The sequence below is a fragment of the Paenibacillus sp. NPDC101420 genome (genome assembly GCF_050277435.1).
Classification (GTDB): domain Bacteria; phylum Bacillota; class Bacilli; order Paenibacillales; family Paenibacillaceae; genus Paenibacillus_AQ.
Map to the genome: position 1 here is coordinate 346,029 of NZ_JBNNSE010000001.1, position 57,671 is coordinate 403,699.

The window sequence follows — 57,671 nt, forward strand, 5'->3', positions numbered from 1 at the left end:
AGTAAGCGCCGTTATAACGATCCACATGGATCCAGTGCTTTTTCACTCGATAATCATTCGTGAGCTGAATGACAAAGTGAGCATCGGGTGTACGTTGTAAGTCATCAAAATGGCTGAAATCGATAATACGCTCTGCTGCACGAATCTGCGATATCAACGCCTTCCTCTCAACCTGAGTGAGAGCTGTAAGTACTCCCTGCTGTAGTGTGAACACATCATTAATCTTGTTTTCCACAGCAGATCCAATACTCGACGTTGTTAACATCTTATCGATGAGTGTACTTTGCAGCTTGCGGATAGTTGCACTTACATTAAGCGAATTAACTGACTCTGCACCGAAGTGAAACGCATTCGTTTCCACTTGAAAAGGAATATCTTCTTGATCCAGATAGGCCATCGTTCCCGTCAACAGAAGTCTCGGAACTAACTGTTGTGGACGCTGCATTCCTGATGATAACAACCCGGAAAAAGTAGATCTCAATTTCAGCAATTCCTTCGGATCCTCAATGGATATCGTCCCTAGGCCTGGATACGTAATATCCACGCGCATCGGAACGCCAGCAATCCGGTCAAGTTGATCCTCCTGTCGAGGTACAACATGTACTTCATCAAGAGGTATTCGAAAAGTGTAAGCGCACATGCCGATTAGCAGACTGCCTATGATGACTTGTAACAAGATGAGGCGAAACCATGAAAGCCCTTTCTTATCCTCTGGCACTTACTTTAACCTCCTCATATATCAGAAGAATTTTAAATTTGTATCAGTTTTGTAACAGCGCTTACATTTGTTATGTTAAGAGGAATCTCAGCTGAATCTCTGTCCCCTTCTTCTCCGAGCTAGTAATGACGATACTCCCTCCTTGAAGTTCCATAAACTGTTTACATAGAGGTAATCCTAACCCATGTGATTCGTTTGAAATAATACGATCCTGTTTCTCTGCCGAGGGTAGAAATAATATACTTTGCAATTGTTGTGATATCCCTCTCCCGTTATCTATGATACGAACCAGCCCACAGTCCCCATGCTCCGTTAACTCGATATAGAGATTTGTACATTCACTATGCTTAATAGCGTTATCAATCACGTTAAATAGAACTTGCTGAGTTCTCTTGGGATCTAAATTCACTTCACAAGATGAGATCTTTAGCGTGGTAACAATCGCGGATTTTTGAAGGGTCGGCTCTAAGATACGTAGACTATCCATAATGACAGCCCCTAAATCAGTACACTCCAGCTTGATACGCCAAGCCTCATCACCAATCAGTGAGGTCTGTAACAAATCCTCAACCATATTTAACAACCGAGTACTCTCTTTACGGATATAGGTATTACATTCCTGTATATCATCCTTCTTATTCATTCTTTCAATTAAATCCGAAAACCCGATAATCGAAGTTAATGGTGTTTTTAATTCATGAGTTATGTTGTCGTAGAAAGCTTTCTGCTTTCCCTGTTCATACTTTAACATTTTGATATGATGTTGCAGCGCATCCGACATATGATTGAAATCCTTGGCTAATTCTCCTACCTCATCCTGACTACTCGCCTGTATCTTTCTGCTAAAATCGCCAATGGATACAAGCTTAAGCGCCTGCTGCAAGGCATGTAGAGGCCTCACCAACAAAGATGAGAATGAATAGCTGACCATAAGCGAAAAAATTAAACATCCTACAGCTGCAGCGATGAACCATGTGCGCATCTGGTTTAATGTCTGCAAATTCTCATGGAGGTCCAATAAATATCGAAATCCACCCACAATTTCTCCTTCATACCAGAAGGGAACTGAGTAAATTAGATATTGTGTACCTTCACCTGCAGTTATGACTGTGGCAGCATTACCAGTAAGCGCTTTCTGAATATCGTTACGTTTAAGTAAGTTTTCTTTATCGCTGCTGCTCCCAACAATCGTCTCATCTAGTGCGAATAGTTGTACTTGAAAATTGCTGTTTGACGCCAAATGCGACGCAATAAAGGGGGCGTACTTACCTGAAAATAATTGTTCTATATTAATTTTCTGATCACTGACAATCTTCAATGCCTCAATACGATGCAAGCCAAAATACTGACTTAACGTCTGAGTATCCCTTTTAATCATACTTTGGTTAAGCGTATAATTAACGATAAAAAACATCGCTGTGAGCAGCATAACAATCGTAACGGCATGCTGAATAAACATTTTATTTCGCAGCCCCATCTTCTATACCTCCAGCTTATAGCCTGTCCCATGTATAGTGGCGATCAGATGCTCGTTGGGTTTCATTTTCTCCCGAAGACGGTTTACCACCATGTCCACGGATCTTGTATGCCCATAATAATCATAACCCCAGACCTGATCAAGCAAGTCTTCGCGAGTGAAAACTTTCTTAGGATGAGCACATAAGAGCCACATGAAGTCAAACTCTTTACTAGTTGTCTTAAGCCATTGTTCCCCTATCTTACAAGTACGTCCATTCTTATCAATTTCAATAGGTCCAATCTTGATCACTTCAGGAGGCGCTACCATCTTCATTCGTCTCATAACTGCCTTAATGCGCTCGATAAGTTCCCTTGTCTCAAAAGGTTTCGTTAGATAATCGTCTGCTCCCAACTGAAAGCCAAGGATTTTATCATTCATTTCATTCTTAGCGGTGAGCACGATTACCGGGACTGACTTATACTGTTGTTGAAGCATTTGAAGAAGCTCGAACCCGGAACGGTCAGGTAACATAAGATCTAACAGTATTAAATCGGTAGACCATGTTGCAAGTTCATCCCATGCCTTAGTCACCGTTCCTACAGCTTTCGTCTGATACCCTTCCACCTCTAAGCTCAATTTTAGCAGCATTTGAATGCTGGGATCGTCTTCAATAATTAAAATATTCATATGTAGCCCTCTTTTCCTTAGATGCTATATTACACTGAACGTTCATATTTTTAGTTACCCTCTTATAATAGCGGATAACATTCAATACGAAAACGCTTTCCAAATATCTACAATTAAAAATACAAATCAAATAATTGACTATAAACTTACATTTTATGTCTCTAGTATAGTAAGTAAAATCCACAAAAAAACTCCCACATAATGGGAGCTTTACGGATTCAGGATTTTGTAGAACGGACTATACCACTCGAAAATCCCTTAATCCAGCGATTGTGTTCATGATTGCTCATCTCCGTTTTGTTCCATAAATTCTTCCTTCGTCAATCCAAACAATATCAAATCATAATATCGCCCATTCGTGTAAATGACTTTCCGCCGCACGCCCTCTTGCACGCAGCCGACTTTCTTTAACATCCCTATAGAACCTTCATTACCTTCAAGCGCACATTCATTGAATTTATTTAGCCGTCGCTCGAAAAAAGCATATTTTAAGAGGATGGTTATAGCTCTCGTTCCATACCCTTTACCTCGATGATCTTTATCCACCTGCACACCTATGCTGAACGTACCATTTTTCTCGTCAATGCTATTGAGATTTACGCCGCCAACATTTTCACCATGCAAATCTTCGATCGTAAACATTAGTCTATTCGATGAGAATTCAGCGTAAGTCTCCGCAAAATTTTTGGCTTCGGCAATGGTAGGTGGTAGTTCAACTGCACATTGTAAGAGTCGCCGCGCTGGAGTATCGAATCGGTTCGTATAATAACCTTCCCAATCCCCTTCTTGTATTGAACGCAATCTAATTTGGTCATCTTTCCAGTAATAATTGCTATAATCTATCTCTCTCATTTTCTAGCCTCCAAATAATATTGGGATTGTTTTTTTATAATAAACATTACTTTATAACCATGTAGTAAGATATAACCATTAAACGTGACTATGAAAAACACTTTGGAAAAGAGGCATACTTATGAGTGATTACCAATTGGTCAGTGATTATAAGCATATCGAAAAATATAAAGAAAGCTTTAATTCCTTAGCTAAATCAATCTTCGGGATTGATTTTTCCCCATGGTATGAACAAGGAGGCTGGAGTGACAAGTATATTTGTTATTCCTACATCGATAGGGACCATGTGATCGCTAATGCGTCCATAAACAAAATGACGATTCTCATAAATCAAAAAGAGTATAACGCCATTCAAATTGGCACTGTAATGACACATCCTGATTATCGCATGCAAGGATTATCCAGGAAATTAATAGATCATATTATCGCGAAATACGAACATGAATTTGACTTCATTTACTTATTTGCAAACGACAGTGCTTTGGACTTTTATCCTAAATTCGGATTTGAACGTATGCAAGAAAGCAGCTTTTCGATTAACGCTTCTAATCTTAGAAATCAAACGTCTAAAATCTTCTCTGTGCGTCCCTTATCTATGAATAACTCCGTTGATTTCACCATGATAAAAAAATTCGCTGAAGAAAAAGTTCCGGTGTCCTCTATACTCAGCGTTGTAAACAATGAACATCAGCTGCTGTTTTATTTTATCCTTCCTTTCCATGATTCTTTTTACTATATTGAAGAAGCTGACGTCGTAGTGATCTTTAGACATGAGGAGCATCAGCTTCATATTTTTGATATTATCAGTACTTCACACATAGATATCAACGTGATATTGAATAGCATTATTTCACCTGAAACGGAGGTTATTCATTTTCATTTCACACCAGATTTCAATATAGATCACATGGAGACCGAATTTATTCCCGAGAGTGAGGATGTGTTATTTGTACGTCCACTTTTAAAAGAACTACCTAAACATTTCATTTTTCCCATAACCTCACATGCCTAGATAGGATGAAGAAGGCTGCCCTCCGGCAGCCCTTTTATTAATTTTAGAAATTATAAATTCCCCGCCTATACTCACTTAAACGCTTACCGCCCATAGAAGAACGCAGAAACGTTTATGCTTGATCGTTCACTGGAATATACATGCTCTGTATCTCTTGTACTCCTGGAACAAATCCTAGATTCGTATAAACAGACTCCGCATCATTACCTTCCATGACATATAATCTAAGGAAAGGATACTTATCTTTAAGGAGACTTAGTCCTCTTTTCAACATCAGTGTCGCTATCCCTTTGCCTCTATAACCGGGCATTACACCAATACTATAAACTGCTGCGTAATCTCCTTGTAAGCCCAAGAGACAATTCGCAATTAACTGTCCCGATTTCCTATCATACACAAGCGTTGACGCGGTAAGTAATCCTTCATTCGTATAATTCGGTTCTTCACTTGGAATAAAATCTTCATAGGAAAATTGCTTTCTTCTGGTCGCTTCGAGACTTCCGGCAAAGCTAGCGTAGCTACATTCGGCGATCTGATCTTCAAGAATAAAGCGTTTAGCTCCTTTTCCATCCTCTTCGATCTGTGGACTTTCAATTCTAAATTCTTCGTTCCATTCCACCTCAAAATGATCTGTAGGACGCTGCATCCAGCGACATCTGAATTCATCAGGCCAAAATCCTGCCCGCGCAAATAAATGAACTTGATCCGGTAGAACCTCAAATGTTTTTATAGGCTCCGTTCGGTCAGACCAATATATCAAAAGCTTTTTTAGAAGTTTAAGCACCACAAATGTATCGTTAAAGGGTGGAATAACAAATAAATGATAGATCCGATTAGGTGACATCCTTACTCCACCTATTTTCGCCTCCCCTTTATAGATCCAAAAAGCATTCTTTTGGGTAGAATTGAACCCATCTTCTCTAAAAAAGCCAATATATTGAATATTATAATAAATGGAGCAATACACTCCCCACTCTTCCGATTCAGCCTTACGAATTGAATAATTATTACTTAGCTCATACGATATTTCATCCTCGGACCATCCCATTAATTGCATGTACAATTCCTCCTCGCTGATACTTCACCTTCTATTTTCTATAGTATCACTTCTTAAAGTAAATGATTGGTAATAAACACTTATAATGATTATTTACTAAACTACAGCAAGTGTAATTGCATCTGGAAGTCCAATATATAAGAAGAAACCTTATAATAAAAAAAACTGCCTATTGGCAGTCTTATCCTCAATAAATTCTAGAGCATAGCCAAATGGCGGTTCCCACAGCGATAATACCTGCTAACGTTACAAATAGGACGTACCCTCTCTTTGTTCTAGTAACCGTGTGATTATCATAAAATTCAGGTTTTCGTACGATTCCAAACCATAGATCCGCGATTAAATTCACGACCACTAGAGAGAAATTTTTTATTACCCCCACGTCATCACTCCTTTTCAACTTTAGCTAGCCAAGTTTATTATTAATTTCACTTAGTGACTCATTCATTTCGTCCATTTTCTTGATCATCGCATATTGATTGCTAATCATCATGATTAAACCAATAAAGAACAAAATCACAAGAAGTAAACTCATACTGCACTTCCTTTCAGTAGCTGAATTCATTCACTCTGGACATTCAAGCTCCGAGCAAATCCTGACCTCCATGACGGGTAAAGTGGACTCCATTCGTAATCCATTCGAGCTTTCGTATTAGAGGCTCCCCGTTCCCATCCTGCTCTGCCTTCTTGAACATTAGGAGCAGGAGCACCTATGGTATCTGAATAAGCTGATAACCAATCCAATCCTTTAGCAGGCTCGTCGTCTACGATGTTCACAGGGCCTGAAGGCCAGTTCAGAGCAAGCACCGCTGCGTTAGCTGCGTCCTCCACATGTAGGAATGATACAACGGCATCTGTCGCTGTCATTCGTTCTTGACGAATTTCCTCTGCCATATAGCCATTAGTGTCATACCATGTTCCTTGGCCGTACAACATTCCATACCGCAAGATCACATAATTGGGGATCTCGGCAACTGCTTTCTCTAGTGAGTATATACCTTCAATCGTTCTTCTCCGAGGCTCTAAAGCCTTAAGATCTAAAGGAGTTTCCTCCGTAGCTGGCACATCTCCAGCTTCATAAGCCCATGAAATACTTTGTGCAATGATTTGTTCCACGCCAGCTGCAAGAGATGCATCCACAATATTTCGTGTTCCTTCTATTCTTATCCTGGAATTATCTGAGAAATTCCGCTGACTTAGTGAAGTTAGCTGATGGATAACCACTTCTGGCTGTGCTTTGTTAATGGACGCAAATATGGCCTCTCGATCGAAGACATCCGCGATTACCACCTGTGCTCCACACTTCTCAATAAATGCTCTATTTTCTTCTTTATGGGTCATTCCGACAACCTCATGCCCCGCTTCTAATAACTTAGGTAGCAATAGCCGTCCAATCACGCCCGCCGCACCGGCTACAAATATCTTCATCTACGCCCTCCTTAAGATCAGCCTCTAAGTATAAGATTGCTAGTTACTTCTCAAATTCTCAATTAGAATTTGGATTATTATCCATATCATACCACATGTATATTAAAGACTGCACCTCACAGCTTATCGCTAGGAGGTGCAGTCTTTAATGGATTGTTTATAGTAAAAGTAGGTCGATTAACATTTTAGATTTTATCGCGGTTGTAAACTTCAGCCGTTCGGTCTGCTCTGTTAGCCATCGAATTACCTAGTCGAGTGTCTTCGTTATAGACGCCTTCGTAACGCTGAGCATTTAGTGAGCGATTGTCTCGGAACACATCATGCGCTTGATACCCTCGTCCATTATCCTCAACAAGCACAAGGATCTTGCCACTATCAACGTATCCTTCGTACTCTTTTGCCTCATCCTCAGGAATGCCAAGACCGATCAAGCCACCAACTAAGCCACCTGCACCTGCACCCACGGCTACACCTGTTAACGTTGCCACAATAGGTCCCGCTGCCAGAATAGGACCAATCCCCGGAATTGCGAGCGCTCCGATACCTGCTAGCAGTCCGGTAACACCACCCAATACGCCGCCTGTAGCTGCACCTGTTGCAACACCCTCGGGAGCTTTTGTGCCTGTATCATCCGAAATATGTCTTAGCTCATCACGATCACGTGTGATTACTGATATTTCATCATTACTGAACCCTTGATTGTGAAGTCCTTCAATTGCTCTGGTTGCTTCTTGTTCTGTATCAAAGATACCTACGATTTTTTTAGTCACTTGAAGCCCTCCTTAGTAATTGTCTTCGCTAGTTAATTACCCTGTAAGCTGAAGACAAAACATCTAATTAAAATTTCAAGTGCACGAAGGACCTTATTATTTATTGGGACGTGTTCGATTGGTCGGAATTGCTTGCAAGGGATCGTCTGGCCAATAGTGCTTAGGATAACGTCCTTTTAGATCCTTTTTAACCTCAAAATAAGTACCACGCCAAAAGCTTGCAAGGTCAGAAGTCACCTGCATCGGTCTTCTTGCCGGTGACAAAAGATGAAGTAAAACAGGTACCTTCCCCCCTCCAATTCTAGGGGTGTCTAACTGTCCAAACATCTCTTGCAAACGCACAGCCAGTACGGGAGCAGCTGGATTAGCATAGTCCACGGGCACACGCGAACCACTAGGAACTGTTATATGTGTCGGCGCTTCCTGTTCAAGAAGCTGTCGCTGATTCCAGTCCAGCAACCCCTCAAGCGCCCGGGATAACGGGATTCGCTGAAGGTCACGCAAATTACGCATACCGTGAATGTAAGGTAATAGCCATTCATCAAGCATCTCAATTAATGCTTCATCAGAGACATCCGGCCAATCTGAACGTAAGGCGTGCATAAACATTAGCCGCTCACGAAGCTGCAGAGGTCCCTTTTCCCACGGTAAGATATCAATCCCATCCTCTGCGATTACACTTAGCAGTACTTTCGCTGTTTCTTCTGAGGAGGGTCTTTCATGTGACGTTTCTTTTAAGACAAGAGCGCCAAGCATCGTTCGACGGCGTTTCTTCACACTTCCACTTTCTTTATCCCAATGCACGTCAGAATCCTCTGTAATGTGATCTATATGATATTTAAGCAGTTGTCCTTCTTCTAGCTCAGCTGCCAGCAAGATTGCACCTTGTGTGGCTCGATCGTCAACAGACGCGGCCACAATATAAGCGGATCGTGCCAGCGGTTGCCCTTCCCGCATGGCCACGCCACGACCGGCGGAGAGCAGAAACGCGCCATCACCGCGTTTCTGCCCGATCCGGTCGGGATAGGCGAACGACAGAAGCAGCCCGCAGAGGCTGATTTCGTTCACGGTCCCGCCCGGCGCTGCTTGCAGCTGCGCCAGGAAATTGCGGCTCTCGCGCACCACCGCGCGCAGAGCCGCAGAGTCCGCTCCGCCCGTGTCGGCGGAGCGTTCGAACCGGAGCAGCGCCTCTACGCGCAGCGTGAGGTCGCAATCTAGTGCCGCGGGACCCTTGAACAGGTCCCGCTCTTGCAGCAGCGCCGCCAGCCGGCAGGCGAGCGGTGCTGCGCCAAGCTCTGCCGCGCGCAGCAGCATATGCGCGGCTCGCGGGTGCGCGCCAAGCGCGGCCATACTGCGGCCGTGCGGCGTGATGGCGCCGCCGGTATCCAGCGCGCCGAGCTGGCGCAGCAGCGCGGTGCCCTGCGCATAAGGCGCAGCGGGCGGCGCGTCAAGCCAAGCTAGCGCGGCAGGATCGCGCACGCCCCACAGCGCCAGCTCCAAAGCGAGCTGCGCAAGATCCGTCTCCATAATCTCCGGCACATTGTCATCCGGAAGGCGATTATGCTCCTCCTGACTCCACAGCCTGTAGCATACGCCCGGAGCTGTCCGCCCGGCCCGTCCTCGCCGCTGATCGGCAGAGGCTTTCGATACCGGAACCGTCGTAAGACTTGGCATTCCCGTACGCGGAGAGAAAATCTGCGTGCGACGCAGCCCTGTATCAATTACCGTTCGCACACCTTCGATTGTCAAGCTTGTCTCCGCAATGGAGGTCGCTAGTACGACTTTACGTTCGCCGTTTATGGATGGAGCCACTGCAGCATCCTGCATAGCCTGTGGTAATTGTCCGTATAAAGGACGAAGCACTACCCCGACAGGCAGTTTTCCATGTTCCAACTCATTTTGGGTTCTGCGAATCTCCCGTTCACCCGGCAAGAATACAAGTACATCTCCCGGCTGTTCAGCAAGCGCACGTCTCACTGCGGCTGTGGCCGATTTTTCAATCGGAAGATTTCCTGTAGTTGGGGTATAGATAGTTTCCACCGGATAGGTTCGTCCCGGACAATCAATCACTGGCGCATCACCCAGCATAACCGAGACCCGTTCACTATCTAGTGTTGCTGACATAATCAGAATCCGAAGATCATCACGCAGCACAGCCTGTGCTTCCAGCGCCAGAGCAAGTCCCAGATCCGCATGTAGACTACGCTCATGGAACTCATCAAAAATAATCAGCCCCACATCCCCTAGCGATGGATCACTCTGAAGCATCCTCGTTAAGACACCTTCAGTCACTACAACAATTCGTGTATTCTTGCCTACCTTAGTGTCGTTCCGCATCCGATAACCTACCGTCTGTCCAACACTTTCTCCAAGATTGGAAGCCATGTAAGTTGCAGCTGATCTAGCGGCAAGTCTTCTAGGCTCAAGCATAAGAATGCTTTTACCAGCCATCCATGGCTCGTCCAGAAATGCCGGAGGCGTTCCAGTTGTTTTGCCCGCACCGGGTTCTGCGATCAGAACAGCCGCCCTTGTTGAGCGAAGTATGTGTTTCAGGTCTGGAAGCACCTGTATTATTGGAAGCTGTTTCATTATATCTCTCCATCGTTTGTAATAATATGTTATGATTTCCTTTGATGTGGTCTAAACCCTATTCATCATGTGCGAAAAAACTCCAAAGATCAAGACAATCTGTACTTACCATTTCAAGTATAACTTTCTTATATTATAAAAAAGGAGACTTTCTAAAATGCTCGTAACTAAAGCCACTATTTCAGATTTATCTATGCTCAGCAAGATCGATAGCATGGTCATTGGCAGCGAAATTCGCAAACCTAAAATCGAACAATATATTCTAAATGAGCAATGTGTTGTAGCATCGATTAACAGTGAGCCTGTCGGTTTTGCTTGTTACGATACCACTTTTTTCGAATGCTGTTTTATTCAGCTCGTAATTGTGAATCCCAATTTCAGACGTCTTGGCATTGCCGGTGCACTTATTCGTTACACTGAAGAATACTCTCCAACCCCCAAGCTGTTTACTTCCACCAATGAATCCAATACGATCATGCAGCAAGTGTGTCTTTCTCTAGGATTTGTAAGAAGCGGAATCATTGAGAATTTAGACGATGGTGATCCAGAATGGGTATATTTCAAGCAAGTAAAATGACACTTGTGAAACGAAGCACGCAAAAAGGCAGCGCTTTCGTCTCTTTATGGACTAAGAGCTGCTTTTATTTCACACTATTTATCATCATGTCCATACAACAGGACCCTAATAAGCGTTATTCTTCTTCCCTAATTATCTGTTCGTGTATTTGAACACTGTATTGCATAAAAGCAGGATTATTATCTAAGCCTCGTTCACGCAGAAGCTCTTGCAGACGCAGCCTTTTCAAAGACAATTTTGTCCGAATTGCCTTGCCTTCACTAGTTTCAGGGCCTCCGCTATTGTGGCAGGCAGCAAGCAGCCCTTCGAGGGTAACGCATTCTGCACGCAAAGATACTTCCTCGGGCACCAGCCCGGAATTCTTCATAATTTTGAAAGACATGCGCAATTCTTCTGGCACGCCCGATAAATCCTCAAGCTCCAGTGGCTTGCCATGCCCAGGTAAATCTCCAAATTCCCCATTACGCATAGATTCCTGAATCCGCTGCTCAACCAGCCAGGACATCATCCCCATATACGCAGCCTCCTTCACCAATACCACTACTATGATCTATCCCGCCTAAGCAAAAGTATGGTAAGCAGAATTGCGTCTATTTTAGCATAAAAAACTGTAGATTTACATCAAACTGCCGCAATGCATTCTTATAAAAGGCGATCCTTCTCCGTTCTATGAATCTTCCTCGTCATCGCAGATCGTTCGGACTAAGGAGCACTTATTTCGCAATTTCAGGCTATTTTGCTATACTATCGGACTCAGTTGCACCTATTCACGCAAATACACCCTATTTTAATAGAAATTGTGGAAATAAGAGCTATGCAGTCCGAAAAGTCTGCGCATCCTCATATTCGCCTCCGCAGATCGCTCAGGATTCAAGAGTCCCCATTCCGCAAATTCAATTCATTCTGCTACACCATCATTCTCTGCTCCCTGTCCGCAACATATTACAGACGCCTAACCAAACCGTACAATAGTTTTTTTTCATGCGAACAATTGTTATACTCGTTCTAATAAGCCTCAACTCAACAAGAAAAACGCCTGACGTCGTCCTTGGAGGTAGAGTTACAAGCTGAGTACATCCGTAATTCCATACTCGTATCCATATACACCTTCGTAGTGAGGTTCCGCTTACGGACCGAATGGCTTTATTTTGATGAAATGAGCACATATATTAGGGACGGACCGTATTGCACTTATTCCCTAATAACAAGCCCCTTCCCGGGTGATCTGGGGCGAATAACAGCGCTTGCTCATTTACGTTACCGGCGGCACATTGTATTCAGTTTTTCGCATACATTTGGCTCGTTTACGTTACCGGCGGCACATTGTATTCGATTTTTCGCATACATTTGGCTCGTTTATGTTACCGTCGGCACATTGTATTCGATTTTCCGCATACATTTGGCTCATTTACGTTACTGGCGGCACATTTGTATTCGGTTTTTCGCTTACATTTGTCCGTAGGCTCGACTAAAACATGCATTTCGGAGGATATAAGGTCCGCTCGGTTTTTAGAATCTGACGGATGACTCCTCGTTTATTTCATGTCTCCTGCTTCTTCACGTTCACCCCTCCTTCCTCTTTCTTCGGAGTTATCCACATTTTTTTTGTATTGTATAATTTCCTAAACAATAAAAAAAGGACTACAGCAGTAGTCCAAAGGAGAAATATAACATGATAGCTAACCTCAAAAAAGCAGATGATCATTATGTCGCTCGTTTCGAACGTCAACTAAAACATCCCGCATCAGAAATATGGTCCTTTCTGACAGAGAATGAGAAGCTTGCTTTATGGTTCACTGAATTACGTGTTGAAGACCTGCGTGAAGGGGGATTAATCAAGTTTGATATGCAAGACGGCACCTTTGAGGAAATGACGATTACCGCCCTGCAACATGAATCTGTTCTTGAATTTACGTGGGCTGAAGATTCCGTTCGCTTTGAGCTATATCCAAATTCAGAAGGATGTTTACTCGTCTTGAATGAAACGATCCGAACGCTCACGCCACACACACCCCGAGATTTAGCTGGCTGGCATGTATGTCTGGACGTGATCCAGCATCTTCTGGATGGTACGACGCTGGAGTCACGAAAAGCTGAATGGAACGTTTGGTATGAACGATACCGGGAAGCGATCTCTAAATTAGGACAATAAGGACTCTGCTCCATCAATCACAATTTGCGCACCTGTAATATGAATAGATTCATCGGAAGCCAAAAAAGAAACTAGATCGGCAACATTATCCGGTTTACCCGGCCCATCCGCCAGCGGCTGCGCACCATCGGGAAATTCAATCGGAATGACGATCGCTTCTACTTCTTCGTTCATTTCAGTGGTTTCATCTATATTGGTAGCAATCGCCCCGGGGCAGATCACATTCACTCGAATTTTAAACTTAGCTAGCTCAAGTGCAGCCATTTTGGCAAAAGCTACCTGTCCAGCTTTGGTAGTACTATACGTAGACCACCCAAAGCTGGCAAATCTAGTATTCCCATTGATGGAGCTAGTGATGATAATGCTACCTTTCCCTTTATCCTTCAGATGAGGGATCGTATATTTCAAGGTCAAAAAGGTCCCCGTCAAGTTCACCGACATCGTGCGCTCCCAATCACTCAGGCTCAGTTCCTCTATTGGTCCCACCGCACCATTGATTCCCGCGTTAGCGAATACTACATCTAAGCCGCCGAATTGTTCGACAGTCCTGCGAACGGCTTCCTCCATCCCTTTTTCATCTGAAGTATCTACCTCTATGGCCAATGCGCAATCTTTCCGAAACTTGTTCAGCTTATCCGCCAAAGATGAGGTACGTTCAAGATTCAAATCAAAAAGCGCTACATTAGCACCTTCCCTCGCCAGCTTAATAGCGGTAGCCCGACCAATTCCTGAGCCCGCTCCTGTTATAATTGCTGTTTTTCCAATGAATCTTTGTTTCTTAGCTATGTTTGGACTCATATGTAATCTCTCCCTTAAGATCTCTTAGTGATGTACTATGGATCAAGATTACCCAAATACATGCACACTGGAATCATCTTCACAAAAAAACTCCCCGTTCAAAAACTTGAACTGAGAGTTTCATCTAGATCTATACATCTAATTGTCCAACTTCCGCACATCCACTTTCACGGTCAGAGTGCCCGCTCCACCACGATATACACCTTTTACAGGTACAATATCTTTGTAGTCCCGTCCGTGACCTAACTTAATGTAGCGCCAATTGACCTCAACATTATTTGTCGGATCGAAACCAAGCCAACCTGTACCCGGAATGTGAGTCTCCACCCAAGCATGAGAAGCTTGCTCAAAATTAGCATTACTCCCTTGCAGATCACCAACAAAATGATATCCACTTACATATCTGGAAGGCAGACCGACACTACGGCAGACAGCAATCATTAGATGAGCATAATCCTGACATACACCGCGTTTAAGCTTCAGTGCTTTTTTTACCGTAGTATTTACACTTGTAGCCTCAGGGTCATAGGTGAACTGTTCATAAATCGTCGCAGATAATTTAAGAATCCATTCATACATATCCTCTGCTTCATTAAAAGGGTACTGTGAGGCAAACTCCACTAATTCAGGCGTCACCTCGGTATAACGAGTCGGCAATATAAACTCAATATAACGGTTCTGAAATCCCTCGTCATTTAACAATCTAATTTGTTCTTCAAGAGATGTTCTCGGGAGATCTGTCCCCTGAGCTTTATCCAGTGTAACTACAGTAGCTTTAGTGTGGATTACCATCTCCGTATGCGGCTTATTAACCGAATAGGCATGGACCCGATTCCCGAAGAAATCCTCATAGGTTAATAGATTGGCTGGCGGGTAAATATCCACTTCATGGTGATAACAGGATTGGCGATAATTCGTACGTGGCGTGAGTCTGATCTCATTGACACTGTCCGTAACCGGCTCTGGATAGCTGTATGTGGTGGTATGATTGATTTGAATCTTCATACAGACACTCCTTCTCGCCGAAAAAAGGCGCCCTCCATTGTTTTACCAAGTTTCTGACAGGATATCACCAGCGATTTAAGCACATCTTCCACTAGCTCGCCGGACATTTCTTCCTTTTCCATATAATCCAGCTCTGCTTTTAGCTTACCCGCTTGCCGGATAACCTTCTCATGACCTGAACCTTTCTCTGAGGGATCTAGTTCAAGCTTTGCTAAATGCTCTTCCAGCTGATGAAAAGAAAAACGAATGGAACGCGGAAATTTGGGATTCGCAATCAAGAAATCTAAAATGCTCTCCGGGGACATAGCATCTGCATAATAACGGCGAAACGCCTGGTACCCACTAACGGATTTAAGCACCGCCTGCAACTGAGTATAAACCGCGTCAAGCTCCTTAAATCGGCATGAGGCAATGACCGCCTGCAAGATACGAGTTGTATTCTCTGCCCGCTCTAGAAACCGTCCACTTTCAATGAAATGCCACTCATTCCCTCTAAGCATTACCGACTGCTCTGCTCCGAGAAACATGGCTGTACGCTCCTTAACCTGCTGATAGAACTGATGTGGGCCGCTCATAATATCTGCAACAGACCGCTCACCAAGCCATAGGTTGAAGCTGTTGACAACATCCCATAATTCACTTGGAAGCTGCTGACGGAGTGTTCGCAGATTATTTCTGGCATGATGTACGCAAGAGAATAATGAATTAGAATTGCCTAAATCAAGTGTGATGAAAGATAGGACATCCTGCTCAGAAAAGGTTTCGAACTGCTGCATATATTCACCTCGAACGCCTAGCGCATCGATTAACCTTGACCATTTATGTCCTTCTTCATGAAAATCCTCTTCCTGCTGGATATGATAATGAACATTGATTAGCCGCGCATGATTCTCTGCCCTTTCAATATATCTGCCGATCCAGAACAAAGCTTCAGCATTTCGATTCAGCATCTCCAGCCACTCCCTTATTTAACAAATTGATGCTGCATTTTGTTAATCATCAACAAGCCTCACTAGGTTGTATCAAGCCATGACCCAAGTATCTTTTACGCCACCACCTTGCGAGGAGTTTACGACCAAAGACCCTTCTTTCATAGCCACCCGTGTCAATCCCCCAGGGATAACATGTGGCTTACGGTCAGCACCCATTAATACAAAAGCTCGAAGGTCGATATGTCTCGGTGCCATAGTCCCACCAGACAATACAGGTGCTCTGGACAGAGACATAATAGGCTGTGCTATATAACGTTCCGGATCTGCGATAATCTTCATTCGAAATTCAGCGAGTTCTTCTTTCGTAGCTTCGCTTCCGATCAACATTCCGTATCCCCCGGATAAAGAGGTTTCCTTAACAACCATTTCAGATAGGTTCTCAAGGACATATAAACGTTCATCAGGCCTGCCTAGCAAATAGGTCGGGACATTCCCAAGAATCGGTTCTTCATTCAGATAATAACGAATCATATCCGGTACATAGACATACATCGCTTTATCATCAGCAACACCAGTCCCCGGGGCATTAGCAATCGCTACATTCCCTGCCCGATACGCATTCATCAGACCCGCCACCCCTAGAAGTGAATCCGGCTGAAAAGCTAACGGATCGATGAAATCATCATCCAAACGGCGATATAGTACATCTACGCGGCGAAGTCCGTTCATTTCTTTCAAATATATTTTGTGATCCTTTGCAACCAAATCTCGTCCTTCAACCAAATATATACCCATCTGTTGTGCTAGAAAAGCATGCTCATAATAAGCAGAATTGTATTCCCCAGGTGTAAGGAGTGCTATAACCGGATCTGACTTTCGTGAGGGTGATAAACTACGTAGAACGGATAAGAAGCGATTCAAGCTATGATCAACATCTCGGATGGAGCTGGCAAAGGACAATTCAGGAAACAACTGATTCATAAGGGTTCTGCCTTTAAAAAGATATGAAAAACCTGAAGGCGTTCGTAGATTATCTTCAAGCACATAATATTGCCCATCATGATGGCGGATCAGATCGATTCCCGAGGTAGTGATGTAGGCTCCACCAGGCACCCTTAGACCAGCCATTTCTGGCCGGAAATAACAGTTGGAGATGATCATACGCCTTGGGACTATTCCATCCTTTACGATGTACTGCTCATGGTAGATATCATGAATGAACAGATTCAAAGCCGTGATACGCTGAATAATTCCAGCCTCTAGCCTCTCCCATTCATTCTTAGGAATAATGCGTGGAATCATATCGAAGGGAATCGTACGCTCCATGGGATGATCCTGAGCCGGATTGTATAGCGTAAAAGTAATTCCTTCCTCCATCATCCTGCGCTGCATCAAATTCTGCTTACCCTGCAGCTCTTCGGAGCTCATTCCGGAAAACATGCGATTCACATGTCTGTAATGCGGCCGGACATTTCTCTTATCTGCATACATTTCATCGAAAAAATGTTGCAGCGGATACGGAGACAGACCTGGCAGAGGATCTAATTTGGACATGAGCCCGACTCCTTTCGATAAATGTTATCTTTACTAACAAGTCATACTTTAATTTCTGAAAATATCCAAGAAAATATTGTTTTGTATTCCCATAATACGTAAATCCTATCACCGATGTCAATATATATAACAGAGAAATGCGATCTCTGAATATTTCCGTGTTTTGGAATCGCTTCCTTTCTCTCTTATATAGGTTGCCGGAGCTGAAATGTAGTTTCTTCATTGAATTGTATGCAGGAGTAGTGACAAGCATTACTATTATGAATTTTTCATATGTTGTATTTTTTATATAGTTGTCTGGGAAGGTGATTTCAGTTATATGGTATAATTTGGAGCGTTAGGAGAGTGAACAAATGGATCACAAATATACTATGACCATGGAGCAGGAAGAGGCTAGGCGGGATCATATTTTTCTTTTATTTGGCTTGTCAGAAGCTGGTTCGATGAAGGTAGCACTTAGTCGTGTAGGCAGTCGTCATTTAATAAGAGTACTTTCATTTAATGAGACGTTCTCTGCTGGACCGCTGTGCAAATTACCTAATGATGAAGGGTGTCAAGCCCGTGAGTTATGGTTTCAGGAACGATTTCCGGATCAGGGTTATCATCTCAATCCCCAGCATACACTGGGAGCCATGATTCAGACCTTAAAAGAAATTCCCGAGGACAAAAAAATCACTATTTGGTGCGGAAACAACTCCCATGATCAGACAGGTTTACGATTTGCACTTTCTGTTCTTAGTGAGAGGAAGCAACCTATTTATGTTATAAATCCAATCGAAGCTTATGAGGAGCTTCCCGGGATTACTGAACAATATAGCATGGACTTATCTCCCCAGTCCCTGGGTCAGCTCCCAAACGAAGCTGTGCAAACTATTATCAAAAACACCGAAAATACGCAACCCCTTACCTCCGCGCAGAGAAAACAGTATGAGCTGGAGTGGCAAGAAATCAGCAACACTGAGGATATGCTTCGAGTCTGGTCCAAAGGTCAGCTAACGAATGTACCCGAAACATACTATGACGAAGACATTCTATCCTTAATTCTGCAACTGCAAAAGAATGAACAGGGAGATCATTTCGTAAATGCAGGACTTATTGTAGGTGCAATTATAGGGCAGTGGAATTTATTTATCAGTACCTCATTTATAGAATATCGCTTCTGGAGGCTTATTAGTGAGGGAAAGCTGTTATTTAAAGGGATACCCTACGCGATGCATTTGTACTTTTTAAGAATTCCTTAGAGGTCACTACATTAACAACTAACAAATATTTTATAAAAAAGGAATGCCCTCATAAACTAAATATAGCTTCGAGGACATTCCTTGTAAATATGACTTCTTTATGATCATGTGTAGGGATGGATTACACTTACTCTTCCGATTCTTCTGACTCTTCCTCAGCAATTAATCCGGCAAAAAGAGCATGCACGAACTGCTGAGAATCAAATGGCTGCAAGTCTTCCATCTTTTCTCCGAGCCCTACGAGCTTCACTGGTAAGTTCATTTCCTGACGAATGGCTACTACAATTCCGCCTTTAGCTGTACCATCCAGCTTCGTCAAGACGAGCCCTGTCACCCCACTCTTTTCACCAAATAGCTTGGCCTGAGTAAGCGCATTTTGACCTGTGGTCGCATCTAGCACCATCAGTACTTCATGCGGAGCACTAGGAATTTCTCTTTGAATAACGCGGAAAATCTTGTTGAGCTCTTCCATCAGATTGCTCTTATTCTGAAGTCTGCCTGCCGTATCGCAAATCAAGATATCTACATTCCGCTGCTTAGCCGCTTGAACAGCATCGAACATAACAGCGGCTGGGTCAGAGCCAGCTTGTTGCTTAATTACGTCTACGCCAGCACGTTGACCCCAAACTTCGAGTTGTTCAATCGCTCCGGCACGGAACGTATCCCCTGCGGCCAAAAGAACTTTTTTACCCTCTTGTTTGTAACGATGTGCTAGTTTACCGATCGTAGTCGTCTTGCCTACTCCATTTACCCCAACGAACAAGATAACTGTAATGCCATCCGGATTTTCCTTCAGGCTGTTATCGTCATCGCCGCGCAGCAATTCCATGAGCTTACGGGACAAAATGGGTTGCAGCTCAGCTGCATCTTCAATTCGTTTTTGCTTCACTTCGGCGCGCAGATCCTCGACAAGTGTCATTACTGTATTAACACCTACGTCCGCACCAATCAAGATTTCTTCCAGTTCTTCGTAGAACTCTTCATCTATTTTTTTACGGCGGATAATCAGGTCTGCTACCTTCTCGACAAAGCCTTTACGGGTTTTCTCTAATCCGTCGCGGAATTGTTTGGTTACACTTTCCGTTTTGCCGGAAATGCTTTCTTTTAACTTCCTGAAAAAGCTCATTTGTTTCCTCCTAAAAGTTTTGTGAGCGACACTTCATTGATTTAACTTCGTACAAAACTCGCTTCGAAAGCAGATACTTAAAAAAATCACCATTTTGGCAAGCCGTTAAGCGATCTCTGCTTCCTCATCCTCTAAACGTACAGAGACAAGCTTAGATACTCCGCCTTCTTCCATCGTCACTCCGTAGAGCACATCCGCCTCTTCCATCGTTCCTTTGCGGTGTGTAACGACGATAAATTGCGTTTGTTCCGAGAACTCACGCAAATACTGTGCAAAACGTACGACATTCGCTTCATCTAGCGCAGCCTCTACCTCATCCAGTACGCAGAACGGAACCGGCTTCACTTGCAGGATGGCGAACAAGAGGGCCATCGCAGTTAAGGCGCGTTCCCCACCAGATAAGAGCTGCAGGTTTTGAAGCTTTTTACCCGGTGGTTGGGCTACGATATCTATACCTGTTTCAAGCATATGTTCTGGATCCAGAAGCATGAGATCGGCTCGACCGCCTCCGAACAGCTTCGAGAATACCGTACCGAATTGTTTACGGATCGCATCAAAGGTCTGTTTGAAGCGTTTGGACATTTCATCTTCCATCTCACGGATAACTTGATACAGGGTAGTCTTGGCTTCGACCAGGTCATCTTTTTGTCCACTGAGGAAGGTGTAACGCTCATGAACACGCTGATATTCTTCAATCGCACCTAAGTTCACTTCGCCCAATGCAGAAATACTGCGTTTCAGACGCTGTACATCCGCTTGTGCGGCAGGCACATCTTCGGGCACAGGATAACGTTGCTTCGCTAGTTCATAGCTTAGCTCGTAATCATCACTCAGCTTACGAAGAATATTATCAAGTTCAACATCGAGACGACCCACAGAAACTTCAGTAGAACGCAGCTTGTCCTCCACGACTCTAAGTGCCTGACGCTGATCCTTGGTCTTGCCCTCCTCTAGCTCAAGCTTACGGGTTAACACTGAACGTTCCGCCCGAGCTAGATCCAAAGTACCGGCTGTCTCTTCCTTCTTCAGACGATAACTATTCAAATCTTCTTTCTGTTTCACGGTTTCCAAAGCATTACTAGCCAAATCCTGTTCGATCGTATGTAACAGATTTCGATTCTGGCGCAGCTCTTTATCCTGTGAACCCGCATCTTGTCTTAGACGACGTAATTGCTCCTCCAAGGAGAAGATCTCCTGATCGAGCTTGCCTTCCGAAACCTTCATACTGGTCAGCTTACCTTGCAACTCTTCCTTAGCGGATTCATTCGCTTTACGCGCCGATTCGGCATTACGGATACCCTCATGAGCTTCCTTCTCTTCCTTCTCGAGACGTTCAAGCTCAGCAGAGGCTTGTTTCCGAGTCTCCTCAAGCGTACGGACCTCACTTTCAAAGCCACTACGTTCCGCGCCTGTGCTCTCCACTTGTTCCTGCACATGCCGCAGCTCCTGTTCAAGCTGCTTCAAATCGCCAGAAACACGTTGCTCTTCCAGTCTCTTCTCATCACCATCACGGCGCAGGTCCTCTAGCTTCACGCTAGCGTTTTCCTGCTCTTCACGAAGTCTGGCTATGCCTTGTTTCAGCTTAACAATTTGACGCTCGCTCTCTTCGATCTCACTGCTCAGCTGATCCAGCTGGCGTTTACGACTAAGTAAGCTATTGTTCTTCTTATGCTGGCTACCACCAGTCATGGAGCCCCCGGCATTGACTACATCACCCTCTAGCGTAACCACACGATAACGATACTGGCATCTAGCGGCGATGCGATTAGCCTGCTCCAGGCTCTCAGCAATAACTACATTGCCAAGCAAACTGCCAACAATACTTGCATACTTATCATCGTATCCAACGAGTTCGGAACCAATTCCAACAAAACCTTCAGCATCTTCCACCATTCCTCGGTCGCTACCGGAAATTTGGCGTGGCCGGATAACATCGAGTGGTAGAAAAGTAGCTCGTCCCAATTGACGTTGCTTCAGGAAAGATATCGCTTGACGAGACACGCTCTCATTATCCATAACCACGTGTTGCAGCGATGCACCCAGCGCAGTCTCAACAGCCATTTCCAGCTTCTCAGGAACGGAGATGAGTTCAGCAACCGCACCATGCACACCGTTAAGCTGTCCTTTACGAGCTCCTTTGAGAACTTCTTTAACCCCAAGCATAAAGCCATCGAAATCATCCTGCATTTCTTTCATGGTCTCGTGACGGGAGACTTGTGCTTCCCGCTTCTGTTCCCATTTTCTCAGACCTGATTGCGTCTCTTCAATCAGCTTCTGACGTTTACTAAGTTGTTCACTTTCAGTAATATAAGCACCACGAAGATTGCTTAGTTCTTTTCCAAGCTGGGCAATCTTGTCTTTTAGCCCTTTCTGGTTAGCAGACAGCTCTTCATGCCGTGCAGTCCATTTGCCGCTTTCTTCTTCACTGCGGCTCATACGACGCTCCAGGTTCTCCTTCTGTTGATCCGCGTAACGAATTTCGTTACGTGCATTCGCCATAAGGTTCATTAACTCCAGGAGAGCACTTTTCAGCTTCTCCTCCTGGCTCTGACTAATACCGTCAGCGACACCTTCGAGTCTTGCCTCTTCCGCTTCGATCTGTTTCCGAAGCTCAACAAGCTTAAGCCGGGACGCTTCGAGCTTAGCTTCTAAATCCCCAAGCTCACGCTGTCGGTCCGCAGAACGCTCACCTACAGAACCTAATGTGAGCATTAACTGTTCACGGTTGCTCTCAAGATTACGCTTGCGTTCCTTCAACACTTCCCCGTAACCTTCGCTCTTCTCATAAGCTTCACTATAACGGAGCAATTGCTCTTGCTGCTTCTCGATCTGTTCTTCTAACGCGCGCAGTTCAGCACGTCCGCTTTCCAGCTTGGCATCATGGGCTGAGACAACTGTAGATAATTCCAGTTGCTCATCCTTTAAAGTTTCGAGCTTAGCGTTACCTTCCTGCCAAGCTGTATGAATGCCTTCAATCTGATGCACATAGACTGAAATTTCCTGATGCTTCAGTTGTTCCCGAAGCTCTTTAAAGCGAATGGCCTTCTCCGATTGATCCTTAAGGGGACCAATCTGATCCTCAAGCTCACTAATCAAATCGTGAATACGAAGCAAGTTTTGCTCCGTGTCGTCAAGCTTTCGACTTGCATCTTTTTTGCGCGATTTATATTTTACAATACCCGATGCCTCTTCAAAGATGCCTCGCCGATCCTCGGAACGAGTACTCAGAATCTCTTCAATCCGACCCTGTCCGATAATCGAATAAGCCTCACGCCCGATACCGGTATCCATGAACAGCTCTGTGATATCCTTTAGTCGGCAGGATTGCTTATTAATTAAATATTCACTCTCACCACTGCGGTGAACACGCCGAGTCACTGTAACTTCGCTGAAATCCAGTGGAAGCGTGTGATCCTCATTATCGAGCGTAAGTGATACTTCACCATAATTCACAGCTTTACGCGCGTCACTACCGGCAAAAATAATATCTTCCATCTTGCCGCCACGCAGTGATTTAGCACTCTGTTCGCCGAGCACCCAGCGTATGCCGTCAGAAATATTGCTCTTGCCGCTTCCGTTCGGACCCACTACGGCCGTTATTCCGCGCACAAATTCCATTTCTGTTTTGTCGGCAAATGATTTAAAACCAGCTAATTCTATCCGTTTCAAAAACATACTTGCCTATCACCTCTGACCCATTATACCATAGCGTTTATTCGCCTAAAATAGCTTCAAAATGAAGCTTGGCTATTCTTTCGAAAAAGAGCAGCAACGGTCTGAGCTCCGCCTAAACGCCGGTATTCAGACCTTTGCTGCTCTCCTCCGCTTGTCCACATGATGCAAAATTCAGGCACCATCTTCTTTCAGATGCAACAGTGCAGCTGCTGCAGCCTGCTGCTCTGCTTCCTTCTTCGAGCGGCCGCTCCCTTTACCAAGAGAACGGTTAGTCATTAACACTTCAGAGACGAATTCACGCTCATGCGCGGGTCCCCGTTCTTCAATGATCCGATATTCCAACGTACCCATATTGTGCTGCTGAATTAGCTCTTGCAGTTCCGTCTTATAATCGGTCATCTGCATTTGCAGTTTCCCATCCGTCTCCACAAGTGGGAATACGTGATTATCAAGAAAAGACCGTACAGTTTCCAGCCCTTGGTCAAGATAAAGCGCTCCCACGAAGGATTCGAACACATCAGCCAGCAGGGCCGGGCGAGTACGTCCGCCCGTAAGTTCTTCCCCTTTTCCCAGCAGTACATAACGGCCAAAACCTAAACTCTCAGCGAACTTAACCAGCGAAGGCTCGCATACGATAGCGGCACGTAGCTTGGTCAGTTCCCCTTCAGGTCGATCTGGCAACAGATTGTACAAATATTCAGAAACCGTCAGCTCCAGTACAGCATCCCCTAGAAATTCGAGGCGCTCATTGTCCTGATGCTGATTGAAACGGTGTTCATTCACATAAGATGCATGGGTAAAGGCCTGCTTCAGAAGCACAGAATCGTGAAATTGGATTTGAAGTTGCTGTTGTAACTGCTTCAGTTCTCCTTTCACCGCGCTGTCCCCTTACTGATTATATTTTTTTAGAATAACTGTTGCGTTATGTCCCCCGAATCCAAACGAATTCGACATTACGATATCAAGATCCGCTTTACGTGGAACATTTGGTACATAATCCAAATCACATTCCGGGTCCTGGTTGTCCAAATTAATTGTTGGAGCAATCATGCCTTTTTGCAAAGAGAGTCCGCAGATAATAGCTTCTACTCCACCAGCAGCACCTAGAAGATGACCTGTCATGGATTTCGTTGAGCTAATAGCTACTTTATAGGCATGTTCACCTAATGCTTTCTTAACAGCAGCCGTTTCTGATCGATCTCCTACAGGCGTTGAAGTACCATGTGCGTTGATGTAATCAATATCTTCAGGAGAGATACCAGCATCACGGATTGCCATCTTCATGCAGCGAGCTGCACCATCTGGATCCGGTTCAGTCATATGGTGAGCATCAGCACTTAGACCATAGCCGATTACCTCAGCATAAATCTTCGCTCCACGTTTCTCAGCATGTTCAAGGGATTCCAGAATCAAGATCCCAGCGCCCTCTCCCATAACGAAACCATCGCGATCTACATCAAATGGCCGACTAGCCTTCTCCGGCTCATCATTACGAGTGGACATTGCTCTCATTGCACAAAATCCTGCCATTCCTGTTGGACGAATGGTCGCTTCCGAACCACCGCAGATCATAGCATCCGCGTCTCCACGTTGAATCAGACGGAATGATTCCCCAATGGAATGACTTCCTGTAGCACAGGCCGTCACTGTAGTCGTATTCGGTCCCTTTGCACCGAGGTTAATGGACAGCTGCCCAGAACCCATGTTAGCGATCATCATCGGGATAAAGAACGGGCTAACCCGTTTTGGCCCTTTTTCAAGCAACAGATTATGATTGTCTTCCCAAGTACCAAGACCACCGATACCCGAACCAACAGATACACCGATCCGTTCAGCATCGATATCTTCACCGATCTTAAGTCCACTGTCTCTCAATGCATCTTCACCAGCAGCCACTGCAAATTGTACAAAACGGTCCATTTTGCGGGCTTCCTTGCGGCCAAAAAGCGCCTCCGGATCAAAGTCTTTAACTGATGAAGCAATTTGCGTAGTGTATTCGCTGACATCAAACGCTTCAACCATCGATACACCTGATTTACCGCTCATCAGATTATCCCAGAACGTCTCCAAGTCTTTCCCCAGTGACGTAATTACGCCCATCCCGGTTACAACCACTCTATGACTCAAACACAATCACCCCATCTATAGGCTGTATACATTATATTCAGTACTTATATACTGCAAATTATTACTATATGAACAGCGATCACCGCATCATTAAAGCTTCTGCGGTTCTGTTATAATCCCTATGAAGCTGCACATGGCAACCTGTAATACAACTTTAATGCTGTATAAATGAGGAGAAGCCCCGCCCAAGTTGGAACGGGACTCTCAATCATATGACTCTAGGTATGAGATTGTATGTACTTCACAACTTCACCCACGGTCGTAATCGTCTCTGCATCTTCATCAGAGATTTCCATGTCGAATTCATCTTCCAATTCCATAACCAATTCTACTACATCAAGAGAATCAGCACCTAAATCATCTTTGAAAGACGCTTCTAATGTTACCTCAGCTTCATCGGCACCTAAGCGGTCGATGACAATGCGTTTTACACGCTCTAATACATCGGACATCCGGTTCACCTCCTCTTTTGGTATTATACGAGATATGAGGTCAAAATACCATAGACCGCAAAAAACGCTTTCCTGATCCCTCACATTTCATCTTTAAAACAGTGTAATTTCTCCCAAGCATAAACGCTTTCGGCGTCCTTATAAGGACAGTAAGTGTTTAAGCAAGAAATATAAAGATAAAGTATAGTGTGAAACTTATACTTTCTTATATTTTCAAAGGAGAATTACATATACATCCCGCCATCCACGTGTAGTGTCTGGCCGGTCATATAAGCGGCGCCTTCAGAAGCTAAGAAAACAACTGTCATAGCTACTTCTTCCGGACGCCCAAGGCGAGCTAGTGGAATGCCCTTCTCTAGCTCACTGCGAACTTCTTCAGAGAGCTCACGTGTCATATCTGTATCAATAAACCCAGGAGCAATACAGTTGACGGTGATGCCCCGCGAAGAAAGCTCACGAGCCGATGCCTTCGTTAAACCGATGACACCAGCCTTAGCTGCAGAGTAATTAGCCTGACCAGGGTTACCTGTCACGCCCACAACCGAGGAAATATTAATGATTCGGCCATAGCGCTGTTTCATCATCGGACGTGTTGCTGCCTTAAGGCAATTAAACACACCTTTCAGATTCGTCTCAATCACTTGATCGAACTCTTCCTCTTTCATGCGCATAATCAGGTTGTCCCTAGTAATGCCGGCATTATTGACAACAATGTCAATACGTCCCCAGGTATTAAGAACCTCTTTCACAAGGCTCTCGGCCTGTTCACTATTGCCGACATCTCCACGGAGTGCAATACCCTCCGAGCCAAGCTCGACAATACGGGCCACAGTCTCCTGTGCCGCCGCTTCACTTCCTGCATAGTTCACGGCCACCTTTACACCGTGTTCTGCAAGAGCAAGCGCGATACTACGACCAATGCCACGTGAGCCGCCAGTTACAAGGGCCGTTTGGCCCCGCAATGCTGAGAACATAGTCTAATCCCCTTTCAATCATGATGCTGTTGTCAAAATATTAAACCATTTCTTACAAAACAGTTTGGACACCTTCAAGTGTATTAATGTTGATTACTTTGACTGTTTTATCTATTTTGCGGATCAGACCTGCCAGAACACTGCCAGAACCAATCTCAACAAAAGTGTCAACACCATCCGCAATCAACCATTCAATACTGTCTTGCCAAAGCACAGGAGAATACACCTGACGAACAAGCAGTTCGCGAATTTCTTCGGGATCTGTTACCGGTGATGCAGTGACGTTAACGATGACAGGTACATTTGGAGTGTTGAAGGTTACTTTCTTCAACTCTTCTGCCAAACGATCTGCAGCAGCTCTCATCATAGAAGAGTGAAAAGGTCCACTTACTTCTAGCGGAATTGCCCGCTTGCCACCAGCTTCTTTAACACGCTGCACAACACCATTAACGCCTTCCTGAGATCCGGAAACAACGATCTGACCTGGACAGTTAACGTTAGCCAGTTCTACAACACCATTCTCTTCAGAGATAGTTTGGCATAATGCTGCCAGCGCTTCACGTTCTGCGCCAAGCACTGCAGCCATTGCACCTTGTCCTCCTGGAACAGCTTCTTCCATGAAACGGCCTCTCAAGCGTACAAGTGTTACAGCATCTTCATATGACAACACACCCGCAGCTACTAGTGCACTGTATTCACCAAGGCTATGACCAGCAACATAATCCGGCTTCAAACCTTGTTCACGTAGAGCTTCAAGATAGGCTACGCTTGCTGTAAGAAGCGCTGGTTGCGTGTTTACCGTTTGCTTCAACTCACTGTCCGGCCCTTCAAAAATCAGCTTACTTAGTGGAAATCCGAGAACTTCATCCCCTTTCTCGAACACTGCACGGCTGTTTGGAAGAGCATCATAAACATCCTTGCCCATTCCAACTGCTTGTGCTCCCTGACCGGGAAAGACGAATGCAATTTTACTCATAAGTATGAACTCCTTCCCGTATAACGGTCTTAGCTTATTACCAGATCAACACAGATGCGCCCCAAGTCAAGCCCCCGCCGAATCCAACCATCAGGACGGTGTCGCCTTCTTTCATACGTCCTTCTTCCGCCGCTTCAACAAGCGCAAGTGGAATGGAGGCAGCCGAAGTATTGGCATATTTATCAACATTGATTACACATTTCTCTGGTGGCAAATCAAGACGCTGCATAGCGGATTGAATGATACGAATATTCGCTTGGTGAGGTACGAACAAATCGATATCTTCCTTACCCAGACCAGCTTTAGTAAGCACACGTTCTGTAGCTGAGCCCATTACACGAACAGCAAATTTAAAGACTTCACGGCCATTCATATAAATGAAATGCTTCTTATCTTCAACGGTTTGCTGAGAGGCAGGCAAGCGCGAACCGCCGGCTTCTAGCTTAAGCAAGTTCCCTCCAGAGCCTTCAGCACCCAGATCAAAGGATTGGAAACCACGACCTTCCGGAACCTCACCAATGATAACTGCACCTGCTCCATCACCAAACAAGACACAAGTATTGCGATCCGTATAATCTGTGATGCGGGATAAAGTATCCGCACCTATAATAAGTGCATTGTTGTACATTCCGTTCTGAATAAAGCCAACCGCAGTAGCTAAGCTGTATACAAAACCAGAGCAGGCTGCTGACAAGTCAAAAGCTGCAGCGCCTTTAGCACCCAGTTTATCCTGCAAAATACAGGCTGTAGAAGGGAAAGCACTATCAGGTGTTACTGTTGCAATAATAATAAGATCCAAATCTTCGGCTTTCATTCCAGCGGAATCAAGTGCCTTGAGTGCTGCTTCATACGCTAGATCAGAAGTTGCCTCGTGAGGCGCAGCAATATGTCTCTCGCGGATGCCTGTCCGACTGACGATCCACTCATCGTTAGTCTCCACTATTTTTTCCAGATCGCTATTTGTCAATATTTTCTCAGGTACATATTTCCCAGTTCCTATAATTCCAACCGGTCGCAACTGTCTCATGTCGTCACTCACTTCCCGCTAATTTCCTTGGATATACTTGGCACAAGATCGGCTTGCAGAGCAATCCGCGCTTGTCTTACCGCATTCTTAACTGCATTTCCGTCAGAAGATCCGTGGCCCTTAACTACCAATCCGCTAAGACCGAGTAGTGGTGCACCACCGTGCTCTTTGTAATCCATTTTACCCTTTAGAGCTCTAAGCTCCGGCATCAGCATAGCCGCGCCAATCTTAGTCTTCAGAGAACGACTAAATTGCTCCTTGAGCAAAGAGAACAAAGCACCCGCCGTACCCTCAAGAGACTTTAACAAAATATTACCGGCAAATCCATCGCAGACAAGCACATCGCAATTCCCTGTCAGTACGTCACGTGCCTCAACATTACCGATAAAATGAATGCCTGGCAAGTTCTCAAGCAGCGGATAAGCTTCTTTCGTCAGTTCGTTACCCTTTCCAGGCTCCGTCCCTACATTCAGAAGTCCCACACGCGGCTTAGCAATACCATGAACCTTGCTCCGGTAAATGCTGCCCATCAGCGCATATTGTACCAGATGTTCAGGCTTCGCATCCATGTTAGCACCAAGATCAAGAGCCAGTACGCCAACATCGTCAAGCGTTGGAATCATAGGCGCCAGTGCAGGACGTTCAATCCCCTGCATCCGGCCAACTACGAGGAGTCCTGTGGTCATTAGTGCACCCGTGTTACCAGACGAAATCATAGCATCTGCTTCACCTTCACGCACCATTCGTCCAGCTACAACCATGGATGAGTCTTTTTTACGACGAACTGCCTTAACCGGCTCTTCATCAGAACCAATGACGTCTCCTGCATGACGTATTGTCAGATTAGATGGCTTGTTTTTGAGTAATGGCTCTAATCTGGCTTCGTCACCAACGAGCACAATCTGCGTATCTTTCCATTCCGCGGCCGCGGACAACGCCCCCTCGACATTACATTCAGGAGCGTTGTCCCCGCCCATGGCATCAATGGCGATCAGCACTATGGTTACCCCCTTCACTGTGTTCATCATTTGCGGACCGATACACTATAAAATGGCCCTGAAACACTAGTTCTTCTCCGACATAGGTGAATACGTCCACCTCTGCTTTGCCACCCCTACCGGCGAGTGACCGCACCTGTGCTTTGGCAATACACTTCTCACCTAGCTGAACTGTGCGTACAAAACGTATATCGGCTGAAGCGGTCAGAGCAATTTCATCGTTGATTACGGCAACCGCAAGCGAGTTCGCTTGAGCAAACACATAGTGACCACGAGCGATCCCATTTCTAGAGAACACATGGTCTTCGCGAATCTCAAATATCGAAATCCCACTCTTGTCCAATTGTAAATCCACAATGTCTCCGATGACTTCATCCGCAGGCAAAGAGCGCACCTGATCATAGGAGTGCTCTGCCATTTGCTTCATTCGTTCACGCAGTTCCGGTATCCCCAGCTCCATTCGGTCTAACCGAATCGTCTGAATGCTAACTTTTAGCTGACGAGTCAACTCCCGATCCGTTACAAAAGGATTACCTGCGATTATATGTAGCAGCTGTTGCTGACGTTCTTTCTTGGACATCCGCTCGATTGCGGCTCACCTCCTGGCACGTGCCAAGCATAAACGCCTTCGGCGTCCTTATGGACGATAAGCGTTTAAGCGAGAAATATAAGACATCAAGTATAGGTGCATAACTTATACTTTCTTATATTTTAAAGAAAGCATTCGGCCGCTTGAATGGCCGCTGTTATATTAGGTCAAATAACCTCAAACATTATTTAGAACCAGGTACTAATATGTAGTATAAAGCATGCCGCACCAAAAATAAAGCATTGACTTCTGGGCGGCTTATGTTTGGATAAGCATAAACGCCTCAGCGTCCCTAATAGACGGTAAGCGTTTGTGCAAAAAATATAAGGATAATGTATAGCGTAAAACTTATATATTCTTATATTTCAAAAAAAATAGTACTTCACCGATAGTGAAGTACTATTTATTCCGAAACTATTGTTTGATGATTTCTCTTGCTTTGTAAGTTCCGCAAACTTTACATACGTGGTGAGCCAATTTCAACTCTCCGCATTGTTCGCATTTCACCATGCCCGGCACAACCAACTTAAAGTGGGTGCGACGTTTGTCACGGCGTGTTTTAGACGTTCTACGTTGTGGTACTGCCATGTGTTCCACCTCCTTGTGATATTTCTGTCAGCCTGCTCCTCAGAGCAGAATGTGTTTTGTTGTAATGTTTCATTTGAAAAAGTCTTTCAACCCAGCGAGTCGAGGATCGATCACTGTGTTGTCGCAACTGCAGGTGCCTTCGTTCAAGTTCTGTCCGCATTTCTGACAAAGACCAAGACAGTCTGCCTTGCACAATACCGAATCCGGTAAGTGCAGTACGAAATTTTCTTCCACATAAGGAATAAGATCCACAACCTCATCCTTGACGTAAATGAGTTCCTCATCTTCGTCATCATCTGGAAGAACTGGCTGCTTAAGCCACTTGAAAGTCTCAGCAAAAGGAATGTTCAAATCACTTTTGACCTCCGTGAGACAACGTGAACATAACATGTCCACATCTCCACTCAGTTTTCCCACCACGTTCACACAATCGGTTCCCGCGGGCAGCGCTTTAAGGTCCACTGAGAGCGGAGCAACAGCTAGAATATCCTTGCGCCCTTTGACTACCTCGCTGACATCCACAACATCGTGAATATGTAACGGTTCGTCGGCATTCGCTAATTTGCGAAAGTGAATCTGCATAACTTATCACTCCCAAACAAACAAAATTTATTATACCTAGTATTATATACCTTTGTCAACCATTTTCCCTTTATATTGTTTCAGGAATTGGAGAGAATTATGATATAACTATTAGTGTAAATCAAAATGACAGCATATGCGAACTGAGTTTCTAAATATTAATCCTACTAATCTCTACTTATATTTTAAATAATGGTTACATACGGAGGGAAGCAGCAGTGACAACAGTTGGAATAATAGCAGAATACAATCCATTACATAACGGACATGTCCATCACTTCACCGAAGCCAAAAGACTATCTGGCGCTGAGCGCGCCATCGTCGTCATGAGCGGTCCCTTTACTCAGCGCGGCGAGCCGGCGGCGGTAAGCAAGCAAGCCCGGACAGAGATGGCGCTACGAATGGGCGCCGACCTCGTCATTGAGCTGCCGGTGGCCTATGCTGTACAGCCGGCAGAATGGTTCGCCTTCGGAGCAGTTGCACTGCTGGAAGCGACCGGAGTCGTGGACAGCTTGTGCTTCGGCTCCGAAGCCGGCACTTTGGGTTCGCTGCTTCCTCTGGCCAGGTATCTGGCAGAGGAAAGCAGCGAACTTCAGGGCGAGATCCGCCGCCGCATGGCGCTCGGAGCGAGCTTCCCCGCCGCGTACAGCGCAGCGGCGGCGGTGGCCTTTGAAGGGACTCTCCATGAAGAGGAGAGTCCCGGCGATGCTGGCGAGTTGCTGCGCCAGCCGAATAACAGCCTTGGCTTGCATTATCTCATCGCCTTGCAGCGGCTAAATAGCAAGATCGAGCCGCTAACCGTTCCGCGAACGGCAGCCGGATTCCATGATCCTTTGCAAGTTGACTCATCGATCGCAAGCGCCACTGCTATTCGCAAGCTGCTGCAAGAAGGCGGCTCTCCAGCAGCATACATGCCGGAATATAGCGTGTCCATATTAGAAAGAGAGCATGCAGCAGGTAGAGGTCCTCTGGAATTGGAGCATTTCCGAGGTCCCCTCCGTCACCTGCTCTCTACACGTACCGCTGCCGAGCTACGAACCATCCAAGACATGAATGAAGGCTTGGAGAATAGAATCCTTCGCCTTATGCCCGATCTTGAGCAATTCTCTATCTCGGGTTTGCTTCAAGCCCTTAAGAGCAAGCGTTATACGCATACACGACTGCAACGTCTACTACTGCACATTTTGCTAAATCATACAAAGGAAGAAATGACCCCTTCTGTACTAGCGGAGGGGCCCGGATATATTCGAATCCTTGGTTTTAGAGAAAGTGGACGAGTTCTCCTTAAAGAGATGAAACAAAAAGCAACCTTACCCATCATCATGCGGCCGTCACTGTGCTCCCATCCACAACTTGAACGAGACCTTCAAGCCGCGTCTGCTTTCGCAGGAGCTTTTCGAGAACCGCACAGAACCGATCTGTATCGCGATTATTTGGAACCTCCGGTCATGGTTTGACCGGTAGTTCCTCCATATACTTCAGTGCTTCATCCAGTGTCGATACGGGTACCAACTTCATAGATGTGCCGATTTTATCAGCTTTCGTTTTGGCTTCGTCGTAATTCTTAACAGGAACGAAAAAAATCTCCGCCCCTTCTCGATCCGCAGCAACAATCTTATGCTTCACTCCACCGATAGCACCAACCACACCCTCAGCGTCGATCGTGCCCGTTCCTGCAACCCTATGACCTTTGGTTAAATCACCAGGCGTAAGCCGGTTGTAAATCTCCATAGTGAACATCAGTCCTGCAGAAGGTCCACCAACATTCGTATCCACAAAGCTGACCGCTTTGCCTTGTTCTTTAGGTTTTACCTTTTGAACTGCGGCTATAGTGACTCCAAAACCAGGTCGGACTGCAGAACCTTCTTTATCTTTGATCTCGACAAGTGTCACTTGTTCCTTTACTTCCTTACCGTTTCTTTGTAAAACAACAGCGACCTGATCACCGATTTTTTTGGTTGAAAGTAAAGCAGAAAGTGCTTCTGGATCGGGTACCTTCTGGCCTTCTACACTTATGATTCTGTCACCCGGCTGGAATTGTCCTTTATTACTGGCAACCGGAACTGAAAAAACATACAAATAATCCACAACATCCTCATACGGAATTCCTGCAGCATGATAGGCCGCCTGAACGGAGTAAGATTGCGAGCTGTTCATATAAAAAACCTGCTCCGCAGCATACTCATCTTCAGACTTATCTCCTAACCGTGTTTCTTTCTGCACAACCTCTGAATTGGAGTTAAAAACAGAGGCGACCAGTAACGCCACATTAGCGTAACTAGCAGATACTGTAGTCATCATGAAGGTTCCTTCTTCAGCTGGATCAGCATTTTCCACTTTAATCATAGGGGCAACTTCAGAGGCACTACCCGGTTGATATACAATGTACGGGGTGTTCATAAAAACAAATACATACACGATAACTACAAACGTAAAGAGGTAAGCTGTGGCACGGAATCCCGGCCGATGCTTCAACTGCTTCACTACTCTTCCCTTCTTTCCCACGGCACAATTAGGAGTTGAATGTTTGAACTTCATTACCGCTTCGACTAGTGGTTTGGCATGATGGTTGTCTACTCTGCATAAATTGATAACACATCCGCTATGCCTTAAGTTATGAAGAGGTGATTCTAGAAATGAACAATATTAAAATACGCCGGCTAGCTAGTCGCTCCACACCTTTTTTATCTGGGGTGATCGCAATCCTGTTAGCCATTGCCATCATCATCTCACCAGAAAGCTCTTTCGAGGCTTCTCTCCGAGGGTTAAAGCTCTGGTGGACACTCGTATTCCCTGCACTTCTACCCTTCTTGATGCTGTCTGAGATGCTAACCGCTTCGGGCTTCGTACATGGTTTCGGAGTGCTCCTGGAACCATTGATGAAAAAGGTCTTTCGACTACCTGGCGCGAGTGGTTGGACTTTGGCGCTTGGGATCACCGCTGGATTCCCCGGCGGGGCCGGAGGTGTAATGCAGCTTCATAGGCAGGGCAGCATTTCGGACAAGGAAGCCGCTCGTCTTGCTTCACTTACGCATTTCGCCAGTCCAGTAACCCTGCTCATTGTGATTGGTGTAGCTTTCCTACATAGTCCTACAGCAGGTTACTTTCTACTTGCTATCCACTGGGTTTCAGGACTTCTGGCCAGTTATACAGACGCTCTTTTAAATGGCCGGCTAGACAATCCGCAGCCTTCTGTAAAGGAACGCACGAATACCAAACGACCTTCTTTATATAGTCGTGTCCAATTTGCAGCCACTGAAGCCAGATCAAGAGATGGCCGAAGCTTCGGTAGACTTCTTGGGGAGTCAGTAGCTACAGCGGTACAAAATTTGATGGTTGTGGGCGGTTACATGATTATGTTCGCCGTGGTCATCAATATCATAACTACGGTACTTCCTGCATTGCCAGCCGCTCTGCCAGCGAGCTTGCTCGAGATTCATTTAGGAGCCGACGCTATAAGCAAAGGGCTCTCGAGCATCGGAGCCGGAGCATCAGGTGTACTAGGCTTGGCCTTTCTCTCTGCTGCACTAGGCTGGAGCGGGCTCTGCGCGCAGCTACAGGTGCTGACGTTGCTTAAACAAGCAAATGTCCGATTCCTCCCCTATGCTGTCGTACGCCTGATGCATGGCGTTTATGCTTTTTTATTAACACTGCTACTATGGAAACCACTTTTAGTAATAAGTGAAGCCGCTTTGCCTGCGCTCGCTGATTCACAATCCATACCAAACAGAACCATTAATGTAACTGCCATATGGAGCTCTTTTCCTCAGTTGCTTAGTTTGCAATCGCTTCTGCTAATCATCCTACTGGCATTATCCACAACGATCTATCTCGTTAGCGCTTTTCGCCATCGGCTCGATTAAATTTAAGCTTCATCGCCCGTTCCACCTCAGGCGTCACGAAGTCAGACACATTCCCACCAAAATGGGCAATTTCTTTTACAACGCTGGAGCTTAAATAGGAATATTTCGGATTAGTCATCATAAAGATCGTTTCCGCATCCGGATCCAGACTATGGTTGATGGATGCATTTTGCAGTTCATATTCAAAGTCAGTTACGGTACGAATACCACGTACAATGACTTGAGCATCTTTTTGACGAACATAATTGACTAATAGATCCCTAAAGCTGTCGATTTCCACATTGGGAATATCAGCTGTTGCCTGTCTTAAAAGCTCTGTCCGCTCTTCTACAGTAAACAGCGGGTTCTTACTCAAATTATTAAGCACCGTTACGATTAAACGGTCGAATTGCTTGGATGCGCGCCGAATAATATCCATATGTCCCATAGTCACGGGATCAAAGGTGCCTGGATAGATGGCAACACGTTCTTTTCTAATTTGCTGACTCATTCTCTACCTCCTCATCAGTCTCGCTTTCCACAGAAGGATTAGCTTCATACTGATAAATAGAAATTGTCGTTTCTCCGTATACGGCCTGACGCAGCCTATAAAATCCTGGGATATCCTCAGGATAGGCATAACTTGATTCATGCTCCAGAACAATGATTGCGTCCTCTTGCAGCATTCCTTTTTCTACCATAGATAACATCAGCTCATCTCCGTGCTTCAATCGGTAGGGAGGATCTAGAAAAACTAAATCAAAAACACGTCCCCGCTTCTCCAATGCACTGAGTGCTCTTCCTGCTTCATTTCGGTACACTTGCGCACTCACTTCAAGATTAGTCGCCTTCAAATTGGCACGAATGGTGTCAATACTCTTGGGATCCATATCTACAAATACGGCACTTTCCATCCCTCTGCTTAAAGCTTCGATACCCAAACCACCTGTACCTGCGAACAAATCCAGTACCGCTCCACCTTCAAAATATGGACCGATCATACTGAATACAGCTTCCTTCACCTTATCGGTTGTAGGTCTTGTTCCACTTCCCGGCACACTTTTTAGTGGTCTTCCTTTTGCACTTCCCGATACCACTCTCACCGTCAATCACCCGCTCTATGTCTCTGTTTGTTATACCCAAAAGGGCATAAGTCCACGCCTATCGTAACACATTTGCGCGATGAAATAAAAAATTTGTCTAGATATGAAAAATGGAAAGATCAAGACTATTCTGATAAATAAGTCTTCCTTATGTATAAGACTGGGCTTCCAGGGACATCATGTAATTATCGACACCACAAATGTCGTAGACAACCGCGGAGCAGGCTTACGTTTCCCCATAAGCTCTTCGTCCGGTTTCTCCTCTCCCATGAAAGGGGCCCTAGAGATAGGGCCCCGAATTTATGTTTAAAGACATTAAAAGTTATTATTATATATGGAATAACCAATACAAAATTACTAGTATCGGACAATGAGTAAGAAGAACGCACATAGTGGCTTGCGAATGCTGCCGCCTTAGGAATACCCCAAATTTCTGCAATTGCCTCTTGGCTCAAAGATCACGGTCATAGGGAAATATAGGCTCTCGTGCTTATCCTTTCGGAGATCTGCGACGTGCCATATTTTCAGCAGCGTATTCAACTCCCTCCGATAAAATTAAAGCTCATAGATGAGGATAAAAAATCCGCGCATTTCATTCAACTGTATCATCACTACCTAATTCATCATCGATTTGCTGTTGTCTTTTTTTGTTTATATTCCGTAACACTAGGTGTGTAAGAAAATAAACAATTGTAAAAGATACAAAGATTAAAATAATGCTCCATACATTTCTTTCTCCCGCCAAAACTATAAGCAACGAAACACAAATTCCGCCTGAAATAATGCTGTTTATGAGCAGCTTTTTATTTGTGTTTCTTCGGGAATCCCAAATATCAACACCAACAGACAAGTGCCGTATCGTTATATATATTCCACTACCAATTAAACAGAAAAACTCGACTGCAAATTGCTCAAACGGAGCATTCATTATGAATTGTTGAATCAGTACTGAAATCAGCAAACAATATACTAATATTTGATAAGCATCACTTTGAATCGTTCTTCTTTGAGATACAATTCGTTCATCATTCATTTTACTTTTTTTCATTATTATCCCTCCCTATAACCAGAATTATAATATATTTATTACATAATGCAATTTATATATTGCATTTAAATGTGAATAAAAAGCAAACTCACACAATAAATTCGCTAAAGAGTATATACATCACAAAAGGACCACCTTTCGGCAGCCCTTTGTTAGACAGTCACGTTCGGGGTTACATGATAGAAATAAAAGCTTCCCACCGTTACGACAATGATTAATACTACAATAATGGAAGAAATCCCGATCAGCATTTTTTATGTACTTCAATACGAGAGTAGAATCCTAACGACTTTTGCTTTGCATGGCATAAATCGAAATAGTACCATAAAGAAAGTCTGCTTCCAGCACGAATGCCAGAAGCAGACTTTTTTATATCTTTAGAATATGCATGCGCTCGTAATAATAACTAACAAGATGAACAACACTAAGATTGCGCCTGTGGAAGTAAAAGCGCCACCAACCCCGCCAAATTCTGCACCCATGAGAAGACCTCCTCCGTATTTTAGAATACATCATAAGATATGTAATCATCTTCTTAGAAGATTGGGCGAACGGTTAAAAAAAGACCCCACTGGCAACCAGTGAGGTTAAATGCTCTGCAATTAATCAGAAACTAAAATACCGTCAAAGCTTTCTGGACCCACACGAACTGTGCCGAGTAGATTAGATGAAACAAATGCTGTATAAGTGAGTTGAGGTGTGATTGCAGGTAAGAAATCGTCTGCTGAAAAGGTTATGACTTGCGGAGCCAAAATACTTAGACCAAAAGTTGAAGTAGCAGAATATATAAGCGGATCGGTCGGCAAGGTTCCCCTTACAATCGTAATTGTGATACCCACTAAAGCTAAAGGAAGCGTTACAGAGATCGTTCCTTTAAGCAGCACACGCGGATTTGTAGTCACTCCTGCAGTCAACAACCCAATCTGTCCAAACAGCTGTGGAGTATTTAGAACTGTTATAGGAATGGCTATAGAGTTGGCGAGGCTGGCATTTTGCGACGTTCTTGCATCAAGATAAGTTCCCATTGTTGCACCCCCTTTATAATTGACATAAGATAATATATTAGGGTTCTCGATAGATTGCATAGTCACAATACCTGTATAAAACGATTGTTTTATATAACTGATAGGCCGAGTCTATTTTTCATCTGTTTTGGTTCCATCCCTTTTGTTAAAAGCAAGCTCAAATAACCCCGTCGCCGAAAGTCCTGCTAGCCCTCCAGCCCATAGCCGCAGGATCAGATTCATATCAGTGAACGGATAGGCCACTGCTCCAACCAGCAAGCCAATAGCTAATCCAACAACCGGTACAATATTCCGCGGAAGTCGCACGCTATTCTTCACAAGTTGTACAAGTGCCATTACGAAAACAGCCAGCACGGAAGCAAAGGCAAGCACACTGTTGAGAGCATCATTATACATGGTGTTTAATCCTCCTTATTTCATTTTCCACTACCAGAAGCAAGTAAGCCTGCACGGTTCAGCACTGTTATTATGCGATAGAAGTCATAACTGCCACCTGACGGTGTATCCAACAGCCCTGCAGCACTCGCTGCTTTTACTGCCGCTTCAGCCCATGGGGGTACATTCATCACTGCTCGGCCTTCGATTAAAGTCACACGATCTGAAAGCTTAGTAATCGACTGGCCTTGTTCCTGCATACCTGTTTTTAGCGTATCCTTGCTATCCGTAAGGCTCACAATAAGAGCACGCAATTCCTTTATTTCCGTTTCCAGACTAGCCAGCCTTTGTTTATCCTCTGCCGACATTTCGTCATCACCTTCCTTGGCTTCATCATCATATTTATACAGATTGTAGGTATTCATGATTTGGATTAGCTTTGCTGCATAGTTTGGGTCGGTAGCATAACCAGCGGCAGCAATCTCTTGTGCGGCTACCTTGCCACTAGCACCAAGCACTTTGCTGTAAAGATTACGATTCCACGAAACACCATTCACAATCAACGCGGAATGATCCGCAACAGATTCTCCCCAGTTGTTATAGGCCCGAAAATGAGCTTCTACTTTAACAGCTTTACCATTAACATATTCAGTAGTTTGCACAGTAATACTACCGGCTGGTCCGCTACCTTTAATCCCAAACAAATTGTTGGCCTTAACAGTCAATCCGCTGCTGCCAAAGCCCGATTCCAGCGCCGCTTGAGCTATCGTTAGCGATGCTGGAACCTTGCTGATCTGCATGTCCTTCACAGCAAAATTTGCGATCTTCGCAATAAACTCGGTCTCCGTCATTTCATCACTTCCTCTCCATTTATTAAATGCTGAGCATAATGAAATGCTTGTGCATATCCCTACTATTAGAGCGTCATTGCTAGATTCCATTCAAAATAAACGTCAAAACACGCGCCCAAAGAGCGCGTGTTAGTATTTGATAATTCGAATGTGACATAAGTAGCTGAAAAGAATTAAATGAAGCATGCAACTAACATAGGGCTATTGGTCCTGCTCACATGAGCAATTTACTTCTCGTAGATTCATAATATGTAATTATAAGTAAAATTGTCTTGAAGTTTCATTAAAACTAGCGTAACATATAGTATTAATTGACTATATAGGAGGGTCTAATAGACTATGCCTTCATATTACTTTAGAGAACTATGGACACCCTTACGCTGGGTAGGCATTAAATTTTTCCGTGATGACGAAGGTTTTCTTTGGATTAAATGGTGGGCCAAACCCAGAAAAAGACTGCGTTAACCGTTAAGCAAGCAAATATACATAAGAAGTTTCATACAATGTGCATATGTATTTCTTGATAACAATCTAAAGGGGCATCAACCGCTACAACATTAGCAGCTGATGCCCCTATTCCTAGTTCCCTACCTTAGCCCCAAAAGAGCGTGCTAACAGTACAGCCTGATCTATATCCATACGAACACCCTGCAGATCCAAACTTTTCAAATCAATTCCTTCAACAATAGCATCCCGTAGGTCAGCCCCCTTAAGCTTGCATTGAGACAGCTGTACACGGCTCAGATCAGCCCCTCGAAGATCACTTTTTTGCAAATTACAACCCATTAGATCGGCCTCAGTAAATCGAATCCCGCGCAGATCCTGTCTGCTAAGATTGGTATGTCTCAGGTTCGTGTAGGACCAGTCCCCGCCGATAAGTGTGATCCCGTCCAAATAAGCATTTGAGAAATCAGAGCCTACCATTTTACAATCTTCAAATTTCGATACGAACAGATTCGCACCCGTGAACTTACAGTTAGTAAAAGCCGTGCCTTTATGGTGTGATGCATTGAGCATGGCTCCAGTAAAATCGCAATCTATAAATCGGCAGCCGATGGAAGTCATCTCTTCCATAGAGCTTCCCTTGAAGGAACACTGCTCAAATGTACAGTTATTTAGTTCCCCGTCCTGTAGACTTCCTTGGTCAAAATTGTGTTTTTGGAACGTTTCATTAAGGTATTGGTACATGTTAAGTCTCATCACCTTCATTAGGATTAAATAAATTTATTCTTATTAAAAATAGCACTTTAGTAGATTGTTCTCAACAATCTCTTTCGATATAATTGCAAATAAACGATATGGAGGGAAATTATGGATGTGTCCAGCAGGAAAGAACCATTTCGCTATGTAATGAACCAGCCGCTTGAATGCTGGATTGAAGTTCCAATAAGTAGTAGCGGTCCGGGTGCCGGAAAGCTAACAGAAGCTGTGTTGCTCGATCTTAGCCGATCTGGCTGCAAAGTGCGCACCCCCCTGAATCTTCGATTCACGGCGGGCGATACAAAGCTAGTAATTCATCTTCAATTAAACGAAGAAAAGCTTCAACTCGTGGGTAGCGTCCGTTGGGGCTGGATGTTCGGACTCGGCCAATACCAATATGGAGTTAAACTTAAATTGAACGAGGACGAAGAAGAACAGCTACATAGAGAACTCGATATATGGACAGCCTCTCTAAATGTAGAGGGCCTGTAGAATTCTACATAACAGATGCCCTTCTCATGGAAGGGCGTCTTTTTTTTGCATAAAAACGAAGACAAAGCTAATCGCTCTGCCTTCGTTCTAAAAAGCGTTATTTCACCGTGTACCTAGGACTCCACTCTTTTTTTAACGAGCTTAACAATAGCAAATACTAGAATCGTAATAATCACAGCTTCGAACAGGGTAGGAAGTAAGCCAAGAACATACTGAGAGATCTCAATATCATTTAATTTAGCGGCCTCATCCGTCACTTCAAATCGAAAAGCTCTTTCCAAAGTGATATTTTTATGATCGAACATCGATGACTCTAATAAAGAAATTATATACTGTATTACAAAAAAAACGGCTATCCCAATCCATACTCTTCCTTTCACTCTCACACTCATTGCAACGGTCATGGAGAACATCACGAGCAACATAGAGTAGGCGGAAGCCCAAAAGACAATTAGCACTGTATATGCGGAAATCAGCCAAAATTTTTCCGGTAAAAACGAAGTTGAAAACATCATAATATCTACTGCTAAATGAATATAAGCGACTAGAAATAAACCGAGTAACGACCCTAAAAACAGCATTACTGGTGAGAGAACGGTATACAGGACTGGTACTGGCACAAGCCTCCGATTGAATAATCTCAGGTTCTGACCGAAGGTGCGCAGACTAAAAAAGAGAAGCACTACACCTGCTACGGCATAGGAAGTGATGTTCATCATGAACATATCTTGATCTGATTGAACAGTAAATCCTATCACAAACTGCACAAGAATGGTGATTACAAAAACAGCAAGAAACTTATCCCTATCTCGTCTAAAATCATACTTCACTAGCTTTAGCATTCTGCGTACACCTCTCTGAACAGTTCGTCTATGCTTTTACCTTGGCGCATCCGGATATCTTCTACCGCCGTATGCATCACAATTTCTCCCTCTTTTATAAAAATCACATCATCAAAGATCCGCTCGATATCCGATACTAAATGAGTAGAAAGGAGAATGGTGCTGTCCTCTTCATAAAACTCTACTAACGCGTTAAGAATTTTAGTTCTAGCTACTGGATCAACACCACCGATTGGCTCATCCAGTAAATACAGGCTAGCTCGGCGTGATAAAGCAAGTGTAAGCTGTAGACGTTCATTCATCCCTTTGGACAAATCCTTCACCTTATCTTGAGCTCTTAGCTTCATAAACTCCAACATTCGAGAAGCCTTAGTCTGATCAAAATCCGGATAGAAATCACTTTGGAACTTTAGAGCATCCTTAACATTCATCCAGGATTCTGTAAGCGGCTTATCGGGCATAAATGACACTACTGCTTTACTATCTATGCCTACAGCCCCTCCAATAATGGATACACGACCGGAAGTAGGCTGTGTCAGCCCGGCGATGATTTTCATAAGTGTACTTTTACCGCTGCCGTTACTGCCCAGCAGTCCCGTGATTTTACCCGCACTCAGATTAAAGGATACTCCGCGGAGGGCGTGCTTGGATCTATATTTTTTTGTAACGTCATGAATCTCAAGTATATTTTCCAACTTGCTTATCCCCCTATTCTCCATCCTTGTTTCGGATACTCTCTGCTACTGCCGCTAAAATATCTTCACCTTGAAAACCAAGGTCCTGCATGCCACGAATGAAACGATCTAGTACATCCTTTGCCATTTCTTTTTTGATGGTCAAAATAGTTCCTTCATTACTAGTGACGTATCTTCCCATTCCACGCCGGGTCTCCACGATTTCTTCACGCTCCAGTTCCTGAAAGGTTCTTTGTACTGTATTCGGATTAATCTGCAGTTCATTGGCAAGCTCTCGTACCGAGAGAATTTTATCTCCTGGTTTTAACTTACCTGTAACGATTTCTCCTTTGATGTAATTCATGATCTGAATATAAATCGGCAGGTTGTTATCGAATTCGATTGTCATGATTAAGCAACATCCCTTCGTCTAAAGACGGAGAAGCCTATGAGTAGAAAGACAGCTGTGTATAAAACTAGCATTACTAAGGAAAAGGTCAGCGTCATTCCAGGCATAGGTGCTCCTCCACCTTCATAAGCAGCTAAATTTAGGTTGGGGAATAATACATATTTATAAAATTCACGAAAAATAACCAATTTGTCTATCATCAGCATAAACATTGTAGCACCAATTGTAACACCCGTAGATGTTGTCAAAATCCCGATCATAAAAGCAAGTGTTGTATATACAACTGTACTAACTGAGTTATACATTATACTGGTTAACATCTCACGAATACCAGCCTCACCACCACTCAAGCCAAACCATAAAGCTCCTGATGCAAAAACCGCCAACATGCCGACAACTGCCACTGAGAACGCGTAAATCAACACAACAGCATATTTGGACGCAAGTATTGCTGTACGACTTCTCGCACGGATTAGAAGGAATTTGATGGTGCCCTGACTATATTCTTTTGAGACAATACCCGCTGTTCCGATGATTGCGAGAATGGTAATCACTTGCCCAATCCCTTGTGAAAGCAGCATCATTGCTGAAAAGTCATAAGCTGATCCAAACATATCAGGTGAGGCAGAATGAACAATATAACCTAATAGCATGGATATTAGAATTAATATCAGGTAAGGTACAAAAAACGTACGTTTCTTCGAGAGCTTGAGCCATTCATTAACAACCAAATTATTAAAGCTACGCAATTCGGTTTCCTCCTGTCCATTTCAAGAAATCTTCCTCTAAGCTTTGTTTATTCTCTGCAATCCGGTAAATACCTACCCCTTTATTACTAAAAGTCGACACTAGTTCCGGCACTTTACTGTCATGCAGATTTATTGTCACCTCAGAACGAGCACTATCCATAGACAATAGCTCTGCGTATTCTAAACCTTCCAAGATGTTAATTGCTGATTCTACTGAGCCTACACGAATGGTTAGTTTCACATCTGCAGCTGTCTCCTGCTCCCCACCAATCGCTGTAACGGTCACTAATTTGCCGTTCTGAATCACGATGGCCCGGTGACAAATTTGTTCAATTTCAGTCAGTAAGTGGCTGGATATTAGAATAGAAATCCCTTCAACCTCAGCAATCCTACGCATATAATCACGCATTTCTCGTATGCCTGCTGGGTCAAGACCGTTCGTAGGTTCATCTAGAATCAATAACTTTGGTCGGTTCAGTAACGCCTGAGCAATCCCAAGACGTTGACGCATACCAAGCGAATAGGCCTTCACTTTCTTATTCATCGCTTCCTGAAGTCCTACCAATTCCACAACCTCATCAATTCTTCCAGCCTCAATATTATCTGTCATTCTCTGGTATTGCTTTAGATTATCAAGCCCTGTCATATACGAATAGAACTCTGGATTTTCAATAATCGCTCCAATATGTCCAATAGCTTTATTAAAATCACTCTTAACACTGTGACCTTGAACGATCACATCGCCTTCACTCATCCGTATAAGACCCGTCATCATCCGAATCGTTGTTGTCTTCCCTGCACCATTGGGTCCCAATAGCCCAACAATTTCTCCCTTACGGATATCAAATGTCAGCTTATCCACAATGGATTTCCCTTTAATGATCTTGCTTACCCCATTCATTTGCAGCACGATTGAATCCTGCATGCGTTCATCACTTCCCTGCTTCATGGTAATCCTCCCTGCCATCTTTTGTATTATTGATGAGTTTGTTTTAATGTGTCGGTGTTATAGTTGAATAGTACACTAATATATTGTTGATGTAAAGCCCGAAATTATGGATTACGCAAAATAAGGGCTTTCTATTAGACTATCTGCCAAACCAAAAATTGAAATGAACATAGATTAGATTACAAAGGAGGAATGACAAATGAAAAAAGAGGTTCATGTATCACAGACTAACCCACGTTTGACTGTATTCAATGAAGAAAATTTTAGGGGTAGCAGTAGAATCTTTACCGGCAACCTTGGCATTCGTAATACGGACAACATCCTCGATGGTATTGAGAGTCTTCGTTTCTTCTCTACCAGCAGCAACGCAACACTGGTACTGTTCACAAGAACTAGGTTTAGAGGGAACTTCCGCGTACTCCGTGGAAACCGCAGCATCCGTGATTTGGACGATTTCATTTCCGGTAATGATGTGGAATCGATTATTTCAACTAATCAAAGATTAACTCTCGAACAGATTCGCAATATCCGCAGCAGCGGCACTTTGCCTGCGGGATATCGCCTGATCTAACATTTCCATTCAACAAGAAAGGAGTAATCTGGAGCAAGAGCCCAGGTTACTCCTTTTTCCCAACTTATCTTCTAAGGTCAAATAGTTAGTAAATTCACCTGCTAAATCAATCCAACAAGGAGAGATGAAATATGGTAACCATAAAAGCAGCGTCCGTAATCTATCCCAGATTAAGAGTATATAGTGAGGAGAACTTTCGTGGGCTCCGCAGAACCTATCGCGGCAATCTAGGCATTGCAGATATTGATGCAGTACTTACTGGAATAGAAAGCTTACGCTTTTTCTCAACGAATCCGAACGCTACGCTTGTGTTGTTCGATCGCTCTCGCTTCCGTGACAATTTCGTAATTCTGCGTGGTAACCGCAGCATTCGCGAACTAGATGACTTTCTCCGTAGAGGAGATGTCGAATCGCTCATTTCAAGCAATCAGCGTCTGACTCCGGCGCAGGTTCGCGCCATACAGCGCACTGGTAGCTTGCCTTCAGGATATCGTTTGATCTAATCACCTGAGGACGCAGTTTAAGCTATAAGCTTAAGGTGCGTCCTCATTTATTTTCCGCTATAATGACTCCATACATATTAATAGAAAGAAGGTATCTTTATGGAACCAATCGTTTCTACCCGATGGCTGCTTGCTCGGTTATACGAACCTGAACTGGTTATAGTCGATTGCCGTTTTTTACTTACGGATCCGGAAGCTGGGCGTAAAGCCTATACGGAAGATCATATTCCCGGCGCAATCTATCTGCATTTGGAAGAACAGCTCTCCGCTCCAGTAGGCGAACATGGTGGTCGTCATCCACTACCTGAGATTTCGAAGCTAACCACCGTTCTTAGCAAGGTTGGCATCAACAGAAATAGTATTGTCGTTGCTTATGATGATCAAGGTGGTGCATACGCTTCCCGTCTGTGGTGGATGCTTAAATATTTGGGGCATGAACGTGTGTTTGTAATGGATGAAGGCTACTCTGCATGGAAAAAAGCATCCTTCCCCGTCAGTGATCATCAAGCGGTTAGGATTCCTAGTCAGTATGAAGCAGATGTTCAACAAGACATGCTTGCTAGCATGGAAGATGTGCAAAACGTCGTTAAGAGCGGCGGCGCACTATTGATTGACTCCCGCGAGTCTCGTCGCTATGAAGGGCTAGAAGAACCGATTGATCCGAAAGCAGGTCATATTCCTGGTGCGATCAATAAGTTCTGGAAAGAAGTGCTGGATGAGCAAGGGCGCTGGAAATCGACTGAGGTTCTGAAAGAGCATTATGAGGGAATTGATCCTGAGCAAGAGAAGATTATCGTGTACTGTGGTTCAGGTGTGAGTGCCTGCCCGAATGTGCTCGCGCTCGGAAAAGCTGGGTATAGGAATGTGAAATTGTATGCGGGTAGTTGGAGTGATTGGATTTCGTATGAGGAGAATCCGGTGGCGATAGGAGAAGAATAGAATAAAGAACCTGCGGCGCGGATTCTTGTGATTCCCTGAAAATCAGAGGCCTGATTTACCAGACTGGAAAAATATCATATTCGATTTTTCGTGTACATTTGGCTCGTTTATGGTACCGGTGGCACATTGTATTCGGTTTTCCGCATACATTTGGCTCATTTACGTAACCGGCGGCACATTGTATTCACTTTTTCGCATACATTTAGCTCGTTTACCTACCATCGGCACATTGTATTCGATTTTTCGTGTGTATTTGGCTCGTTCAGCTTGCCCGTGGCACATTGTGTTCGGTTTTTCGCATACATTTGGCTCGTTTACCTACCGGCGGCACATTGTGTTCGATTTTTCGCATACATTTGGCTCGTTTACTTACCGGCGGCACATTGTGTTCGGTTTTTCGCATACATTTGGCTCCTTCAACTTGCCGGCGGCACATTGTATTCGGTTTTTCGCACACATTTGGCTCGTTCAACTTGCCGGTGGCACAATGTGTTCGGTTTTCCGCATACATTTGGCTCGTTTAGCTTGCCGGTGGCACATTGTATTCGATTTTTCGTGTATATTTGGCTCGTTTATGGTACCGGTGGCACATGTATGCGGTTTTTCGCATACATTTGGCTCGTTTACCTGCCGTCGGCACAATGTGTTCGGTTTTCCGCATACATTTGGCTCGTTTAGCTTGCCGGTGGCACATTGTATTCGGTTTTTCGCATACATATGCCTCCTTCAACTTGTCGGCGGCACAATGTATTCGATTTTTCGCATACACTTGGCTCGTTTACTTACCGGCGGCACATTGTGTTCGGTTTTTCGCATACATTTGGCTCGTTTATCTACCGTCGGCACATTGTATTCGATTTTTCATTCACATTCCCACGACGGACTTCATCTTCAAACCAAATCTGGACTTTGTAGCGTACCAATATATTCATAGTAAATGATCCGCTGAGATGAACCTCTTGCCACCGGGCGAAATTTTCCTTTATCCACCAGCTGACGGCAGTATTTAATGATCGTCATCGTGTGCAATTCCAGTTCTCTCGCGGCATCAGCCGGGCGAAGGACTCGATGGTGCCGGATGGCTGCCCGCATCAGATCGCGCTCGATTCTGGAATAGGCTCTCTCAACGGTTGTCTTCGCAGACTTTTCTGCTAACAAATAAGAAAAGAGAATGTTCCGCAGCGCGGAGAGAATGAAGGATGGATTTTCTTTTAGCTCATCCAGCGAGATATAGAGCACCGTGCAGTCTTGAGACTGTAGAAAAAGCCCGCGGTTCAAGTCCATCCGGTATTTGCTACGATCCGTTCCATGTGAGCCATAGTCCATGATCTCAAATGCAATACGCGAGGCTCCGATCTCCCACAAAATATCCACAAAATAGGATCTGCCGCGCCAGTCCTTAACTTCGTATTCTGGGTGTAATCCGTGAAAATGTCCGGCTAGAGGCCACCACACCCGCTCGACAAACAAGCGGTTTCCGTAACCATGACCGCGTTTAAGTGCATCAAGCCGCTCTCCCTTCCTTTGTTTAAGATGATTACATAACCATTCATTATGCTCGCTCTCGAAACCCATTACCTATCCCCTCGCTCTACAACGAAATATGTTTTTAATCATACAAAACCCCGCCTCTATTCCAAAAGGAAAGGAGACGGGGCATTCTTTGCCTCGTTTGGTTTTATCTATACATAGTGTGCCACATTATCATTAGAATGCACAATAGGAAATTGGCAGGATCATTCAAAATAAATAAGCCCAGTAAAATCCCCCAAAAATTCTATCACCCTCTATTCCATTTATTTTTATATTTATATCCTCTTTTCTTTTAATATTTTCACTAATAATACATTTTCACATGGCATATTTCATCTTTTCTATTCATCAGCTGGCCGCCCGGGCTAATATCGCTGGAGAAGGCCGGATATACGAATATACAACGGTATGCAGTGAGTTAGAGTGATTGGGTTTCGTATGGGGATTACGGTTGCTCTTGAGGAAGATTAAAGTTAATAGCGCGTGCTTGATATCTGGTTAAACGATTATATAAAAGAGAAGCAACTGTCAGCATACCGGAGTATCCGGCCGCACTTCTGCGAAACGGTCCGCTGAGGACTTCCGTTCCATTCTGAGTAGTGCTCACCCTATCTGAGGACGGTTGGTCCGCGTTGGGTTCGACCAGGATTTTCTGTATAATGGTAAACGTTACGTCGGATGTGATGCTAAACGCACGAAATGACAAGTAAACAAAGTCCATCCGGCGTTTGAAACCATGAACCGGAAAGGATGAAGTAAATTGAGTTATACGGAACTGCTGGAACGGAAGAGCGAAATCTTGAAGAAAACGGTCGAGAACTGGGTTTTGAAAGAAAATCGCGACGGACTGAATCTTCAAGAGGCTCATATTTACCAGAATATACTCAAGGAATTTCATCAGAACGAACATGAATTGAATGGGGTACGAGACGAGAAAGCAGTTAAGCGTCAGGACAACTGATCCACGGAAAAAGAAGACACTGTAACTACTCGCAAACATGAGGCGCAAACGGCTTGATCTCAGAAGACGTACGCGTAAGAATATGAGAGGCTGCCCGGGAAGTTTGGGCAGCTTTTTACGTACAATCAATTCGCTGCCGGCCTCCGAAGCAAACGCTCTAAAATCCAGACGTTCGTATAATCCAGCAACCTGAGGATATCGCTCTATGATGTTAACCTTGTCTGTGCCAAGTAAACCATTAGAGTACAAAGCTAACTCCTGTGCGTCACGACTGCCCGAATGTGCTGGTGGTACTGGAGGTGGCCCGTATACCTCACACTGGAGTTTCTCAGATGTATTCGATATCAATAGTTTATATTTGTAAATATTTTCATGATAGATGGAAGACCAATATAAAAGTTTGTACTGTTAAGGTAACAGTTCAGCACATAATTTTCTATCCTATTAGGTATTAACGCTTGATGAAACTACCAACCTTCTGGACAATCCTTCCTCTAGTTGTATATAGTGTATAACGAAAGTGGCACTTAGTGAGCAAGGTACTAGGAGGAGAAATACGAAATGGCAAATATATTGGTAGTAGAAGATGAACGAGCGATTAATGATTTAATTACAATGAATCTCAAGCTGGTTGGACATACATATAGCAAGGCTTACCGTGGACCGGAGGTTTTCGAAATTCTGGAGCGTGAAAAGACTGATTTAATTCTGCTGGATGTTATGCTTCCGGAATTGGATGGTTTTGAGGTGATGCAGCGGATTGCACATATGCAGGTTCCAGTGATTTTGATCACCGCCAAGAATTCTTTGGCAGACCGCATTAAAGGCTTCGAGCTGGGCGCGGATGATTATATCATTAAACCCTTTGAAATTCTTGAATTGCTGGCAAGAATCAATGTAGTCCTGCGCAGGGGTGAAAAAGGCACCTCCAGCTTCATTTGCGATAATGTTGAGGTGCGTTACCTGGAACGGCAAGTTTTAGTAGATCAGGCACCGGTTGATTTGACCGTTAGGGAATTCGAGCTGCTTGAGGTATTAATTCGTAACCGGAATATTGCATTGTCGAGGGAAAAGCTGCTGGAATTGGCGTGGGGCTATGATTTTGAGGGCGACACCCGCACCGTGGATGTCCACATCCGTCAGCTACGTAAAAAGCTGGGCTGGGAAGAACGGATCAAAACCATTTTCAAGCTAGGCTACCGCCTGGAAGTTCAGAGCTAATCATGAGATTCTGGCATAAGATTCTGCTGTCGGTACTCGCTCTCTTTATTGCTGCTCTGGATGTAAGTGTCATTATGGTGATGAAAAAAAGCTGGCAGCTAAATATGGACAGTGAAATGCAGAGAGCATCCAGTGAGCAATTGTTAATCGCCAACAATATTTATGAGAACCTTAATTCTATCCAAGCGCGGGGAACGGCATTGACCCCTATTCTACTGGCCAGCGTCTCTGAGTCCTATGGCGATTACTACCGTAAGCAGGGAATCTATTTGCAGCTATGGGAGAACGACCGAATGATTTACCCTCCCCAAAAAGGACAATTCGGGAAATCTAATTTGGGAAAAGGCGATCAGCCTGAATCCTCAGACGAACGCTCTATTCAGCTCTCCACTCAGCTTCCTGCTCCTTACCAGCATTTGCTGCTTGTCTATCAGCGTGATATCAGTGAGCTCTTCAACAAGCAACAGGAACTGAACCGCTTTTTTGTAATGATTAACTGGATCGTGGGACCCGTTCTGTTGCTTCTTCTTTATCTTCTAATCCGGCATCTAAGCAAGCCGCTAAAGCTCCTGTCAGAGACCAGCAAAACAATCGCCGAAGGCGACTATACGAAACGGGTGCAGCTGCGCAGCAAAGATGAATTTGGCGAACTGGCCTTGAACTTCAACCGGATGGCGGAGGCCGTGGAGCAGAGGGTTACGGAACTCTCAGACATGGCTGAAGAGAAACAAAGGATGGTGGATAATTTGGCCCACGAGTTGCGCACGCCTTTGACCAGCATGCAGGGGTTCGCCGAGTTTCTGACCACGGCCAATATTGGACAGGAAGAACAGCAAACTGCGGGTGGCTATATTCTTAGTGAAACCCTTCGTCTCAAGAATCTGGCCTTCAAGCTGCTGGATTTGTCTGTCCTCCGGCATCAGCCGTTGGCACTTCAGCAGGTGGATATTTCGGAACTATTTCAAGCTATCCAACAGACGGAGCGCCCAAAATTAACGGATGCTGGCATAAGATTTCATGTCCAACATACGATTTCAAATGTCTGGGGAGATCCCGATTTACTAGCTTCATTATTGGTAAATCTGGTTGAGAATGCGATTCATGCCTCCCAGCAAGGCAGCGAAATCCACATGCTGGCCTATGAGCTGGATGGAGAAGCCGTGCTAGAAATCCGTGATACGGGAACCGGAATCACCGCAGAGATGGCTAAACGTGTGTTTGAACCTTTCTATCGGGGAGACCAGGCTCGTTCACGTGAATATGGCGGCGCTGGCTTAGGATTATCCTTATGTCGGCAAATTGCTGAAGCGCATAAGGCCAGACTATCCTTAAACTCTGTCCTCGGCGAGGGAACTAGCATCAGACTCTTTTTACAACTCTATAACAACTGCCCTCCTACTCTATAACATCTTTGGATTAAGGTTAGGAAGATTCATCATCATCCGATCCCAATGGAGGTTAAGTTAAATGAAGAACAACAAGATTTCCGCTACACTCGCTGTACTCTTGTTCTCTGGAAGCGTGCTGGCGGTGAGCGCAATGATTGTCCCAGGATTTGTGAACACCACCGCCGCCAAGAGCATTTCTGCAGTACAAGACTCGGGCAATCTAACCTTGAACAGCAGCAAGGCACCCGTACTAAAAGTAGAAGCAGAAGCTCCGGTATCTACTGTGAACAGAGATCTAGAGCAGCTGATGACCCAAGAAGAAATGCAGCAAATTTATGATTTTGCGGACAAGCCCAATAACGAAATTATCACCATCGGAAGGGAGATGACCGAGGATGAAATAAACCGGAGGCTGATATTGGAAGACCAGTATGTGTATGACGGCCTTCGTCCCAAGCAGCTGTTCCCGTTAAAATCGGGACAAGCGGAGTTTTATTTTGACTTGGAGAAAAACACGCTCAAGTATCCGAATCGGACATTGACTGACGAGGAACTGTTACAATATATTGACTGGTTCTACCGGGAGGCCTATGCCTTGTCCAAACGGAATATTGTAACCCCTCCAGAAACAGGGAATTTGAGCCAGACCGACGCCGTTGCCATGGCCGCTTCAAGTGTGCGAAAAATATTCGGAGCTGACGTCTCCAAGCTTGAAGTAAAAGCAAGCCAAGGAGAATCCATGCTATCAAAGAAAAAGACCTGGATGGTAATATTCACCCCTTATAAAACCAACACCTTAAGAGGACAAGGTAAGGAATTATGGCAATATACCGTAATTATTGATCCCTCCACCCGAACGGTAGTAGATACGACCGCAGCTAATTTTTCACTCACAAGAACCCCAATCAATGCTGAAGCTGCCATCGCTATCCAAAAGGATGCAACCTGGATTAACGAGGCTATAAAAATAGTTACAGACAGACAAGGAGAAACCCGGAAAATCGCCACGGCTTCCCTTACAGACACTGACGTAAATAATAAGCGCGGTATGGTAGCGGTCAAAATGTTGCTCGAAGACGGCAGCAGTTATACTGCAGAGTTACGCTACCCAGATCAGACTCTTCGGTGCCTCATCTATGAAGAAGCAGAAGCTGCTAAATAGGATATTAAGGATGAACAAAGGGGAAATTATATTTCAAATCGGTATAACCAGTTCTTGAAAAAGTCAAAGAAGCTACTGAGGAAGAGTAAGAATTGCGAGGCATTTGAATAAGTGGTTTGTGGACTGAACTAGGTGATGAGTAAGATCCCTGTTCAGTCCTTTTTGGTTTCTTCTGCAAACAATCTGCAATCAAAAACTCGAAGATGATAGTTGTAGTGTACCTAGAAGCATCCACGCTTTAATAATCTCTATCCTTTGTCCAAATTGCATTTAATAGAATATTTTGGTAGATTGAATCCAGGAACTTGTTAACCGACTGATCAGCGCAAATATTGTTCAAAACTAAGCGTATTTCTACCGAGGGGAGATCATATTTCTATGAATATAGCCGTCAAATTGATGCATAAATTCAAAGACCGCGACACCCAGAATAAGCTGAAAGTTTATCAGGACAAAGTGGAGCTCATCAGAAAACGGAATTTGGAAGCATGGGACGATGGGCAGCTTCAAGCGGAATCCCTCCGGCTACAAAAGGAAGCAAAATCAGGTACACCTTTGGATGAGCTGCTTATCGCTGCTTATGCGTTAGTATGCGAGGCAGCGAAGAGAAAGCTTGGATTAAATCCTTACGATGTCCAGATCATGGCTGCCATCGCTCTGCACGAGAGATTCTTGATCGAGCAGCATACCGGTGAAGGAAAAACACTTTCTGCTGTTATGCCTGCATATCTAAATGCACTGACTGGCAAAGGCATTCATGTTCTGACTTTTAACGATTATTTAGCCAAACGGGATGCGGAATGGATGGGCCCGATCTATCGTTTTCTCGGGTTAACGGTAAACTCGGTTCAAGCGGGCATGAGCCTGTCCGAGAAACAGGAAGCATACGCCAAGGATATAACCTATGTTACGGCCAAAGAAGCAGGATTCGATTACTTGCGCGACACAATTGCACTAAACGAAGCCGATACCGTGCATCGTCCTTTCCACTACGTCATCGTCGACGAAGCGGATTCGCTGCTTCTCGACGAAGCTCGGGTACCGCTAGTCATAAGCGGTGATTCTCCCTCTTCCAGGAGCGACGGCTTTCGTTTCGCAGAAGTAGCTCGGCAGCTCAAGCGAGATGAGCATTACGACTTCGACGAGTTCCAGCGGAACGTTTACTTAAATGAAACAGGCGCTGCGCATGCGGAATTGATGCTGGGATGCGGCAATTTATACGATAGCCATAACAGTCACTTGCTGACTTCTTTAAATTGCGCGCTGCATGCGGAATCGTTATTAAAGAAAGACATAGATTACATCGTCCGGGACGGAAAAATCGAGCTGATCGAAGAATATACCGGCCGAGTGGCGGAGAACCGGTATTTGCCGGACGGGCTGCAAGCCGCGCTTACGGCAAAAGAAGGGCTGTACTCCATAGCCGGCGGGAAAATTCTCGGGACGATCACCATTCAACACTTCATTAGCCTGTATCCGCAGATTTGCGGAATGACGGCTACCGCTCATGCTTCCGCGATGGACTTCGAAGATATTTATGCGCTCCAGGTGCTGCAAATTCCACCGAACCGGCCAAACATTCGAATCGACCATCTGCACCGGATTTATACCCATAAAGAAGCCAAGCTTAAGGCACTCGTACAAGAAATCTCATCCGTCCATAGGACGGGACGTCCAATTCTCATTGGTACGTCAAGCGTCGAGGAGTCTGCCATGCTGGCAGAGGCGCTAGCGGTTTCGGGCGTATCTTGCCATGTTCTAAATGCGAAAAACGACGCAGAAGAAGCCGACATCATCGCCAAAGCGGGAGAAATCGGTGCAGTGACTGTGTCTACAAATATGGCGGGACGCGGGGTCGACATCCGGCTCGGCGGCGGCGACCCTGCGCAAGCAGAGGTAATCGCCAAGCTAGGCGGGTTGTACGTAATTGCCACCCATGTGAACGAAAGCGTGCGGATCGACGACCAGTTGCGCGGGCGTTCCGGTCGCCAAGGCGACCCCGGAGCTTCCGTTTTTTATGTAAGCTTGGAGGACGAGTTACTGCTTCGCTTCGGCATCCATAAAGCAGTTCGCGCTCCCAGGCAGGATGAGGCTCTTGAAGAGACAGGGCTCAGCAGCAAGATCACAAGTACTCAGCGTATTGTTATGGGCCAAAACTTCGATATCCACAAGGAACTGAACTGTTATTCGGATATGGTGGAGGATCAGAGGCGAATTCTATACGCGGAGCGGCTGCGAATTTTGAAAGGCGAGCAGCCGTTGAGCCCAGCGGAGCAGCGGGTACGGCTTTTTTATATCGACGAATTCTGGGCTGACCATCTTGCATACGTTTCTTACCTTCGTGAAGGCATTCACTTAGAGAGCCTTGCCAGCCGCAATCCAATCGACGAATTTCATGCGCAAATCACTGAAGCCTACGAGCAAATTCCTTCTAAAATAAATATCGCGTCAGAAAATATGCTTGAAAAGCTCGGAGGTTCAAATGATCCGGCAGAGTGGGAAAAGTTCGGTCTGAAAAGCCCTGCTTCCACCCGGACTTATATTATCAACGATCAATACCTACAGAATAAGCGAACCTCATGGACCGGAACGACCGTATTTGCTTATTGGCTTCGCACGGTTGCGAGGCCGATATTCAAGCTGTCAAAATATTGATGCAACGATGGGGCGGTTAGCCCCTACTCCTCTAGCTCATCCAGCTTCGCTTCCAATTCAGCCAGCTTGCGATTCGCTTGATCCAATATCTCCTGTTGTTCTGCGGTTTTTGCTCGTTTTATTTCTTTTTTGATGGCCATAATCTGCTGTTCCAAATAGAGAATTTCAGCTTCATTTCCTGCGTTGTTCCACATCTGTGAATAAGTCATTGTCGGTCTCCTTTTTTTCTAATTAAGAAAAGCCTTCCATAAAGTTCAATCGAACTTTAGGAGAGCTTCTTTTTTTATCTACACAAGGGTTTTAAGTTCTCGCTTCTAGCAAAATTCTACTCTTGTGATGCTTCCTGTATTAAAGGCATCCCAGCTTCAACTAAACGTTTGTTTCGAATGAAGATAATGGACAGTATTACAGTTAACACCCCTGTTCCAACAAGGAGCCATTCAATCTCAATTACATCTGCGAGCGGACCGAATATCAGCATTCCGATTGGCATCATGGAAGTCGATATCATACCAAAGACTCCGAATATGCGTCCCAAGTAATCCGGATCTACCTTCTCTTGTAGCATTACGGTTGTCGGTGTATTAAAGACGGGCATAGCTACGCCGAAAATAGCCATCATAACCAAGTAGATCCAAAAAACAGGTACAATACCCAAAGCGAACGTACATACACCCATAATTAAGCTAGCAAAAGTCATCGTATATACTTTGTTTCGAAAGCCGCCCCATGAAGCAATAATTGCTCCGCCAGCCATCATACCGATAGAAAAAGCAATTTCAATGGCTGTTAATCGCCAATAATCATCTCCGAAGCTGCGTGTCACTTGTAGCGGTGTTAAAAATGCAGCCGGTGCCATCAATACGAAGAAAAAGGCGAAAAAAATAAAAAAAGTTTTGAGAAAGCTGTGGTTTTTAATATAGCTTAAACCCTGTTTAAAATCGTCCAAATAGCTTGTCGTTTGTTTATCAGTCGCTTTTTTATGCAACGGTATTTTCAAAAAGAAAGATAATGTAAAGATCGCTATCGCCGCTGTGATAACATCGATAAAGAAAATGACCTCAATTGTTGCCAATGAAAGCAATGACGCGCTAACGATAGGTGCAACAAACATCATTAGTGCTTGAAGACTTCCGTTAATCCCATTTACTTTCGTCAGCTTATCCTCTGGTACAATTTGAGGTAATATTGCCCCAACCGCAGGTGATTGAACCCCCGCTCCGAGCGCACGAAC

The 57,671-nt window shown here is 44.6% G+C and carries 59 protein-coding genes (2 of these 59 cut by a window edge); 16 read left to right on the top strand and 43 right to left on the bottom strand.

What is annotated here, in order from left to right; genetic code table 11:
* From ACQKMP_RS01560 to ACQKMP_RS01575, 4 genes are all read right to left on the bottom strand, one after another.
* A protein-coding gene (locus tag ACQKMP_RS01560; RefSeq protein WP_042187743.1) for a DUF3919 family protein crosses the window boundary here: on the bottom strand, positions 1–718 show its 5' portion. Its footprint begins 71 nt before the window's first position; 718 of the gene's 789 nt are visible here — the first part of the coding sequence; the start codon lies at positions 716–718; the stop codon falls past the left edge of the window.
* A gap of 70 nt (positions 719–788) precedes the next feature.
* A complete protein-coding gene (locus ACQKMP_RS01565; RefSeq protein ID WP_042187741.1) occupies positions 789–2,195 on the bottom strand; it encodes a sensor histidine kinase in 1,407 nt (468 codons plus the stop codon).
* Positions 2,196–2,198: 3 nt separating this feature from the next.
* A complete protein-coding gene (locus ACQKMP_RS01570; protein WP_042187739.1) occupies positions 2,199–2,864 on the bottom strand; it encodes a response regulator transcription factor in 666 nt (221 codons plus the stop codon).
* A 276-nt stretch (positions 2,865–3,140) separates the two neighbouring features.
* The gene (locus ACQKMP_RS01575) at positions 3,141–3,716 is read right to left on the bottom strand and encodes a GNAT family N-acetyltransferase (RefSeq protein ID WP_427468709.1); all 576 of its coding nucleotides are present in this window, start codon (positions 3,714–3,716) and stop codon (positions 3,141–3,143) included.
* 121 nt (positions 3,717–3,837) lie between these two features.
* Between ACQKMP_RS01575 and ACQKMP_RS01580 the strand changes: the two genes are divergently transcribed.
* Entirely contained in the window at positions 3,838–4,728 is an 891-nt protein-coding gene (locus ACQKMP_RS01580; RefSeq protein ID WP_339803375.1) for a GNAT family N-acetyltransferase, read from the top strand.
* Positions 4,729–4,840: 112 nt separating this feature from the next.
* Here the strand turns inward: ACQKMP_RS01580 and ACQKMP_RS01585 are convergent, their stop codons facing one another.
* The 5 genes from ACQKMP_RS01585 to hrpB form a co-directional block, all read right to left on the bottom strand.
* Positions 4,841–5,785, bottom strand: a complete 945-nt coding sequence (locus ACQKMP_RS01585) for a GNAT family N-acetyltransferase (RefSeq protein WP_427468710.1) — start codon at positions 5,783–5,785, stop codon at positions 4,841–4,843.
* A gap of 406 nt (positions 5,786–6,191) precedes the next feature.
* The gene (locus tag ACQKMP_RS01590; RefSeq protein WP_256716254.1) at positions 6,192–6,320 is read right to left on the bottom strand and encodes a hypothetical protein; all 129 of its coding nucleotides are present in this window, start codon (positions 6,318–6,320) and stop codon (positions 6,192–6,194) included.
* Positions 6,321–6,346: 26 nt separating this feature from the next.
* Positions 6,347–7,213: an NAD-dependent epimerase/dehydratase family protein gene (locus ACQKMP_RS01595; protein ID WP_427468711.1), complete on the bottom strand. Its 867-nt coding sequence runs from the start codon at positions 7,211–7,213 to the stop codon at positions 6,347–6,349.
* A 185-nt stretch (positions 7,214–7,398) separates the two neighbouring features.
* Complete coding sequence (locus ACQKMP_RS01600; protein WP_427468712.1) at positions 7,399–7,983, bottom strand: general stress protein; 585 nt, start codon at positions 7,981–7,983, stop codon at positions 7,399–7,401.
* A 96-nt stretch (positions 7,984–8,079) separates the two neighbouring features.
* Complete coding sequence (gene hrpB, locus ACQKMP_RS01605) at positions 8,080–10,572, bottom strand: ATP-dependent helicase HrpB (protein WP_427468713.1); 2,493 nt, start codon at positions 10,570–10,572, stop codon at positions 8,080–8,082.
* Positions 10,573–10,729: 157 nt separating this feature from the next.
* On the opposite strand from hrpB, the gene ACQKMP_RS01610 reads away from it, so the two are divergent.
* Positions 10,730–11,149 carry a GNAT family N-acetyltransferase gene (locus ACQKMP_RS01610; RefSeq protein ID WP_427468714.1) on the top strand — a complete coding sequence of 140 codons (420 nt, stop codon included), beginning with the start codon at positions 10,730–10,732 and terminating at the stop codon, positions 11,147–11,149.
* 115 nt (positions 11,150–11,264) lie between these two features.
* Here the strand turns inward: ACQKMP_RS01610 and ACQKMP_RS01615 are convergent, their stop codons facing one another.
* Positions 11,265–11,663 carry a DnaJ family domain-containing protein gene (locus ACQKMP_RS01615; protein WP_427468715.1) on the bottom strand — a complete coding sequence of 133 codons (399 nt, stop codon included), beginning with the start codon at positions 11,661–11,663 and terminating at the stop codon, positions 11,265–11,267.
* 1,158 nt (positions 11,664–12,821) lie between these two features.
* On the opposite strand from ACQKMP_RS01615, the gene ACQKMP_RS01620 reads away from it, so the two are divergent.
* A complete protein-coding gene (locus ACQKMP_RS01620) occupies positions 12,822–13,301 on the top strand; it encodes an SRPBCC family protein (RefSeq protein WP_042187720.1) in 480 nt (159 codons plus the stop codon).
* Here the strand turns inward: ACQKMP_RS01620 and ACQKMP_RS01625 are convergent.
* The 4 genes from ACQKMP_RS01625 to ACQKMP_RS01640 form a co-directional block, all read right to left on the bottom strand.
* The gene (locus ACQKMP_RS01625) at positions 13,290–14,099 is read right to left on the bottom strand and encodes an SDR family oxidoreductase (protein WP_042187718.1); all 810 of its coding nucleotides are present in this window, start codon (positions 14,097–14,099) and stop codon (positions 13,290–13,292) included. The genes ACQKMP_RS01620 and ACQKMP_RS01625 overlap by 12 nt on opposite strands.
* A 138-nt stretch (positions 14,100–14,237) precedes the next feature.
* Positions 14,238–15,104: a transglutaminase family protein gene (locus ACQKMP_RS01630; protein WP_042187715.1), complete on the bottom strand. Its 867-nt coding sequence runs from the start codon at positions 15,102–15,104 to the stop codon at positions 14,238–14,240.
* Positions 15,101–16,054 (bottom strand): alpha-E domain-containing protein, encoded by a 954-nt coding sequence (locus ACQKMP_RS01635; RefSeq protein ID WP_076282772.1) that lies wholly within the window; start codon positions 16,052–16,054, stop codon positions 15,101–15,103. The genes ACQKMP_RS01630 and ACQKMP_RS01635 overlap by 4 nt, the downstream gene beginning before the upstream one ends.
* A 72-nt stretch (positions 16,055–16,126) precedes the next feature.
* Positions 16,127–17,590 carry a circularly permuted type 2 ATP-grasp protein gene (locus tag ACQKMP_RS01640; protein ID WP_427468716.1) on the bottom strand — a complete coding sequence of 488 codons (1,464 nt, stop codon included), beginning with the start codon at positions 17,588–17,590 and terminating at the stop codon, positions 16,127–16,129.
* 353 nt (positions 17,591–17,943) lie between these two features.
* On the opposite strand from ACQKMP_RS01640, the gene ACQKMP_RS01645 reads away from it, so the two are divergent.
* Complete coding sequence (locus tag ACQKMP_RS01645) at positions 17,944–18,831, top strand: DUF1835 domain-containing protein (protein ID WP_379421752.1); 888 nt, start codon at positions 17,944–17,946, stop codon at positions 18,829–18,831.
* Positions 18,832–18,958: 127 nt separating this feature from the next.
* Here the strand turns inward: ACQKMP_RS01645 and ftsY are convergent, their stop codons facing one another.
* From ftsY to ACQKMP_RS01705, 12 genes are all read right to left on the bottom strand, one after another.
* Entirely contained in the window at positions 18,959–19,957 is a 999-nt protein-coding gene (ftsY, locus tag ACQKMP_RS01650) for a signal recognition particle-docking protein FtsY (RefSeq protein ID WP_042187710.1), read from the bottom strand.
* A gap of 105 nt (positions 19,958–20,062) precedes the next feature.
* On the bottom strand, positions 20,063–23,632 hold the full coding sequence (gene smc, locus ACQKMP_RS01655) for a chromosome segregation protein SMC (protein ID WP_427468717.1): 3,570 nt from the start codon (positions 23,630–23,632) through the stop codon (positions 20,063–20,065).
* A gap of 171 nt (positions 23,633–23,803) precedes the next feature.
* Positions 23,804–24,508, bottom strand: coding sequence for a ribonuclease III (rnc, locus tag ACQKMP_RS01660; protein ID WP_042127220.1), 705 nt, complete (start codon positions 24,506–24,508; stop codon positions 23,804–23,806).
* A gap of 12 nt (positions 24,509–24,520) precedes the next feature.
* A complete protein-coding gene (gene fabF / locus ACQKMP_RS01665; RefSeq protein ID WP_076282776.1) occupies positions 24,521–25,759 on the bottom strand; it encodes a beta-ketoacyl-ACP synthase II in 1,239 nt (412 codons plus the stop codon).
* A 218-nt stretch (positions 25,760–25,977) separates the two neighbouring features.
* Positions 25,978–26,211 (bottom strand): acyl carrier protein, encoded by a 234-nt coding sequence (locus ACQKMP_RS01670; protein WP_036686493.1) that lies wholly within the window; start codon positions 26,209–26,211, stop codon positions 25,978–25,980.
* A 224-nt stretch (positions 26,212–26,435) separates the two neighbouring features.
* A complete protein-coding gene (gene fabG, locus ACQKMP_RS01675; protein WP_042187706.1) occupies positions 26,436–27,185 on the bottom strand; it encodes a 3-oxoacyl-[acyl-carrier-protein] reductase in 750 nt (249 codons plus the stop codon).
* Between the two features lie 52 nt (positions 27,186–27,237).
* Positions 27,238–28,161: an ACP S-malonyltransferase gene (fabD, locus tag ACQKMP_RS01680; protein ID WP_339247699.1), complete on the bottom strand. Its 924-nt coding sequence runs from the start codon at positions 28,159–28,161 to the stop codon at positions 27,238–27,240.
* A 37-nt stretch (positions 28,162–28,198) separates the two neighbouring features.
* Positions 28,199–29,188: a beta-ketoacyl-ACP synthase III gene (locus ACQKMP_RS01685; protein WP_139328492.1), complete on the bottom strand. Its 990-nt coding sequence runs from the start codon at positions 29,186–29,188 to the stop codon at positions 28,199–28,201.
* An 8-nt stretch (positions 29,189–29,196) separates the two neighbouring features.
* Entirely contained in the window at positions 29,197–30,186 is a 990-nt protein-coding gene (plsX, locus tag ACQKMP_RS01690) for a phosphate acyltransferase PlsX (protein ID WP_427468718.1), read from the bottom strand.
* A complete protein-coding gene (gene fapR, locus ACQKMP_RS01695; RefSeq protein WP_042127208.1) occupies positions 30,170–30,766 on the bottom strand; it encodes a transcription factor FapR in 597 nt (198 codons plus the stop codon). Before fapR ends, plsX begins: the two co-directional genes overlap by 17 nt.
* 423 nt (positions 30,767–31,189) lie before the next feature.
* Entirely contained in the window at positions 31,190–31,363 is a 174-nt protein-coding gene (rpmF, locus tag ACQKMP_RS01700; protein ID WP_019911234.1) for a 50S ribosomal protein L32, read from the bottom strand.
* Between the two features lie 69 nt (positions 31,364–31,432).
* Entirely contained in the window at positions 31,433–31,945 is a 513-nt protein-coding gene (locus ACQKMP_RS01705; RefSeq protein ID WP_042187699.1) for a YceD family protein, read from the bottom strand.
* A gap of 218 nt (positions 31,946–32,163) precedes the next feature.
* On the opposite strand from ACQKMP_RS01705, the gene ACQKMP_RS01710 reads away from it, so the two are divergent.
* A complete protein-coding gene (locus ACQKMP_RS01710; RefSeq protein ID WP_427468720.1) occupies positions 32,164–33,402 on the top strand; it encodes a nucleotidyltransferase in 1,239 nt (412 codons plus the stop codon).
* On the opposite strand, the gene ACQKMP_RS01715 is transcribed toward ACQKMP_RS01710, so the two are convergent.
* Positions 33,392–34,429 (bottom strand): SepM family pheromone-processing serine protease, encoded by a 1,038-nt coding sequence (locus ACQKMP_RS01715; protein ID WP_427468721.1) that lies wholly within the window; start codon positions 34,427–34,429, stop codon positions 33,392–33,394. The two genes, ACQKMP_RS01710 and ACQKMP_RS01715, sit on opposite strands and share 11 nt — an antisense overlap.
* A 152-nt stretch (positions 34,430–34,581) precedes the next feature.
* On the opposite strand from ACQKMP_RS01715, the gene ACQKMP_RS01720 reads away from it, so the two are divergent.
* Positions 34,582–35,808 carry a nucleoside recognition domain-containing protein gene (locus ACQKMP_RS01720; protein ID WP_427468722.1) on the top strand — a complete coding sequence of 409 codons (1,227 nt, stop codon included), beginning with the start codon at positions 34,582–34,584 and terminating at the stop codon, positions 35,806–35,808.
* On the opposite strand, the gene coaD is transcribed toward ACQKMP_RS01720, so the two are convergent.
* The 8 genes from coaD to ACQKMP_RS01760 all read right to left on the bottom strand — a co-directional run bounded on the left by coaD (position 35,780) and on the right by ACQKMP_RS01760 (position 41,377).
* Positions 35,780–36,298, bottom strand: a complete 519-nt coding sequence (gene coaD, locus ACQKMP_RS01725) for a pantetheine-phosphate adenylyltransferase (protein WP_042187691.1) — start codon at positions 36,296–36,298, stop codon at positions 35,780–35,782. The two genes, ACQKMP_RS01720 and coaD, sit on opposite strands and share 29 nt — an antisense overlap.
* A complete protein-coding gene (gene rsmD, locus ACQKMP_RS01730) occupies positions 36,282–36,890 on the bottom strand; it encodes a 16S rRNA (guanine(966)-N(2))-methyltransferase RsmD (RefSeq protein WP_427468723.1) in 609 nt (202 codons plus the stop codon). Before rsmD ends, coaD begins: the two co-directional genes overlap by 17 nt.
* A 592-nt stretch (positions 36,891–37,482) precedes the next feature.
* Positions 37,483–37,938 carry a DUF6773 family protein gene (locus ACQKMP_RS01735; RefSeq protein WP_042187687.1) on the bottom strand — a complete coding sequence of 152 codons (456 nt, stop codon included), beginning with the start codon at positions 37,936–37,938 and terminating at the stop codon, positions 37,483–37,485.
* Positions 37,939–38,315: 377 nt separating this feature from the next.
* Positions 38,316–38,420: a sporulation protein YjcZ gene (locus ACQKMP_RS01740; protein ID WP_081951108.1), complete on the bottom strand. Its 105-nt coding sequence runs from the start codon at positions 38,418–38,420 to the stop codon at positions 38,316–38,318.
* A gap of 120 nt (positions 38,421–38,540) precedes the next feature.
* A complete protein-coding gene (locus tag ACQKMP_RS01745; RefSeq protein ID WP_042187685.1) occupies positions 38,541–38,963 on the bottom strand; it encodes a hypothetical protein in 423 nt (140 codons plus the stop codon).
* A 111-nt stretch (positions 38,964–39,074) separates the two neighbouring features.
* Positions 39,075–39,359 (bottom strand): holin, encoded by a 285-nt coding sequence (locus tag ACQKMP_RS01750; protein ID WP_042187683.1) that lies wholly within the window; start codon positions 39,357–39,359, stop codon positions 39,075–39,077.
* A gap of 20 nt (positions 39,360–39,379) precedes the next feature.
* Positions 39,380–40,189: a glycoside hydrolase family 73 protein gene (locus tag ACQKMP_RS01755; protein WP_427468724.1), complete on the bottom strand. Its 810-nt coding sequence runs from the start codon at positions 40,187–40,189 to the stop codon at positions 39,380–39,382.
* 579 nt (positions 40,190–40,768) lie between these two features.
* The gene (locus ACQKMP_RS01760; protein ID WP_042187679.1) at positions 40,769–41,377 is read right to left on the bottom strand and encodes a pentapeptide repeat-containing protein; all 609 of its coding nucleotides are present in this window, start codon (positions 41,375–41,377) and stop codon (positions 40,769–40,771) included.
* 123 nt (positions 41,378–41,500) lie between these two features.
* Between ACQKMP_RS01760 and ACQKMP_RS01765 the strand changes: the two genes are divergently transcribed.
* Positions 41,501–41,881 (top strand): PilZ domain-containing protein, encoded by a 381-nt coding sequence (locus ACQKMP_RS01765; protein ID WP_042187677.1) that lies wholly within the window; start codon positions 41,501–41,503, stop codon positions 41,879–41,881.
* 113 nt (positions 41,882–41,994) lie between these two features.
* On the opposite strand, the gene ACQKMP_RS01770 is transcribed toward ACQKMP_RS01765, so the two are convergent.
* The 5 genes from ACQKMP_RS01770 to ACQKMP_RS01790 are packed head-to-tail and all read right to left on the bottom strand — an operon-like array spanning position 41,995 to position 45,504.
* Positions 41,995–42,723, bottom strand: coding sequence for a hypothetical protein (locus tag ACQKMP_RS01770; protein ID WP_042187675.1), 729 nt, complete (start codon positions 42,721–42,723; stop codon positions 41,995–41,997).
* Entirely contained in the window at positions 42,717–43,418 is a 702-nt protein-coding gene (locus ACQKMP_RS01775; protein WP_339270882.1) for an ABC transporter ATP-binding protein, read from the bottom strand. The genes ACQKMP_RS01770 and ACQKMP_RS01775 overlap by 7 nt, the downstream gene beginning before the upstream one ends.
* A 13-nt stretch (positions 43,419–43,431) precedes the next feature.
* Positions 43,432–43,806, bottom strand: a complete 375-nt coding sequence (locus ACQKMP_RS01780) for a GntR family transcriptional regulator (RefSeq protein WP_042187671.1) — start codon at positions 43,804–43,806, stop codon at positions 43,432–43,434.
* Between the two features lie 2 nt (positions 43,807–43,808).
* Positions 43,809–44,555 (bottom strand): ABC transporter permease, encoded by a 747-nt coding sequence (locus ACQKMP_RS01785; RefSeq protein ID WP_427468726.1) that lies wholly within the window; start codon positions 44,553–44,555, stop codon positions 43,809–43,811.
* On the bottom strand, positions 44,548–45,504 hold the full coding sequence (locus ACQKMP_RS01790) for an ABC transporter ATP-binding protein (protein WP_341145095.1): 957 nt from the start codon (positions 45,502–45,504) through the stop codon (positions 44,548–44,550). Before ACQKMP_RS01790 ends, ACQKMP_RS01785 begins: the two co-directional genes overlap by 8 nt.
* A gap of 199 nt (positions 45,505–45,703) precedes the next feature.
* Here ACQKMP_RS01790 and ACQKMP_RS01795 point away from each other — a divergent pair, with 199 nt between their 5' ends.
* From ACQKMP_RS01795 to ACQKMP_RS01805, 3 genes are all read left to right on the top strand, one after another.
* Positions 45,704–46,075 carry a hypothetical protein gene (locus ACQKMP_RS01795; protein ID WP_042187664.1) on the top strand — a complete coding sequence of 124 codons (372 nt, stop codon included), beginning with the start codon at positions 45,704–45,706 and terminating at the stop codon, positions 46,073–46,075.
* A gap of 131 nt (positions 46,076–46,206) precedes the next feature.
* A complete protein-coding gene (locus tag ACQKMP_RS01800; RefSeq protein ID WP_076282790.1) occupies positions 46,207–46,578 on the top strand; it encodes a hypothetical protein in 372 nt (123 codons plus the stop codon).
* Positions 46,579–46,677: 99 nt separating this feature from the next.
* Positions 46,678–47,517 carry a sulfurtransferase gene (locus tag ACQKMP_RS01805; protein ID WP_427468728.1) on the top strand — a complete coding sequence of 280 codons (840 nt, stop codon included), beginning with the start codon at positions 46,678–46,680 and terminating at the stop codon, positions 47,515–47,517.
* 891 nt (positions 47,518–48,408) lie between these two features.
* Here the strand turns inward: ACQKMP_RS01805 and ACQKMP_RS01810 are convergent.
* On the bottom strand, positions 48,409–49,092 hold the full coding sequence (locus tag ACQKMP_RS01810) for a hypothetical protein (RefSeq protein WP_042187659.1): 684 nt from the start codon (positions 49,090–49,092) through the stop codon (positions 48,409–48,411).
* Between the two features lie 718 nt (positions 49,093–49,810).
* Here ACQKMP_RS01810 and ACQKMP_RS01815 point away from each other — a divergent pair.
* From ACQKMP_RS01815 to ACQKMP_RS01840, 6 genes are all read left to right on the top strand, one after another.
* Entirely contained in the window at positions 49,811–50,011 is a 201-nt protein-coding gene (locus tag ACQKMP_RS01815) for a hypothetical protein (protein ID WP_341060617.1), read from the top strand.
* Positions 50,012–50,216: 205 nt separating this feature from the next.
* Complete coding sequence (locus tag ACQKMP_RS01820; RefSeq protein WP_427468730.1) at positions 50,217–50,375, top strand: hypothetical protein; 159 nt, start codon at positions 50,217–50,219, stop codon at positions 50,373–50,375.
* Between the two features lie 197 nt (positions 50,376–50,572).
* On the top strand, positions 50,573–51,232 hold the full coding sequence (locus ACQKMP_RS01825; RefSeq protein ID WP_427468731.1) for a response regulator transcription factor: 660 nt from the start codon (positions 50,573–50,575) through the stop codon (positions 51,230–51,232).
* 2 nt (positions 51,233–51,234) lie between these two features.
* The gene (locus ACQKMP_RS01830) at positions 51,235–52,638 is read left to right on the top strand and encodes an ATP-binding protein (protein WP_427468732.1); all 1,404 of its coding nucleotides are present in this window, start codon (positions 51,235–51,237) and stop codon (positions 52,636–52,638) included.
* 61 nt (positions 52,639–52,699) lie between these two features.
* Positions 52,700–53,782, top strand: coding sequence for a hypothetical protein (locus tag ACQKMP_RS01835; RefSeq protein ID WP_427468733.1), 1,083 nt, complete (start codon positions 52,700–52,702; stop codon positions 53,780–53,782).
* 378 nt (positions 53,783–54,160) lie between these two features.
* Positions 54,161–56,437: a DEAD/DEAH box helicase gene (locus tag ACQKMP_RS01840; protein ID WP_427468734.1), complete on the top strand. Its 2,277-nt coding sequence runs from the start codon at positions 54,161–54,163 to the stop codon at positions 56,435–56,437.
* Positions 56,438–56,460: 23 nt separating this feature from the next.
* Here ACQKMP_RS01840 and ACQKMP_RS01845 read toward each other — a convergent pair whose 3' ends face one another.
* Both ACQKMP_RS01845 and ACQKMP_RS01850 read right to left on the bottom strand, forming a co-directional pair.
* Positions 56,461–56,646, bottom strand: coding sequence for a hypothetical protein (locus ACQKMP_RS01845; protein ID WP_042187647.1), 186 nt, complete (start codon positions 56,644–56,646; stop codon positions 56,461–56,463).
* 116 nt (positions 56,647–56,762) lie between these two features.
* Positions 56,763–57,671 carry the 3' portion of an MFS transporter gene (locus ACQKMP_RS01850; protein ID WP_339803238.1) on the bottom strand. 345 nt of this gene lie beyond the right edge of the window, so 909 of the gene's 1,254 nt are visible here — the last part of the coding sequence; the start codon falls outside the window, past its right edge — the gene reads right to left on this strand; it ends in the stop codon at positions 56,763–56,765.

Excerpts from the sequence above, each read along its gene's own strand:
- ACQKMP_RS01755 (WP_427468724.1), bottom strand. The coding sequence starts at position 40,189 with ATGACGGAGACCGAGTTTATTGCGAAGATCGCAAATTTTGCTGTGAAG.
- ACQKMP_RS01740 (WP_081951108.1), bottom strand. The coding sequence starts at position 38,420 with ATGGGTGCAGAATTTGGCGGGGTTGGTGGCGCTTTTACTTCCACAGGC.
- ACQKMP_RS01750 (WP_042187683.1), bottom strand. The coding sequence starts at position 39,359 with ATGTATAATGATGCTCTCAACAGTGTGCTTGCCTTTGCTTCCGTGCTG.
- ACQKMP_RS01635 (WP_076282772.1), bottom strand. The coding sequence starts at position 16,054 with ATGCTGAATCGAAATGCTGAAGCTTTGTTCTGGATCGGCAGATATATT.
- ACQKMP_RS01820 (WP_427468730.1), top strand. The coding sequence starts at position 50,217 with ATGATGTTAACCTTGTCTGTGCCAAGTAAACCATTAGAGTACAAAGCT.
- smc (WP_427468717.1), bottom strand. The coding sequence starts at position 23,632 with ATGTTTTTGAAACGGATAGAATTAGCTGGTTTTAAATCATTTGCCGAC.
- ACQKMP_RS01810 (WP_042187659.1), bottom strand. The coding sequence starts at position 49,092 with ATGGGTTTCGAGAGCGAGCATAATGAATGGTTATGTAATCATCTTAAA.
- ACQKMP_RS01825 (WP_427468731.1), top strand. The coding sequence starts at position 50,573 with ATGGCAAATATATTGGTAGTAGAAGATGAACGAGCGATTAATGATTTA.
- ACQKMP_RS01640 (WP_427468716.1), bottom strand. The coding sequence starts at position 17,590 with ATGTCCAAATTAGATCCTCTGCCAGGTCTGTCTCCGTATCCGCTGCAA.
- coaD (WP_042187691.1), bottom strand. The coding sequence starts at position 36,298 with ATGAGTCAGCAAATTAGAAAAGAACGTGTTGCCATCTATCCAGGCACC.
- ACQKMP_RS01800 (WP_076282790.1), top strand. The coding sequence starts at position 46,207 with ATGGTAACCATAAAAGCAGCGTCCGTAATCTATCCCAGATTAAGAGTA.
- ACQKMP_RS01765 (WP_042187677.1), top strand. The coding sequence starts at position 41,501 with ATGGATGTGTCCAGCAGGAAAGAACCATTTCGCTATGTAATGAACCAG.
- ACQKMP_RS01760 (WP_042187679.1), bottom strand. The coding sequence starts at position 41,377 with ATGTACCAATACCTTAATGAAACGTTCCAAAAACACAATTTTGACCAA.
- ACQKMP_RS01720 (WP_427468722.1), top strand. The coding sequence starts at position 34,582 with ATGAACAATATTAAAATACGCCGGCTAGCTAGTCGCTCCACACCTTTT.
- ACQKMP_RS01770 (WP_042187675.1), bottom strand. The coding sequence starts at position 42,723 with ATGCTAAAGCTAGTGAAGTATGATTTTAGACGAGATAGGGATAAGTTT.
- ACQKMP_RS01575 (WP_427468709.1), bottom strand. The coding sequence starts at position 3,716 with ATGAGAGAGATAGATTATAGCAATTATTACTGGAAAGATGACCAAATT.
- ACQKMP_RS01630 (WP_042187715.1), bottom strand. The coding sequence starts at position 15,104 with ATGAAGATTCAAATCAATCATACCACCACATACAGCTATCCAGAGCCG.
- ACQKMP_RS01645 (WP_379421752.1), top strand. The coding sequence starts at position 17,944 with ATGGATCACAAATATACTATGACCATGGAGCAGGAAGAGGCTAGGCGG.
- hrpB (WP_427468713.1), bottom strand. The coding sequence starts at position 10,572 with ATGAAACAGCTTCCAATAATACAGGTGCTTCCAGACCTGAAACACATA.
- ACQKMP_RS01625 (WP_042187718.1), bottom strand. The coding sequence starts at position 14,099 with ATGAGTCCAAACATAGCTAAGAAACAAAGATTCATTGGAAAAACAGCA.
- fapR (WP_042127208.1), bottom strand. The coding sequence starts at position 30,766 with ATGTCCAAGAAAGAACGTCAGCAACAGCTGCTACATATAATCGCAGGT.
- ACQKMP_RS01795 (WP_042187664.1), top strand. The coding sequence starts at position 45,704 with ATGAAAAAAGAGGTTCATGTATCACAGACTAACCCACGTTTGACTGTA.
- ACQKMP_RS01585 (WP_427468710.1), bottom strand. The coding sequence starts at position 5,785 with ATGCAATTAATGGGATGGTCCGAGGATGAAATATCGTATGAGCTAAGT.
- ACQKMP_RS01840 (WP_427468734.1), top strand. The coding sequence starts at position 54,161 with ATGAATATAGCCGTCAAATTGATGCATAAATTCAAAGACCGCGACACC.
- ACQKMP_RS01735 (WP_042187687.1), bottom strand. The coding sequence starts at position 37,938 with ATGAAAAAAAGTAAAATGAATGATGAACGAATTGTATCTCAAAGAAGA.
- ACQKMP_RS01615 (WP_427468715.1), bottom strand. The coding sequence starts at position 11,663 with ATGGGGATGATGTCCTGGCTGGTTGAGCAGCGGATTCAGGAATCTATG.
- ACQKMP_RS01670 (WP_036686493.1), bottom strand. The coding sequence starts at position 26,211 with ATGTCCGATGTATTAGAGCGTGTAAAACGCATTGTCATCGACCGCTTA.
- fabD (WP_339247699.1), bottom strand. The coding sequence starts at position 28,161 with ATGAGTAAAATTGCATTCGTCTTTCCCGGTCAGGGAGCACAAGCAGTT.
- ACQKMP_RS01845 (WP_042187647.1), bottom strand. The coding sequence starts at position 56,646 with ATGACTTATTCACAGATGTGGAACAACGCAGGAAATGAAGCTGAAATT.
- ACQKMP_RS01620 (WP_042187720.1), top strand. The coding sequence starts at position 12,822 with ATGATAGCTAACCTCAAAAAAGCAGATGATCATTATGTCGCTCGTTTC.
- fabG (WP_042187706.1), bottom strand. The coding sequence starts at position 27,185 with ATGTTCTCAGCATTGCGGGGCCAAACGGCCCTTGTAACTGGCGGCTCA.
- ACQKMP_RS01595 (WP_427468711.1), bottom strand. The coding sequence starts at position 7,213 with ATGAAGATATTTGTAGCCGGTGCGGCGGGCGTGATTGGACGGCTATTG.
- ACQKMP_RS01830 (WP_427468732.1), top strand. The coding sequence starts at position 51,235 with ATGAGATTCTGGCATAAGATTCTGCTGTCGGTACTCGCTCTCTTTATT.
- ACQKMP_RS01565 (WP_042187741.1), bottom strand. The coding sequence starts at position 2,195 with ATGGGGCTGCGAAATAAAATGTTTATTCAGCATGCCGTTACGATTGTT.
- ACQKMP_RS01570 (WP_042187739.1), bottom strand. The coding sequence starts at position 2,864 with ATGAATATTTTAATTATTGAAGACGATCCCAGCATTCAAATGCTGCTA.
- ACQKMP_RS01610 (WP_427468714.1), top strand. The coding sequence starts at position 10,730 with ATGCTCGTAACTAAAGCCACTATTTCAGATTTATCTATGCTCAGCAAG.
- ACQKMP_RS01805 (WP_427468728.1), top strand. The coding sequence starts at position 46,678 with ATGGAACCAATCGTTTCTACCCGATGGCTGCTTGCTCGGTTATACGAA.
- ACQKMP_RS01745 (WP_042187685.1), bottom strand. The coding sequence starts at position 38,963 with ATGGGAACTTATCTTGATGCAAGAACGTCGCAAAATGCCAGCCTCGCC.
- ACQKMP_RS01590 (WP_256716254.1), bottom strand. The coding sequence starts at position 6,320 with ATGAGTTTACTTCTTGTGATTTTGTTCTTTATTGGTTTAATCATGATG.
- ACQKMP_RS01780 (WP_042187671.1), bottom strand. The coding sequence starts at position 43,806 with ATGACAATCGAATTCGATAACAACCTGCCGATTTATATTCAGATCATG.
- rpmF (WP_019911234.1), bottom strand. The coding sequence starts at position 31,363 with ATGGCAGTACCACAACGTAGAACGTCTAAAACACGCCGTGACAAACGT.
- ACQKMP_RS01580 (WP_339803375.1), top strand. The coding sequence starts at position 3,838 with ATGAGTGATTACCAATTGGTCAGTGATTATAAGCATATCGAAAAATAT.
- ftsY (WP_042187710.1), bottom strand. The coding sequence starts at position 19,957 with ATGAGCTTTTTCAGGAAGTTAAAAGAAAGCATTTCCGGCAAAACGGAA.
- ACQKMP_RS01835 (WP_427468733.1), top strand. The coding sequence starts at position 52,700 with ATGAAGAACAACAAGATTTCCGCTACACTCGCTGTACTCTTGTTCTCT.
- ACQKMP_RS01790 (WP_341145095.1), bottom strand. The coding sequence starts at position 45,504 with ATGAAGCAGGGAAGTGATGAACGCATGCAGGATTCAATCGTGCTGCAA.
- ACQKMP_RS01705 (WP_042187699.1), bottom strand. The coding sequence starts at position 31,945 with ATGCAGATTCACTTTCGCAAATTAGCGAATGCCGACGAACCGTTACAT.
- ACQKMP_RS01685 (WP_139328492.1), bottom strand. The coding sequence starts at position 29,188 with ATGAGACAGTTGCGACCGGTTGGAATTATAGGAACTGGGAAATATGTA.